The sequence below is a fragment of the Tepidimonas sediminis genome (assembly GCF_007556605.1).
GTDB classification, from domain to species: Bacteria; Pseudomonadota; Gammaproteobacteria; order Burkholderiales; family Burkholderiaceae_C; genus Tepidimonas; species Tepidimonas sediminis.
The window spans coordinates 54,341-109,178 of sequence record NZ_VJND01000009.1; the positions used below are offsets into that span (position 1 = coordinate 54,341).

Below are 54,838 nucleotides of genomic sequence, written 5' to 3' on the forward strand. Positions count from 1 at the left end.
GCGGGCGCGCAAGGTTTCCGCGGCGCTCAAGGCCTACGCGCTGCTGGCCACTTCGGCCGACCGCGGCGCGGTGCGCGACCTGGCGCGCCTGCAGGGGTGAGGCCGGCGGCGGTCGGGGCTCAGCCCCGGCCGTGGCGCCGCGTCCACGCCGCGCGCAGTGCCACCGTCAGCACCATGACCTCCTCCTGCGTCAGATCGGGAAAGTGCTCGCGCACCCGCAGCGGCACCTGATGCGCGAACGAGTGCCCGCCGATGCCCTGGCGCGGATCGAGCAGCGGCCGGCACAGCTCGAAGGCCTGGTCGAACACGGCGCGCACGCGGTGGTGCTGGCGCCGCTCCTCGATGCGGATGTCCATCCGGCTCCTCCTCGGTCGTGGTCGGGCGCCGACCCGTCACGGATCGGTCATCGCGCCATCATAGCCGCTGGGGGCGACGCCGGCCGCGCCGATCCGATCGTTTAGCATCGTGGCATGCTGATCCACCCCGGCTTCGATCCCGTGGCGCTGCGTGTCGGTCCGCTGGCCGTGCACTGGTACGGCCTGATGTACCTGGCCGGCTTCGCCGCCTTCATGCTGCTGGCGCGCCGCCGCCTGCGCCACGAGCCGTACCGCACGCTCGGCTGGCGGCCGCGCGACGTCGAGGACATGCTGTTCTGGGGCGTGCTCGGCGTCATCCTGGGTGGCCGGCTCGGCTACGTGCTGTTCTACCAGCCGCTCACCTACCTGGCCGAGCCGTGGCGCATCGTCGCCGTGTGGGAGGGTGGCATGAGCTTCCACGGCGGGCTGCTGGGCGTGCTGCTGGCCATGGCGTGGTGGGCGCGGCGCCAGCGCCGGCCGTGGCTGCAGGTGATGGACTTCGTCGCGCCGTGCGTGCCGGCGGGGCTGGCGCTCGGGCGTCTGGGCAACTTCATCAACGGTGAATTGTGGGGGCGGCCGGCGCCGCCGGAGCTGCCGTGGGCGATGGTGTTTCCGGCCGCCGGTCCCGAGCCGCGCCACCCGTCGCAGCTGTACCAGCTCGCGCTGGAGGGGCTGCTGCTGTTCGTGCTGCTGTGGGGGTTCGCGCGCCACCCGCGCCGCACCGGCGAAGTCTCGGCCGCCTTCCTGGTCGGCTACGGCGTGATGCGCTTCGCCGCCGAATACTTTCGCCAGCCCGATGCCCACCTCGGCCTGCTGTCGCTGGGCCTGAGCATGGGCCAGTGGCTGAGCCTGCCGATGGTGCTGGCCGGTGCCGCGCTGTGGGCGTGGGCACGCCGCCGGCCCGCCACGGCCTGATCGCTGCCGCTTCCTGACCCGATCATGACCACCGAAACCGTCACCAACCTCTACGCCGCGCTGCGCGCGGGCTTTCCCGCCGACCTCGACGCCACCGCGATCGAGACCGACACCGGCCTGCGCTACACGTGGCGCGACCTGGAGCGCGGCAGCGCGATGCTGGCCAACGAGCTGCGCGGGCGCGGGCTGCAGCCCGGCGACCGCCTGGTCGCGCAGGTGGACAAGTCGGTGGAGGCGCTGATGCTGTACCTGGCCGCGCTGCGCGCCGGACTGGTGTACGTGCCGCTCAACACCGCCTACCCCGACGCCGAGGTCGAATACTTCCTGCGCGACGCCGAGCCGGCGGCGGTGGTGGTGGCGCCGGCGCGCTTCGGCCGGCTCAGCCAGCTGGCGTTCGCCGCCGGTGCGCGCGTCGTCTACACGCTCGGGGCCGACCGCGACGGCACGCTGCTGGACCGCGCCGCCCACCGCAGCGACGTCCACGAGCCGGCCGCCGTCGGGCTGCAGGCGCTGGCCAGCATCATCTACACCAGCGGCACCACCGGCCGCAGCAAGGGCGCGATGCTGACGCACGGCAACCTGCTGGCCAACGCGCGCGTGCTGCACGACTACTGGGGCTGGCGGCCGGGCGACGTGCTGATCCACGTGCTGCCGATCTTCCACGTGCACGGCCTCTTCGTCGCCGTGCACGGCGCGCTGCTGAGCGGCAGCCCGATGCTGTGGGCGGCCAAGTTCGACCCCGCCACCGTGCTGGCCTGGCTGCCGCGCGCCACCGTCTTCATGGGGGTGCCCACCCTCTACACCCGGCTGCTGGCCCAGCCGGGCCTGCAGCCCGAGGCGTGCGCCGGCATGCGGCTGTTCATCTCCGGCTCGGCGCCGCTGCTGATCGAGACCTTCCGCGCCTGGCAGCAACGCACCGGCCACACCATCCTGGAGCGCTACGGCATGAGCGAGACCATCATGCTGACCTCCAACCCCTATCGGCCCGATGCGCGCTTCGGCGGCCAGGCCGAACGCCGCGGCGGCACGGTCGGTTTTCCGCTGCCGGGCGTGGAGGTCCGCATCGCCGACGAGGCCGACCGGCCGCTGCCCGTGGGGCAGGTGGGGGGCGTGCAGGTGCGCGGCCCCAGCGTCTTTGCCGGCTACTGGCGCATGCCCGACAAGACGCGCGCCGAGTTCACCGCCGATGGGTGGTTCCGCACCGGCGACGTCGGCTTCTTCGACGAGCGCGGCTATCTCACGCTGGTGGGCCGCAGCAAGGACCTGATCATCAGCGGCGGCTACAACGTCTATCCGGCGGAGGTGGAGGGCGCGATCAACGAACTGCCCGGCGTGGCCGAAAGCGCCGTCGTCGGCGTGCCGCACCCGGACTTCGGCGAGGTGGGCGTGGCGCTGGTGGTGCCGCAGCCGGGCGCGAACCTCGACCCGCAGGCGATCCTGGCGGCGCTGCGCGGCCGCCTGGCGGCCTACAAGATACCCAAGCACTGCGCCCTGGTCGAGGAGCTGCCGCGCAACGCGATGGGCAAGGTGCAGAAGAACGTACTGCGCGAGCGCTGGCGCGACACCTTCCGCGCCGCCTGAAGGCCCGCGCCACCCCGCCGCTGCCGCCTCAGCGCAGCACCAGCACCGGCGTGTGGGCGTGCGTCAGCACCTGCTGCGTCTCGCTGCCAAGCAGCAGGCGCTTCAGTCCCCGCCGCCCGTGCGAGGCCATCACGATCAGGTCGCAGTGATGGCGCTTGGCCGCGGCGATGATCGCCTCGGCCACGAGGTCGGACTTGACGGTGATCGGCTTGACCTTGACCTGGCGGCGCTGGCCGGCCGCCTTGACGGCGTTGACCGTCGCGCGCGCCTCGGCCTCCCACTGCTTCTCGACGGCGCGCACCTCCTCGGCGCTGAGCGCGATGCCGCCCTCGTAGTAGGTCACGGGGTAGCGCGGTACGACGCGCAGCGCCACCACCTCCGCGCCGGTCAGGTCCGCCAGCGCCAGCGCGTGCTCCACCGCACGGTCGGACAGTTTCGAGCCATCGGTGGCCACGAGGATGCGTCGGTACATGGGTCGTCTCCTGCGGCGGCCGGTGCACCCGCGCAGCCGGCCTGCCGCGAAGGTAGCGCCGCGGGCGATGGCGGCCTTGACCTGCATCAAGCCGGCGCCGGGCCGGGGCGGATAATCTTGCCCGATGGCCGAGTCCGTCCCGTCCTCCACGTCCACGCTGCCGCCCGGTGCCGGCACGCCGGGGGCGGGCCACCGCGGGCTGCTGGAGGTGCACGACGACTTCCGCGTGCTCGACGACCCGCTGGAGCAGCGCGACTTCACCGAGGTGCGCGAGGAGGGCGGCCGCACCGTTTGCGAATCCACGCTGGTCGTGCAGGGCATGTACTGCGCGGCCTGCGCCGACACGGTGGAGGCGGCGCTGGCCGGCCACGGTGGCGTGCTGGAGGCGCAGGTGCACGCCGCCACGCGGCGCCTGACGCTGCGCTGGGATCCGGCGCGCACGCGCCTGTCGGAGCTGGCGGAGGCGGTCGGCCGGGTCGGCTACCGGCTGCTGCCGATGCAGCAGGCCTTTGCGGTCAGCGAGCGCACGCGCGAGACGCGCCGTGCGCTGTGGCGGCTGTTCGTCGCGGGCTTCTGCATGATGCAGGTGATGATGTACACGTGGCCCGAGTACGTCACCGAGCCGGGCCAGGTCCCGCCTGACCTGCTGCAGCTGCTGCGCTGGGCGTCGTGGGTACTGAGCCTGCCGGTGCTGCTCTTTGCCAGCGGGCCGTTCTTCGGCAGCGCCTGGCGCGACCTGCGCCAGGGCCGCATCGGCATGGACGTGCCGGTGTCGCTGGGCATCCTGATCACCTTCGTCGTCAGCACGCTGGCCACCTTCGACCCCACCGGGCCGTGGGGGCACGACATCTGGTACGACTCGCTGACGATGTTCGTGTTCTTCCTGCTCGGCGGGCGCTACCTGGAGCACAAGCTGCGCGACCGCACCGCCGGCGCGCTGGACGCGCTGATGAACCGCCTGCCGGAGGTGGTGCAGCGCGAGCGCCCCGATGGCACGTTGGAGGCGGTCTCGCTCAAGCGCCTGCAGGCCGGCGACGTGGTGCACGTGCAGGCGGGGCAGGCGTTTCCGGGCGACGGCGAGGTGCTGTCCGAGGCCGCCACGGTGGACGAGGCGCTGCTGACCGGCGAGTCGCACCCGGTGACGCGCCGCCGCGGCGAGGCGGTGGTGGCCGGCAGCCACAACCTCGGCGGCACGGTGCGCGTGCGGCTGCAGCGCGTGGGGCGCGAGACGCGCTTCGCGCAGATCGTGGCGCTGATGGAGCAGGCCAGCACCGACAAGCCGCGCCTGGCGCGGCTGGCCGACCGCATCGCCGCGCCGTTCCTGGTGGCGGTGCTGCTGGCGGCAGGGCTGGCCGGGCTGTACTGGTGGCAGTTCGACCCCAGCCGCGCGCTGGCGGTGGCGGTGGCGGTGCTGATCGTCACCTGCCCGTGCGCGCTGTCACTGGCCACGCCGGCGGCGATGCTGGCCGCGGCCGGCGGTCTGGCCCGGCGCGGCATCCTGACGCGGCGGCTGCAGGCGTTCGAGGCGCTGGCGGCGGTGGACACCGTCGTCTTCGACAAGACCGGCACGCTGACGCAGGACCGCGTGGTGGTGCGCGACGTGCTGACCCGCCCCGGCGTGACGCGCGCGCAGGCGCTGGCGGCGGCGTGGCCGCTGGCGCGCGCCTCGCTGCACCCGGTGTCGCGCGCGCTGGTGGCCGCCGCCGGCGCGGAGGCCGACGCCCCGGCATGGGAGGTGCGCGAGACCCCCGGCCGGGGCCTGACCGCGCAGGGGCCCGACGGCCGGACCTGGCGGCTGGGCTCGGCGGCGCACTGCGGGCTGGACGAGGCGGCGCTCATCGCCGCCGGCCGCGCGCCGGCCGACGTGCCGTGCGCATATCTTTGCGACGAACAGGGGTGGCTGGCCACCTTCGTGCTCGACGAGGGCGTGCGCCCCGAGGCGCGCGAGGCCATCGAGCGGCTGCGCGCGCTCGGGCTGGAAGTGCGGCTGCTGTCGGGCGACCGGCTCGGCGCCGCGCAGCGCGTCGCCCGTCCGCTCGGCATCGAGCACGTGGTGGCCGGCGCCAGCCCCGAGGACAAGCTTGCCACGCTGCACCGCTGGCAGGCCGAGGGGCGGCGCGTGGCGATGGTCGGCGACGGCCTCAACGACGGGCCGGTGCTGGCCGCGGCGGACGTGTCGTTTGCGCTCGGCCACGGCGCGCCCCTGACGCAGACGCGCGCCGACCTCGTGGTCCAGAGCGGGCGCCTGACCGACATCGTGCGCACGGTGGAGCTGGCGCGCGCCACGCTGCGCGTCGTGCGCCAGAACCTGGCCTGGGCGGCCGGCTACAACGCGCTGGCGGTGCCGCTGGCGGTGGCCGGCTTCATGCCGCCGTGGGCGGCGGGGCTGGGCATGGCGGCCAGCTCGCTGCTGGTCATCGGCAACGCGCTGCGGCTTGGCCGCGCCGGCACGGTCGCCACCCTCCCGGCGTCGGCCGCCGCCTCCGCCCCCGCCCCGGCCTGAGACGGTCGCCCCTGCCCCTGGAGAGACGAGCGATGGAGATCCTCTACCTGCTGATTCCGTTGTCGGTGGTGCTGGTGCTGCTGATCATCGGCCTGTTCTGGTGGGCGCTGCACTCGGGCCAGTTCGACAACATCGAGCGCGAGGGCGAGCGCATCCTGCGGCAGGACTGACCGCGCCGGCCTGCCTGCGGGTTTCCCCGGGGACGGGGTTGACATACATCAAGGGTGGCGCAGGGGGCATTCGCCATACTGCGCAGCTGGGTGAGTTCACAACAGGAGTGTCTCTATGTCTGCAACCACGGCGGCCCCCGCTACGGGGGTCTACAACGACAAGGTCGTGAGGCAGTTCGCCATCATGACCGTGGTGTGGGGCATCGTCGGCTTTCTGGTCGGCGTCGTCATTGCCGCACAACTGGCGTGGCCGGAGCTCAACTTCGGCATCGAGTACCTGACCTACAGCCGGCTGCGTCCGCTGCACACCAACGCGGTGATCTTCGCCTTCGGCGGCTCGGCGCTGTTCGCCACCGCCTACTACGTGGTGCAGCGCACCTGCCAGACCACCCTGTTCGCCCCGGCGCTGGCCTCGTTCACGTTCTGGGGCTGGCAGGCCATCATCGTGCTGGCGGCCGTCACGCTGCCGCTGGGCATCACCAGCGGCAAGGAGTACGCCGAGCTCGAGTGGCCGATCGACCTGCTCATCGCCGTGGTGTGGGTGGCCTTCGCGATCGTCTTCTTCGGTACGGTGGGCACCCGCAAGGTCAAGCACATCTACGTGGCCAACTGGTTCTACGGCGCCTTCATCATCGCCGTGGCGCTGCTGCACATCGTCAACAGCGCGGCCATCCCCGTCAGCTTCTGGAAGTCGTACTCGGCCTACGCCGGCGTGCAGGACGCCATGGTGCAGTGGTGGTACGGCCACAACGCGGTGGGCTTCTTCCTGACCGCGGGCTTCCTCGGCATGATGTACTACTTCATCCCGAAGCAGGCCGAGCGCCCGGTGTACTCCTACCGGCTGTCGATCGTGCACTTCTGGGCGCTGATCTTCACCTACATGTGGGCGGGTCCGCACCACCTGCACTACACCGCGCTGCCGGACTGGGCGCAGTCGCTCGGCATGGTGTTCTCGCTGATCCTGCTGGCGCCGAGCTGGGGCGGCATGATCAACGGCATCATGACGCTGTCGGGCGCCTGGCACAAGCTGCGTGACGACCCGATCCTGCGCTTCCTGATCGTGTCGCTGTCGTTCTACGGCATGTCGACCTTCGAAGGGCCGATGATGTCGATCAAGACCGTCAACGCGCTGAGCCACTACACCGACTGGACCATCGGCCACGTGCACTCCGGCGCGCTGGGCTGGGTCGGCCTGGTGACGATGGGCTCGATGTACTACCTGATCCCGCGCCTGTTCGGCCAGAAGCAGATGTACAGCGTCAAGGCCATCGAGCTGCACTTCTGGATCTCGACCATCGGCATCGTGCTCTACATCGCCGCCATGTGGATCGCCGGCGTGATGCAGGGCCTGATGTGGCGTGCGGTCAACCCGGACGGCTCGCTCACCTACACCTTCGTCGAGTCGGTCAAGGCCACCTTCCCGTTCTACGTGATCCGTCTGCTCGGGGGCGTGCTGTACCTGGCCGGCATGTTCGTGATGGCCTGGAACGTCTGGAAGACCGCCCAGCAGGGCAAGGCCCAGCCGGTGGCCATCCCCGCGCCCGCGCACTGACACCGCAAGGGAGACCCTGACATGGCACAACACGACCACAAGCCCAGCGGTCACGAGCGCATCGAGACCAACAACTTCCTGATGATCGTCCTCATCACCCTGGTGGTGGCGGTGGGCGGTCTGGTGGAGATCGTGCCGCTGTTCTTCCAGCACTCCACGACCAAGCCGATCGAGGGCGTCAAGCCCTACCCGGCGCTGCAGCTGGCCGGCCGCGACATCTACATCCGCGAGGGCTGCTACGTCTGCCACTCGCAGATGGTGCGGCCGTTCCATGCCGAGACGCTGCGCTACGGCCCGTACTCGGTGGCCGGCGAGTTCGTCTACGACCATCCGTTCCAGTGGGGCTCCAAGCGCACCGGCCCGGATCTGGCGCGCGTCGGTGGCCGCTACTCGGACGAGTGGCACCGCATCCACCTGATCAACCCGCGCGACCTGGTGCCGGAGTCCAACATGCCGGCCTACCCGTGGCTGGAGCGCCGCCAGGTGGACGCCGACGCCCTGCCGGCCAAGATGCGCGCGCTGCGCAAGGTCGGCGTGCCGTACACCGACGAGGAAATCGCCAAGGCGGCCGACGAGGTGCGCGGCAAGACCGAGATGGAGGCGCTGATCGCCTACCTGCAGGGGCTGGGCACCGCCCGTTCGTGGGACAAGCTGGCGCAGCCGCCGGCCAAGACCGCGCAGTCCGACGCCACCCAGCCGGCCCCCAGCGCCGCCCAATAAGCCGAGGCATCGAGGGGGACCATCGCCATGGACGTCAACGACCTGCGCATCATCGTCACCGTGCTGAGCCTGATCACGTTCGTCGGCATCTGGGCTTGGGCGTGGTCGCGCAAGAACAAGCAGCGCTTCGACGAGGCGGCCAAGCTGCCGTTCCAGAGCGACTGAGGCCCCCGACCGGAGAACCATCATGAGCGACTTCACGAGCGACTTCTGGCACCTGTACGTCGGCGGCATCACGCTGCTGAGCATCCTGGCGTGCGCGTTCTTCCTCTGGGCCAGCGGCAAGACGCGCGTCATGCCCGCGGCCGACAACACGACCGGCCACGTCTGGGACGGCGACCTGCGCGAGATGAACAACCCGCTGCCGCGCTGGTGGGTCTACCTGTTCATCATCACCGTCGTCTTCGCGCTGGCCTACGGCGCGCTGTACCCGATGTTCGGCAAGATGGGCGGGGCGCTGAACTGGACCTCGCACGACCAGTGGGCGCGCGAGCGCGAGCGGGCGCTGGCGGCGGTGGAGCCGCTGTACGCGAAGTTCCGCGGCACCGATCCGAAGGAGCTGGCCAAGGACGCCAACGCGATGGCGGTGGGCGAGCGTCTCTACATGAACTACTGCGCGCAATGCCACGGCTCCGACGCGCGCGGCAGCAAGTCCTTCCCCAACCTGACCGACAACGACTGGCTGGGCGGTGACGGCAGCCCCGACTACATCAAGACCGTCATCACGCAGGGCCGCGTCGGCGTGATGCCGCCGATGGCCGAGGCGGTCGGCGGGCCGGAGGACGTGCGCAACCTCGCGCACTACGTGCTGAGCCTGTCGGGCAGCCCGCACGATGCGGTGCGTGCCGCCCTGGGCCAGGCCAAGTGGGGCGCGTGCGCCGCCTGCCACGGCCCGGACGGCAAGGGCATGCACGCCACCGGCGCGCCCAACCTGACCGACCAGATCTGGCTGCACGGTTGGGGCGAGGAGGCCATCGTGCGTGCGATCAACCAGGGCTTCAACAACGTCATGCCGGCGCAGAACGCGCTGCTGACCGAAGACCAGATCCACGTGCTGACCGGCTACGTCTGGAAGCTGTCCAACGCCCAGTGACCGCGCGCTTGCGCAACGTCAAGGCGTGAGCATACCGGCTCGGGTACGATTGCCCGAGTCGGTTTTTCCTTTTCCGGAGGCGAGACTGCGATGAGCACCAGCGCCAACCCCAAGGTCGCCAGCGACGAAGAGATCGAGATCTCCCTCTACGCCGCGCGCAAGAAGATCTACCCCCGCGCCGTCACCGGGCTGTTCGCCAAGTGGCGCTGGTTCTTCGTCTGGCTGACCCAGCTGGTCTTCTACGGCCTGCCGTGGCTCACCTGGGGCCAGCGGCAGGCGGTGCTGTTCGACCTGGAAGCGCGGCGCTTCTACATCTTCGGTCTCGTCCTCTACCCGCAGGACTTCATCTACCTGACCGGCATCCTGGTGGTGTCGGCGCTGTCGCTGTTCCTGTTCACCGCCATCGCCGGGCGGCTGTGGTGCGGCTACGCCTGCCCGCAGACCGTCTACACCGAGATCTACCTGTGGCTGGAAAAGCTCTTCGAAGGCGACCGCTCGGCGCGCATGCGGCTGGACCAGGGGCCGTGGAACGCCAACAAGATCCTGCGCAAGACCGGCAAGCAGCTGGCCTGGATCGCGGTGGGGCTGTGGACCGGCTTCACGTTCGCCGGCTACTTCACGCCCATCCGTGAGCTCGGCCACGCCGTGCTCACGTGGGACCTGGGGCCGTGGCAGACGTTCTGGATCTTCTTCTACGGCTTTGCCACCTACGGCAACGCCGGCTACATGCGCGAGCAGGTCTGCAAGTACATGTGTCCGTACGCGCGCTTCCAGAGCGCGATGTTCGACAAGGACACGATGATCGTGACCTACGACGCCAGGCGCGGCGAGCCGCGCGGCGCGCGCAAGAAGTCGGCCGACCCCAAGGCGCTGGGGCTGGGCGACTGCATCGACTGCACGCTGTGCGTGCAGGTCTGCCCCACCGGCATCGACATCCGCAACGGCCTGCAGTACGAGTGCATCGGCTGCGGCGCCTGCGCCGACGTCTGCGACGAGGTGATGGAGAAGATGGGCTACCCGAAGGGGCTGGTCAAGTACTCCACGCAGAACGGCATGGCCCATGGCTGGACGCGCGCGCAGATGATCCGCCGGGCGTTTCGCCCGCGCGTGCTGGTCTACAGCGCCATCCTGCTGACCATCGTCGCGGCGCTGGGCGTGAGCCTGTGGCTGCGCGTGCCGCTGAAGGTGGACGTGATCCGCGACCGCGGCGCGCTGGCGCGGCTGGTGGAGATGGGGCGCATCGAGAATGTCTACCGCATCCAGTTCATGAACGCCTCGGAGCACGAGCGCGAGCTGGCCATCACGGTGGAGGGGCTGCCCGGCATCGAGGTGGCCTCCGAGCCGAGCGTGCACCTGCTGCCCACCGAGGTGCGCTCGGTGGCGGTGCGGGTGCAGGTGCCGCCGGGACAGCCCAGCGGCACGCACCCGATCACGTTCCGCTTCCGCACCGCCGACGGCGCCATCGACGTGCGCGAGAAGACGACCTTCCTGGTGCCGCGCTGAGGGCGGCGCCGTCACCGTGGCGCGGTTCGGGTTGTCCCGGACGGCGCCGATACCCGCGAGGGCATACACTATGCAAACGATGAATCCCGCCGCGCCCCGCCGACCCTGGTTCCGCGAGCCCATCATGTGGCTGGTCGTGGGCGGCCCGCTGGTGGTGGTGGTGGCCTCGCTGATCACGGTCTGGATCGCGGTGCGCCACGCCGACACGGTGCTGCCGCGCGAGGCTGCGCCGGCGCGCGTGGCCGAACCGCCGGACCGTCTGGGGCCCGAGGAACGGCTGCAGGCCGAAAAGGCGCTGCTGCCCGCAGCCCAGGCGCGCAACCACGTCGTCTCGCCCACGCTGCCCAAGGGCGAATGACGGCGGCAGCGGCGGGTCGGGGCGCGGCACGATCACGAGAGGAGACGCACGATGACCCGCACGCAACGCATCCTGTGGATCGCCTGGCCGGCGTTCCTGATGGCCGCCGTCCTCGAGATGGTGGTGTTCGCCTTCGTCGACCCGCACGAGCTGCACTGGGGTGGCGAGACGCTGGGCTGGTCGCGGCAGGCCGTCTACACGCTGGCGTTCTTCGTCTTCTGGGGGTTGACGATGGCCTCCAGCGCGCTGACGACGCTGCTGTCGAAGTCGCCGTGGGAGATCAACCGCTGCCCGGTGCCGCCGGACCAGCGCCCGGCCGACTGCGTGCGCAACACCCCCGTCAGCGGCTGCCAGGGTTGCGGCTGACGCTGCCGTTCAGAGCGGCTCGCCCTGGTTGACGATGGCCTGCAGGGCCTCGGGCTTGAGGATGCGCACGTAGCGCTGCCTGACTTCGATGATGCCTTCCTCCTGGAAGCGCGAGAAGGTGCGGCTGACCGTCTCCAGCTTCATGCCGAGGTAGCTGCCGATCTCCTCGCGCGTCATGCGCAGGATCATCTCCGAGCGCGAGAAGCCGCGCGCGTGCAGCCGCTGCACGAGGTTGAGCAGGAACGCCGCCAGCCGCTCCTCGGCGCGCATGCTGCCCAGCAGCAGCATCACGCCCTGATCGCGCACGATCTCACGGCTCATGATGCGGTGCACGTGGTGCTGCAGCGTGCTGAACTCGCGCGACAGCGCCTCCAGCTTGTCGAACGGCAGCACGCACACCTCGGCGTCCTCCAGCGCCACCGCCGAGCAGGAGTGCCGGTCCTGCACGATGCCGTCCAGCCCCAGGATCTCGCCGGCCATCTGGAAGCCCGTCACCTGGTCGCGCCCGTCGGCGGTGTTGACCACCGTCTTGAAGAAGCCCGAGCGCACCGCGTACAGCGACGTGAACGGATCGCCCGCCGCGAACAGCGTGCCGCCGCGGCGCACGCGCCGCCGCGTGCTGATCAGGTCGTCCAGCTGCGCCATCTCCTGGGCGTTGAGGCCGACGGGGATGCACAGCTCGCGCAGGTTGCAGCTCGAGCAGGCGACTTTGATGGCGTGCATGTCCATGGGTGGGCGCTTCCCTTCCGTGGCCGGGATGATAGCAACGGCCCGTCGGCGCGGGCGGCGTTTGCCCCCACGCGCGGCGTGGCCTGCCGGGCCGGGCTTGTTTGACTCACGTCAAGGGAGGGCCGACGGCCCTGCGGCACAGTACGAGCCCCAAGGAGCTGCGCCACCGTGAAGCATGTCATCGATGAGGCCCTGCTGCGCCGGTTCGACATTCCCGGGCCGCGCTACACGTCGTACCCGACGGCGGACCGCTTCGTCGAAGCCTTCGGCGAGCGCGACTACGTGCAGGCGCTCGAGCAGCGCCGCGCCGGCTCGCTGGCGCTGCCGCTGTCGGTGTACGTGCACATCCCGTTCTGCGCCTCGCTGTGCTACTACTGCGCGTGCAACAAGATCATCACGCGCCACCACGAGCGTGCCGCCGAATACCTGCGCTACCTCGGCCACGAGCTGGAGCTGCAGACGCGTCACCTGGGCCGCGGGCACCGCGTCAGCCAGCTGCACCTGGGCGGCGGCACGCCCACCTTCCTGTCGGACGACGAGCTGACCGACCTGATGGCGCTGCTGAAGCGCCACTTCGAGCTCGTGCCCGGCGGGGAGTATTCGATCGAGATCGACCCGCGCACCGTCACGCCCGAGCGGCTGGCGCACCTGCAGCGGCTGGGCTTCAACCGCCTGAGCTTCGGCGTGCAGGACTTCGACCCCACCGTGCAGCGCGCGGTGCACCGCATCCAGCCGGCCGAGCAGGTGTTCGCGCTGGTGCAGGCGGCGCGCGAGCTGGGCTTCGAGTCGCTCAACGTCGACCTGATCTACGGCCTGCCGCAACAGACGCCGGAGTCGCTGCAGCGCACGCTGGCGCAGGTGGCGCAGCTGCGGCCGGACCGCATCGCGCTGTACGCCTATGCGCACCTGCCGGCGCGCTTCAAGCCGCAGCGGCGCATCCACGCCGCCGAGCTGCCCAGCCCCGCCGACAAGCTGGCGATGCTGGCGCTGGCGCTGGACATGCTCAGCGCCGCCGGCTACGACTACATCGGCATGGACCACTTCGCGCTGCCGGACGACGCGCTGGCGGTGGCCAAGCGCCAGGGGCGGCTGCACCGCAACTTCCAGGGCTACAGCACGCAGCCGGACTGCGACCTGATCGCGCTGGGGGTGTCGGCCATCGGGCGCGTCGGCGCCACCTACAGCCAGAACGCCAAGACGCTGGAGGAGTACGTCGATGCGCTCGATCAGGGCCGGCTGCCGATCGTGCGCGGGCTGGCGCTGACGCGCGACGACCTGCTGCGCCGCAGCGTCATCATGGCCATCATGTGCCAGGGGCTGGTGGACTACGAGTCGATCGGGCTGGCGCACCTGGTGGACTTCCGGCAGTACTTCGCGCGCGAGCTGGAGCAGCTGCGCGAGCTGCAGCAGCACGGGCTGGTGCGGCTGCACGACACGCACCTCGAGGTCACGCCGACCGGCTGGTACCTCGTGCGCGCCATCGCGATGGTGTTCGACCGCTACCTGCAGGTCGACCAGGACCGCGCGCGGTTCTCCAAGATCATCTGAGCGCGCCGCAGGGGCGCTCGGGCGGCGCTAGGATGGCGGCATGCTTGCCTCGATGACCCTGTCGGCGCTGGTGATGGGCCTGGTGGGCGGCCCGCACTGCGTGGCCATGTGCGGTGCGGCCTGCGCCGGCATCGCGCGCGCCGCCGCGCCGCGCCAGCAGCGCGCCCTGTGGACGTGGCAGGCCAGCCGCGTGGCCGGCTACGCGCTGCTGGGCGCGCTGGCCGGCGGCACGGTGCAGGGCATGGGCTGGCTCGGCCAGCAGACGGCGGCGCTGCGGCCGCTGTGGACGATGCTGCACGTGGCGGCGCTGCTGCTCGGGGCGCTGCTGGTGGTGCAGGCGCGCCAGCCGGCCTTCCTGGACGGCTGGGCGCAGGCGGTGTGGCGCCGCGCGCGGCCGGTCCTGGCGCGCCTGGGGCCGCGCGCGCCGGTGGTGCTCGGGCTGGGCTGGGCACTGATGCCGTGCGGGCTGCTCTATTCGGCGCTGCTGGTGGCGTCGCTGTCGGCGTCGTGGTGGCACGGCGCGCTGATCATGGCGGCCTTCGCGCTGGGCACGACGGTGACGCTGGCCACCGGGCCGTGGCTGCTGCTCAAGCTGGCGCAGGCGCGCAGCGGTGGCTGGGGGATCCGGCTGGCGGGGCTGGCGCTGGTGGCCACCTCCGGCTGGGCGCTGTGGATGGGCATCACGCAGCCGAGCGGTCTGTGGTGCGCGTGAGCGTGGCCGGCCACGTGGCCACCACCAGTCCCGCCAGCGCCAGCGCGAACGCCGCCCACTGCGCGGAGGTCAGCCGCTCGCCCATGAACAGCACGCCCACCGCCGCGGCGCTGACCGGCAGCATCACCGTGAAGACGCCGGCGCGCGCGGCCGGCACGTGGCGCAGCCCGCTCATCCACAGCCACACCGTCCAGACGCTGGCCGCCAGGCCGTAGAAGACGAGCAGCGCCCACAGCGGCGCGTCGAGGCGGCTCCAGTCGTAGCCGCGCGCCGCCCACAGGCCCAGCGGCGTCATCAGCGCCAGGCCCCACAGGTTGATCAGCGCCGCGATGCGCCGCGGGCCCAGCCGCCCGGTCAGGCGCTTGCCGATGACGACGTAGGCCGCCTCGCACGCCACCGCCGCCAGCACCAGCAGGTTGCCCCACAGCGCCAGCGGCACGCCGAGCCAGGCACCGCTGGCCGCGGCCGGCGCCGGTGCGGCCTTGTCCAGCGAAAACAGCGCGATACCCGCGGCCGCCAGCGCGATGGCCGCCAGCGCGCGGCCGTCGAGCCGCTCGCGCAGGAACAGCCACGACTGCAGCGCCACCATCGCCGGGATGGCGGCCATGATGACACCGGCCGCGCTGGCGGTGGTCAGCCGCAGGCCGGTCAGCATGCAGATCGTGAACAGGAAGTTGCCCAGCAGCGCCTGCCAGAACAGCAGCGCCAGCGTCGCGCGGTCCAGCGGCGGCTCGTGCGGCGCCCGGCGCAGCCAGTGCGGCATGGCCGCCGCCCCGATCAGGTAGCGCAGCCAGGCCAGCAGGAACACCGGCATCGCCGCCGCCAGCGGCTTGGACAGCGCCACGTAGGCGCCGACCATGGTCATGCTGGCGGCCAGCGCGGCGTAGGCGGCCCACGGCGTGCGCGCAGGGCTCATCGGCGCGGCGGCGTCAGCACGGTGGGGCGCGCCAGCGGCAGCGTGTGCGGATGGTCGCGGCTGTAGTGCAGGCCGCGGCTTTCCTGCCGGCTGCGCGCGCTGCGCACGATCAGGTCGGCCACCTGCACCAGGTTGCGCAGCTCCAGCAGGTCGCGCGTGACGTGGAAGCTGGCGTAGAACTCGTGGATCTCGTGGCGCAGCAGCTCGATGCGGTTGGCTGCGCGCTCCAGCCGCTTGTCGGTGCGCACGATGCCGACGTAGTCCCACATGAAGCGGCGCAGCTCGTCCCAGTTGTGGCTGATGACGACCTGCTCGTCGGCGTCGCTGACGCGGCTGTCGTCCCAAGGGCGCACGGTGACCGGCGGCGGCGCCGGGTGCGCCGCCATGTCCTCGGCGGCGGCGCGCGCGAACACCAGGCACTCCAGCAGCGAGTTGCTGGCCAGCCGGTTGGCGCCGTGCAGGCCGGTGTAGCTGGCCTCGCCGACGCAGTACAGGCCGGGCAGGTCGGTGCGCGCGCGCAGGTCGGTGACCACGCCGCCGCAGGTGTAGTGCGCCGCCGGCACCACGGGGATCGGCTCGCGCGTGATGTCGATGCCGAGCTCCGCGCAGCGCTTCAGGATGTTGGGGAAGTGCTCGTGCAGGAAGGCCGGCGGCTGGTGCGAGATGTCCAGGTACACGCACGGGATGCCGTGCTTCTTCATCTCGAAGTCGATCGCGCGCGCGACGATGTCGCGCGGGGCCAGTTCCGCGCGCGGGTCGTGATCGGGCATGAAGCGGCGGCTGCCCAGGTGCGGCGGCAGCTTCAGGATGCCGCCTTCGCCGCGCACCGCCTCGCTGATCAGGAAGCTCTTGGCCTTGGGGTGGTACAGGCAGGTCGGGTGGAACTGGATGAATTCCATGTTGGCCACCCGGCAGCCGGCGCGCCAGGCCGCGGCGATGCCGTCGCCGGTGGCGGTGTCGGGGTTGGAGGTGTAGAGGTAGACCTTGCCCGCGCCGCCGGTGGCCAGCACCGTGTGCGGCGCGACGAACACCTCCACCTCGTCGCGCGCCTCGTCGAGCACGTAGGCCCCCAGCACCCGCCGCGGCGTCTGCGGTGCGGTGGCGTGGCGGTCGCTCAGCAGCAGGTCCACCAGCACGTGCGTCTCGAAGACGTCGATGTTGTCGGCCGCGCGCACGCGCTCGATCAGCGTGGCCTGCACCGCCGCGCCGGTGGCGTCGGCCGCGTGCACGATGCGGCGGTGGCTGTGGCCGCCTTCACGCGTCAGGTGCAGCGCCGCGCCTTCCTGCGTGAAGGGGGTGCCCAGCGCGCGCAGCCAGGCGATCGCCTGCGGTGCGTGCTCGACGACGAAGCGCGTGGCCTGCGGGTCGCACAGGCCGGCGCCGGCGATCAGCGTGTCCTGCACGTGGGCATCGAAGCTGTCGTCCTCGCCCAGCACGGCGGCGATGCCGCCCTGCGCCCAGGCGCTGGAGCCGTCGGCGATGCCGCGCTTGGTGACGACGGCCACGCGCCAGTGCGACGGCAGCAGCAGCGCGGTGGCCAGGCCGGCCAGCCCGCTGCCGATGATGAGCGCGTCGTAGACGCGCGGCGGAGGAGGGGAGGCGTTGCTCATGGGTCGGACGGGGACGTAGAACGCATCCTAGCAGCGCGGCGGCCCGTTTCAGACCGGCTGGTAGGTCAACCGCACGTACAGCGGGGCGTACGGCTCGGCCTGCGTCACTTCCACCAGCCCCTCCTTGCCCAGCTCCAGCAGCGCGATGAAGGTCACCACCGCGTGCGCCACGCCGCGCGCCGGCTCGAACAGCTCGGCGAACTCCGCGAAGCGCCGCCCCTGCAGCGTGCGCAGCAGCTGGCTCATCGTCTCGCGCACCGACAGCGCCTCGCGCTGGATGGTGTGCCGCTGCACCAGACGGGCACGGCGCAGGATGTCGCGCCAGGCGGCGCGCAGCTCCTCGGGATCCACGTCGGGCCAGCGGGGCGCAAGCGACTGCTCGATGCGCACGTGCGCGCGCCAGAAGTCGCGCCCGTGCTGCGGCAGCGCATCCAGCGCCTGCGCCGCCAGCTTGATGCGTTCGTACTCCAGCAGCCGGCGCACCAGCTCGGCGCGCGGATCCTCCGGCTCCGGTTCGCCTTCGGCGCGCGGCGCCGGCGGCAGCAGCAGGCGCGACTTGATCTCGATCAGCATCGCCGCCATCAGCAGGTATTCGGCGGCCAGCTCCAGGTTGCGCGCGCGGATCTGCTCCACGTAACCCAGGTACTGGCGCGTCACCTCCGCCAGCGGGATGTCCAGGATGTTGAAATTCTGGCGCCGGATCAGGTACAGCAGCAGATCCAGCGGCCCCTCGAACGCCTCGAGGAACACCTCCAGCGCGTCCGGCGGGATGTAGAGATCCTGCGGCAGCGCAAACAGCGGCTCGCCGTACAGGCGCGCGATCGCCACCTGATCGACGGTGGCCGGGGTGCTCGCCTCGGCGTGCGCGGCCGGCGGCAGCTCGGGGGCGGCGCCAGCCGCGCTCACGTCAGCGTCGGCTCGGTCTGGTAGACGTAGGGCTTCTGCGGCACGCGCGCGGCCTGGGCCTGGCGCAGGAAGTCACGGTCCTGCGGGCGGTCCCACAGCAGCGCGCGGCCGGCGCGCTGCTCGGCCTCCAGCTGCGGCTTGGCGCGCTTGAGCTGTTCGAGAAACTGCGTCGTGTCGGAGACGTAGTCGGGCAGGCCGAGGAAGTTCATGGCGGATCGCGGTATCCGGTTGACCAATGGCGCGGCCCTCATTGTAGGCCGCCATCGGCCGGCGCCGCGCTGCTGCCGCGCTCCCACGCCGTCCAGCCGGCCAGCCGCGGCAGGAAGCCCGCGCGCTCCATCAGCGAGCGCGGCTGCTCGTGCAGCCCGTCGATGGCGAGCGTGCCGCCGCGGCGCTCGATCGCCTCCAGCAGGCTCTCCAGCGCGTCCAGCCCGGTGGTGTCCAGCAGCTGCAGGTCGCCGGCGTCGAGCCGCACCGCCACGCCCGGCTCGGCGCGGTCCACCGCGTCGTTGAGCGCATCGAGCTTGGTCACCGCGCCGAAGAACAGCGAGCCGTACAGGTGCGCCTCGATGCGTGCGGGCTCCACGCGGTCCAGCGTGACGCGAAACAGGCTGCTCTGGCGCCGCACGAACAGCACCACCGCCAGCACCAGCCCCAGCTCCACCGCCACCGTCAGGTCGAAGATCACCGTCACCGCAAACGTGCTCAGCAGCATCAGGCGGTAGTGCATGCTGAACTGGCGCAGGCGCGCGAACTCGCGCCACTCGCCCATGTTCCATGCGACGAACAGCAGGATGCCGGCCAGCACCGCCAGCGGCACGTGGCGCGCCAGCGGCGCGGCCAGCAGCACGATGGCCGCCAGCGCCAGCGCGTGCACCGCACCCGCGACGCCGCTGGTGGCGCCGCTGCGGATGTTGGTGACCGTGCGGGCGATGGTGCCGGTGGCCGGCATGCCGCCGATGAACGGCACCACCGCGTTGGCGATGCCCTGCGCCATCAGCTCCTGGTTGGGGTCGTGCTTGCGCCCGCCGTGCAGCTGGTCGGCCACGCGCGCGCACAGCAGCGACTCGATGGCGCCCAGTGCCGCGAGGGTCAGCGTCGGGATCACCAGCTGGCGCACCGTCTGCCACGACACGTCCGGCCACACCAGCGCCGGCAGCCCCTGCGGGATGCCGCCGAAGCGGGTGCCGATGGTCTCCACCGGCCACTCCAGCGCCCAGGCCAGCAGCGACAGCGTCACCAGCGCCACCACCGGCGCCGGCAGGCGCGAGGTGGCCTGCAGCGCGCTGACGCCCTGCAGCCCGGCCAGCCGCTGGCGGAACGCCGAATCCACCGCCCACAGGCGCGGCCACACCAAGAGTCCAACCACGCACAGCCCCGCCAGCGCCACCGCGTACGGGTTGACGGTGGTGAGCGCCCCGCCCACCGTGTGCAGGATGCCGAAGAAGTCCGCCGGCATCTTGGTCACCTGCAGCCCCAGCGCGTCGCGCAGCTGCGACAGCGCGATCAGCACCGCAATCCCGTTGGTGAAGCCGATGACCACGCTGACCGGCACGAAGCGCACCAGCGTGCCCAGCCGCAGCCAGCCCATCGCGAACAGCAGCAGCCCGGCGCAGAAGGTCGACACCAGCAACCCGCCGACGCCGTGGCGCTCGACGATGCCGTAGACGATGACGATGAAGGCGCCGGCCGGCCCGCCGATCTGCACCGACGTGCCGCCCAGTACCGCGATCAGGAAGCCGGCGACGATGGCGGTCCACAGGCCGGCGGTGGGTTGCAGGCCGCTGGCGATCGCGAACGCCATCGCCAGCGGCAGCGCCACGACGCCGACGGTGACGCCGGCGCCGAGGTCGCGCATCAGGCGCGCCCGGTCGTAGGCGCGCAGGTCATCGAGCAGACGGGGACGAAAGGGATGCAATGCCAGACGGGCCATGCCGAACCTCCACGGAAACGATGCGGGAACGCGGGACGAGCGGAGGTAGGCACGGACGGCGGCCCGCAGTGGCGCTGGCGCGTGATGAAGCGCCTGCGCGCACTCAGGCCGGCGGCTCGCATCACCGCACCCGCATGCCCGGCTCGGCGCCGGCGTGCGGCTCCAGGATGAACACCCCCGGGTGCGCCTGGCCGTCGGCGTGGCTGGCGGCCAGCACCATGCCTTCGCTGACGCCGAACTTCATCTTGCGCGGGGCGAGGTTGGCCACCAGCACCGTCAGCTTGCCGATGAGCCGCTCCGGCGCATAGGCCGAGGCGATGCCGGAGAAGACGTTGCGCGTGCGGCCCTCGCCGACGTCCAGCGTCAGCCGCAGCAGCTTGGTGGAGCCCTCCACCCGCTCGCAGGCCACGATGCGCGCGATGCGCAGGTCCACCTTGGCAAAGTCGTCGATCGTGATCGTCGGCGCGATGGCCTCGCCGCCCGGCTGCGGCGCGCCTTCGGCGGCCGGGGTGGCCGCGGCCGGCGCGGGCGGCTCGAAGAGTGCCTCCAGCAGCTTCGGGTCGACGCGCTGCATCAGGTGCTCGTACGGTGCGATCGCGTGCCCGGCCCCCAGCGGCTGCGCGGCGTTGGCGAAGTCCAGCGGCGCGCAGCGCAGGAAGGCCTCCACCCGCTCGGCGGTGGCGGGCAGCACGGGTTTGAGCATCGCGGTGAGGATGCGGAACGCCTCCACGCAGGTGGTGCAGACGTCGTGCAGCCGGGCGGCGAGTTCCGGCTGCTTGGCCAGCTCCCACGGCTTGTTCTGGTCCACGTAGGCGTTGACGCGGTCCGCGAGCGCCATCACCTCGCGCACCGCCTTGCCGTATTCGCGCTCGGCCCACAGCTCGGCCACCGCCGGCAGCGCGGTCTGCAGCGCGTCCAGCAGCGCCTCGCCGTCGGGCGAGACGGCGCCCAGCCGCCCCTCGAAGCGCCTGGTGATGAAGCCCGCCGCGCGCGAGGCGATGTTGACGTACTTGCCGATCAGGTCGCTGTTGACGCGGGCGACGAAGTCCTCGGGGTTGAAGTCCACGTCCTCCACGCGCGGGTTGAGCTTGGCCGCCAGGTAGTAGCGCAGCCACTCCGGGTTGAGCCCCAGGCGCAGGTAGCGCAGCGGGTCGATGCCGGTGCCGCGGCTCTTGCTCATCTTCTCGCCGCTGACGGTGATGAAGCCGTGCACGAACACGTGCGTCGGCGTCTTGCGACCGGAAAAATGCAGCATCGCCGGCCAGAACAGCGTGTGGAAGTAGGTGATGTCCTTGCCGATGAAGTGGATCTGCTCGACCGCCGGGTCGGCGACGAATTCCTCGAACGTCTGCGTCGTGCGCGAAGGCGCGTGCCAGTGATGGGCCGCCTGGCCCTTGTCGAAGTGGTTCTTGAGGCTGGCCAGATACCCGATCGGCGCGTCCAGCCAGACGTAGAAGTACTTGCCCGGCGCGTCCGGGATCTCGATGCCGAAGTACGGCGCGTCGCGGCTGATGTCCCAGTCGCCCAGGCCCCCGCGGCCGTCCTCGTCCTTGGCGAACCACTCGCGGATCTTGTTGACCACCTCCGGCTGCAGGCGGCCGGGGGCGGAGGTCCACTCCTCCAGGAACTGCACGCAGCGCGGGTCGGAAAGCCGGAAGAAGAAGTGCTCCGACTGGCGCAGCTCGGGCGTGGCGCCGGACAGCGCCGAGTACGGGTTCCTCAGCTCCGTGGGGGTGTAGACGGCGCCGCAGGCCTCGCACGAGTCGCCGTACTGGTCCGGCGCGCCGCAGCGCGGGCACTGGCCCTTGATGTAGCGGTCGGGCAGGAACATGCCCTTGACCGGGTCGTAGAACTGCTCGATCGTGCGCACCTCGATCAGCCCGGCGGCCTTGAGCGCCCGGTAGATGGCCTGCGCCAGCTCGTGGTTTTCCGGCGCGTCGGTGCTGTGCCAGTTGTCGAAGCGGATGTGAAAGCCGTCCAGGTAGGCGGCGCGGCCGGCGGCGATGTCGGCGACGAACTGCTGCGGCGTCTTGCCGGCCTTCTCCGCCGCGATCATGATCGGCGCGCCGTGCGCGTCGTCGGCGCCGACGAAGTGCACCTCGTGCCCCAGCAGCCGCTGCGTGCGCACCCACACGTCGGCCTGGATGTACTCCATGATGTGGCCGATGTGGAAGTGGCCGTTGGCGTAGGGCAGGGCGGTGGTGACGAACAGACGGCGCTTGGACATGGCTGGGCGACTTGGCGCACGAGGGGCAAGCCCGGGATTGTACTGAGGGCTCTGCCGCGGGCGCCAGCGGCGCGGGCGGCGCCTGGCGCTAGACTGTGCGCCTGCGCGAACCCCCCCACGACACGCGAGGAGCGAGGCGACGATGAGCATCGACACCCAGGCCCTGCTGCAGGCGCTGCAGACCGTGGCCGACCCCAACACCGGCAAGGACTTCGTCACCACCAAGGCGATCAAGAACCTGCAGATCGACGGCGGCGACGTCAGCTTCGAGGTCGAGCTCGGCTACCCGGCGCGCAGCCAGCACGCCGCGCTGCGCCAGGCGCTGGTGGCCGCGGCGCGGCGCGTGCCGGGCGTGGGCAACGTGTCGGTGCAGATCGTCACGCGCATCATCGCCCACGCCGTGCAGCGCGGCGTGGCGCTGCTGCCGCAGGTGCGCAACATCGTCGCCGTGGCCTCCGGCAAGGGCGGCGTCGGCAAGAGCACCACCGCCGTCAACCTGGCGCTGGCGCTGGCGGCCGAGGGGGCGCGCGTCGGCCTGCTGGACGCCGACATCTACGGCCCCAGCCAGCCGATGATGATGGGCATCGAGGGCCGCCCGGAGAGCCTGGACGGTCAGACCATGGAGCCGCTCGTCAACTACGGCGTGCAGGTGATGTCGATCGGCTTCCTCGTCGACAAGCACGAGGCCATGATCTGGCGCGGCCCGATGGCCACGCAGGCGCTGGAGCAGCTGCTGCGCCAGACGAACTGGAAGGACCTGGACTACCTGGTGGTGGACATGCCGCCCGGCACCGGCGACATCCAGCTGACGCTGGCGCAGCGCGTGCCGATCACCGGTGCGGTGATCGTGACCACGCCGCAGGACATCGCGCTGCTCGATGCGAGGAAGGGCGTGACGATGTTCCAGAAGGTCGGCGTGCCGATCCTGGGCATCGTGGAGAACATGGCCGTGCACGTCTGCCCGAACTGCGGCCATGCGGAACACATCTTTGGCGCCGACGGCGGCAAGCGCATGGCGGCCGAGCTGGAGGTGGCCTACCTGGGCGCGCTGCCGCTGAACCGCAGCATCCGCGAACAGGCCGACACTGGCCGTCCGACGGTGGTGGCCGACCCGGATGGCGATATCGCCGCGCTGTACAAGGCCGTGGCGCGGCAGGTGGCCATTACCGTGGCTGCCAAGGCCAAGGATTATTCGAGCAAGTTTCCGACGATTAAGATTAGTCAGGGGACGTGAGGGGTTGGTCGCCTAACGCCGTGCTGACCGTCCATATCGATATTCGGTAATCATGTTCTGATCTGTGATCGTTTCGAGCGCTCTTCCTACGAGCTTTTCCTCTTCTTCAACGCTAATCCAAGGTTTGGATAGCAAGCCGTCGATGGTCTCTGATAGTCTTTTTTCATCATATTTGTCGCTCATGTATAGATTCTTGACTACTTTTTTGATCCGTTGCCGTGCCGCTAGGTGATCTATGCTCGTGAAATCGTAATTTGCAGCGTAGATAAACGTGCTATCTTTCCAGCGGAAAGCGAATGGGAAAACGGTTGCAGCAGTTTTTAGTGCATCAGGCGACCCCGTGGCATTGAAAGCAAGAATACCGTTAGTCTCTAGATGAGTGCGGGCCAAATCAAGAAATTCTCGCGATAATAAATTGGTTGCTAGAGCGCGCCAGTGGAACGTGGTGTTCATGACAATAAGATCGTAGCGCTCGGTCGGATTCCGGCGCAACCACCTACGTCCGTCGTCGATATGAATGCGCACTCGATCATCGCGCAAAATGGGTTCAACCGTCGGGCGTTGGCTGATTAGATAGATATAACCAGGATTGAGTTCTATGGCATCAATACGCTCGACGCTTGGAAGCGATGAAAGTACGCGCGTCCAAGAGCCCCCGGATAAACCAATAACCAATATCCTGCGCGGCTCCGGGTGCAAGGCTGCCAAAAGATATACTCGATCAATCCTGTTGCTGTTATTGATGAGATCGATATTGATTTTTCCGTCGTAAACATTGCCGCCATAGACCGTTTCATCGGCGGCGGGTTGAGTCAGCGTGTGGATAACGCCGTGTCGATTTTCAAGCAGAAATCCAACCGATTGTTCGGCTGTGGGATTGGTAAGGGCAGTGTATAGTGCCGTATGGGGCGCCGTCAGTATCACGGCAATCACCCCGCCTATGCCAGTTGCGCTCAGTGCGACGCGCCTCGACAGTTTGGGCGCGAGGAGGCCGCCCGTGGCAGCCGTAATAGCCCCAAGGGCCAGCATAATCGACTGGCTTGTCATTCGATCAAGCCACCAAAATCCGATGAACAATGGTGCCGCGGTTGCGCCAATGATGTTTGCGAAATAAATCCAAGCAATGGAGCGGCCGGTATCAGCAGCGCCTAAAGTTCCGCCTAAGTGGTGAACAACAGGGAAAAGAGCGGCTTTGCTGGCTGCAGTGGCGATAATGATGCAGGCCATGATGGGTATCAGCAAAAAATTGCCCGCAGCAAGGATAATAAGCCACGCCGCTGATAGGTCAACGACGCCGGAGAGGAAAAGGCTGCGTGCCCCGAAAGTTTGAATGGCGTCTGGTGGTTGGTTGTCGCAGGCACGCTTCCCAGCAAGCGATCCCAGTGCGATGCCGAAAAGAAAAAGACTCAAAACAAGCGAGAAAGTCTGTGGTGAGTTTCCATTAGCGAATCCAACGATTCGAATCCAAAGTATTTCTTGGCCGAGGCTGGCAAAGCCAACCAACGCCGATACAACCCAAGCTGGTGTAGCCGTCTTCATGACTCTATGGCGTCACGTTTTGTGTATTTAAAAAGAAGGGCAAATACGCCGGCGGCCACAGAAAGATTGCCTATGGCAGCGAGGTAAATGGCGGCGTCCAGTGTAACCCATTCGAAAAGGATGTAGCCGAGGAGTAATGCTCCGAAAGTGGCGCCGAGGGTATTGCTCGCATAAAGTGTGCCGGTTGCCTTGCCTATGTTTGTCCAGCGTCGAGCGAGATCGGCAACCAAGATCGGCAGTGTGGCCCCCATCAGAAGTGTCGGGAATAAAACAAGAGCAAAGTTAACGGAGGCGATGATGGATAGCGGGGCGTGGATCGTCATATCCCCGGCCCAGCGCAGAAGATCTGGACTGATGCATCCGAACGCCCCCACGCCCCCCTCTGTGAGCGCGAAGAATGCCAGAGTGTGAGATGGGTAACGGTCGGCAAGCCATCCCCCAGCAAGTGCGCCGCCTCCGAGACCGAGCATAAATGCGGCGATGATGACCGTCATCGATTCCAAATCTGCGCCGAATGATGCGAACAAAATACGCTGCCAAGCGATCTGGTAAATCAGCGCACAAGTACCAGAGATCAGAAAACAGAAGCTAATTACTGATATTAAGGTGTCTTGAGTTTTTTGCATGGCTCGATTCTTGTGGCTCGATCAAAATCGGGTGTCGCCGAGGTCCAGCGTGGGCGTTGAGTGAAACCCGCAGAGGCCCAGCTCGACGTACTATCATGCGCTGGGTGTAAGATGTGTGCAATGTCCGCCAAGGTGTGAAAAACACCGGCCGAAATCAAGGGAGTGTCTGATCGACTTTTCATATGTCCTATGATTTCTGGATAGGCGTCTTTGTATGCATCGGAAAACCATGCAACTGCACTGACGCGAAAGTCGTCTTCATGGGTATAGCCGTGACCTGTGATGGTGCATGTACCCCGTGGTATGTTCTCTCCGTGATCCGAGATGTATATGAGAGCGCTATGAGTATCCGGACGATCTGTGAGTTTGTTTATAAGTTCAGAGAGGATGTGGTCGGTATATAAAATCGTGTTGTCGTAAGTGTTGGTGACGGTGTCCGGCCGCTCATCGAAAGGGCTTTGCTTTTGAGAAGGCAGGAACTGGTCAAATGATTCTGGATAGCGATTGGCGTAGGCTTTATGACTTCCGAGCAGATGGATTACAAAAAATTTGCGTTGATCAGGCTCCTGGAGAAAGCGATCTAAGGGTGGTATGATGGCATCGTCATAGCTGCCCTGTTTTTTGTAATCGGTGCCGTTAGTGTAGATTGTGGTATTGGCTTCATAGGCATGAACGGCGATGATGGAGTCATGCAAGCCGAGCGGCGCTTGGTTTGAGATCCAGTATGTTTTAAATCCCGCCTGTTTGAAAAGTGTCACGATAGATGCCTGCCCTGCGTGGGCGCGTTGAGCGTTGGGGTTCTGTTTGCCGGTCAGAATAACGGGGACGGCGAGGCGAGTAGCTGAAAAAGGCGAGATCACGTCACGGAAACTTATTAGATTTGGGGTCGCCCCAAGCTTTGGGGTTGTGTCGCGGTAATAGCCATTGATGCCCCAGTGTCGTGGGTTGGAGGACTCCCCTATTACAAGGACGTAAATTTCTTGTGCATCTATCTCAACCGTTCGCCTTGGTTGGAAATCCCATTGCTTGATATGCGTGGCGGCTTCCCGCAAAAGAGTAAGTTCTGAAAAATAATCGCTAACGCGGAAAATGACCCCCAGCGGATAGCTGTCACTCAAGGTTGCACTTAGATATGACTCTGGCCTTTTGGTCTCTAATGATTCGGATTGGGTGTTTGTGAGCTGTGGGTCGAGTGGCTGCTGTAGTTGACGCCATTGCCATTCCATCCAGGTGTATTGGAGAGTGGGTGCCAGACTTATAATTGCTATCCATTGTAAATAGCGATAGGGCGGGATAGGTGATGATTGTAGTGCCAGTTTCAGAGTTATAAAAAATAAGGTTAAGCCGATAGATGAGCAGATGAATAACGTGGTTAGCCCCAGAAATTCGGCGGCTTCAGTGGGGCTGGATTCGCTTACTACCGCAAAAATGTGTGGTGATGATGGATGTCCGAATTGAAGGATATAGAAAATTTCGAAAGGTAGTAGAAGATAGAGTGGGCTCAATAATATTAAAATCCATGCCGGGCGGCGAGTCCATGCGAATAGCGCGACAAGCAATAGAAGCGAGGCTGGTAAGGTTCGGATCAGAGCGTCAGCACGTTCATCGGTAACGGCAATGTATGCAAGGTTTGGGCTCAAAAGCAACGCAGCCCAGAGTGCCGCAGTGTTCATGGGATGCTGATTGGTGAATATCTGCTAACCTGTATGTGCTTCCGCTGGGGTGGGCGTGTAATTGATTTGAATGGTCCGGGCCACCTCGCGCATTGCAGGATGGTGCCATTAATTCTTATGAATGAGCTAATCCGTTAATTATGAAAAAGCCCTTCCACAGGAAGGGCTTAAGTGATTTTTGGTGATTTAAGGATTAGCTGCCACTGGCGGCTGCATCGGGAGCGCAGCTTCCAGGCAGCCAAGAAGCCTTGGCAGGCGCCGACGCGGAGCCGGTGCACGTCCATTTAAAAATGGTAAACCCGCTTGTGAAATCACTTGCCGTCGCTGCATTGCTGTCTGAGATATATGGCGTTAGCGTGACGGTGAGGCCTTGCATATCACCGGTTCCGTCAACAGTAATGACGCCAGCATCAGATACTACTGGGGCGTTGGCGTATTTGGTTGATGCAGTGTTAGTAGTATTTCCGCAAGCGGCAGGGCTCTGCGCTGCCTGAGCGCGTTCCGATACACAAGTCCTCGCAGCGCTCGCCGCCAGAACCACTTCGGAAGCTTTTGCTCGATTGGTGTAGTCTTGGTACGCTGGCAATGCCACCGCCGCCAGAATGCCGATGATTGCCACGACGATCATCAGTTCGATGAGCGTGAAGCCCTGTTGGATACGTTTCATGGTTTACCTCCAGTGATGGAACGATTGGCCCCGTCGTCGATGGGGTCAAGCGGATGGTAGCACCCTCCGTGCCAGCGGATGTGTCGTGGCCATGTTCTCTCTGACCGGCGTGGTGCGGGTGCGACGTCTGGGGGCCGATCAGGCGAAATCGCGTCAAAGTTTGACGTCAAATCTTGACGTCCAGCGCCGGCGGCAGCCGGTCCGCCGGCACGCCCAGGCGCCGGTGCGCGTCCTCGCGAAGGCGGGCGTAGGTGTGCAGAAGCAACCGGGCGGCCTCCTGGGCCAGCCGCAGATCCTGCGCAAAGGTCTCGGCGTCGGTCTGGTACTCATGAACGAGCCGGTTGCGCAGGTTGCGCGCCGCGATCCATGCCTCCGCCGAGTCCAGCACGCCCAGCCGCTCCGCGCGGGGGGGATGGGGCCAGGCGCGGACCTCATACGGCGATGCCGGTATGCTGGGCCACCCTCACGATGGGGGTGACGGGGGTGGCAGGGTCAACCACGAGGGTGTCGATGCGTTGGTCGCCCAGGCGCATCTGCAGGCGGGCGACCAGCCGGTGGGTGCGCGCGGCGCGGTCCGGCAGCGCTTCGGGGCATTCGATCAGCAGGTCGATGTCGCCGCCGCGCGCCGCATCGTCGGTGCGCGAGCCGAACAGCCGCACCCGCGCCTGCGGGCCGAAGAGCTCGCGCACGGTGTCGCGGATGACGGCGCGCTCCGTCTCGCTCAGCCGCATGCCACCTCCCACCCCACGATTTGCCGCTTGGCGCGGCTGAACTCGACGCCAAGCTCGATCACTTCCGTGATGCCCGGCGCGCCGCGATATTTGGCCGCGTAGTCGCGAGCCTTGAGCTGCCGCATGGCCTCGCCGGCAGGGGTATCACCATCGATGACCTTGAACTCGATCACCCAGGCGCGGCCGGCGTGGCGGATGACGAGGTCGCACTGGCCCGGGTTGGAGACCTCCTCCGGCACGATGTCCAGGCCGAGGCTGGCCAGATGGCTGTAGAACACGCTGGCGTAGTAGCCCTCGTACCGGGCGATGGGGTTGGCGCGCACCCAGTCGTGCGGGATGCTGGCGTAGAGGCGCTCGAAGTGCGCGCGCAGACCCTCGGCATCGCCTTCGGTGAGCAGGTCGTACAGCCGCATCGTCAGCTGGGACAGCGGCGTGCCGCCCGGCAGCCACCCCCCCAGCAGCAGCGCCTCGTTGAGGGCGCTGCGCACCTCGAGGTTGGGCACGCGCAGCGTGTAGACGGTGGCTGCGCCCTTGCGCTGCTGGCCGTCGATGGTCAGATACCCGGTCTGCCACAGCAGCGCCTCGGGCTCGATGCGCTCCACGTCAAAGGCTGAGAGCAGCTGCTCGCTGGCGTAGAGCCGCTCCAGCTGCGGGGTGAAGAACCCCTTGCCGCGCAGCCAGTGCACCAGAAACGTCGGCGTGCCGGTCTCGAACCAGTGCGCGCGGAACTGGCGGCTGCGCAGCAGCAGCAGGACGTCGAACGGGTTGTAGACGCTCACTGGGCCCCAGCGATAGCCGTTGTACCAGCGCCGGATCTCCTCGCGGTCCAGCGGCTGGCCCTCGGCTGCGGCGGCCTCGAGCTCCGGCGCAAACACCGTGTCGATGTCTTCGTCGGTGTAGCCACACACCGTCCCGTACTCGGGGTCGAGCGTCAGGTCGTAAAGATTGTTCAGACCGGAGAAGATCGAGACCTTGCTGAACTTGGACACGCCGGTCAGCAGCACGAAGCGCAGGTCGGCGTCTCTGCCCTTGATGACGCTGTAGAGGTTGCGCAGGCCCTCGCGCATGGCGCGGGCGATCTCAGGCGCTTCGAGGTTGTCCAGGATGGGCTTGTCGTATTCGTCGACCAGCACCACGGCCTGCTGTCCGTGGGCTTGGGCGGCGCGGGTGATGAGCTCGGTGAAGCGGATGTGCGGGTCTTCGCCGACGGGCGGCAGGCTCACGCCGAGCCGGGCGGCGTTGGTGTCGAGCTGATGGTGGATGTGGGCTTCGAGCTTGGCGGCTTCGGCCAGCCGACCCTCGGCAAAGCTGATGCGGATGACCGGATGGGGCTTGGCCCAGTCCCAGTGGTCGGCCAGGAACAGCCGCTCGCGCGGCGCCGTGCCATCGGCGCCGTCGTGGGCGTCGAACAGCTGCCGCTTGCCTTCGAAGGCACAGGCGATCGTGTCCAGCAGCAGGCTCTTGCCGAAGCGGCGCGGGCGCGAGAGGAAGTAGGCGCCGCCCTGCTCGGCCAGACGTGCGATGAGCGGCGTCTTGTCGACGTAGTAATGCCCCTCGCGCCGGATCTTGGCGAAGGTCTGGATGCCGATGGGCAGCTTGCGGCGGGCAGTGGTGTTCATGGCCATGTTATACCGGCAGACCGTTCGAGCTGCCTCCCCACGATCTCTCGCTTCGAGCGGCTGAACCCCACGCCTGGCTGGATCAGGCCCGCGGGGCTGCCCTCGGGGCGCTCACGCCAGGCCCAGCCGCTGCATCCAGTAGCGCAGCTTGGCCAGGGTCCAGCCCAGCTCGCGCGCGGTGCGCGACTGGTTCCAGCGGTTGCGCTCCAGCAGGGCCTGCAGCTGCGCGCGGGGCAGCGGCGCCTCGTCGTCGGCCGTCGTGACGTCCGCCGCGGTGCCTTGCGGCAGCGCCAGCGGAGATGCCGGCAGCTCGATGGCGTCGGCGTCCAGCACCGGGCCGGGGTGCAGCGCCAGCGCGCGCTCCAGCAGGTTCTCCAGCTCGCGCACGTTGCCCGGAAACGGATGCTGGCGCAGGCGCTGCAGTGCGGCGTCGGTCAGGCGTGGCGCGGCCGGCAGGCCGTCGCGCTGCGCCAGCCGCGCCAGGATGGCGTCGGCGATGGCGGGCAGGTCCTCGGGATGTTCGCGCAGCGCCGGCGCGTGGATCGGGATCACGTTGAGCCGGTAGTACAGGTCATGGCGGAAGCGGCCGTCCTGCACGAGCCGCGCCAGATCCTTGTGCGTGGCGCTGACGATGCGCACGTCCACCGGTTCCTCGGCGACGGCGCCGACCGGGCGCACGGCGCGCTCCTGCAGCACGCGCAGCAGCTTGACCTGCATCGGCAGCGGCAGGTCGGCCACTTCGTCGAGGAAGAGGGTGCCGCCGTGGGCGGCCTGGAACAGGCCGGGGCGGTCGCCGCTGGCGCCGGTGAAGGCGCCGCGCTTGTGTCCGAACAGCTCGCTTTCGAGCAGCTCGGGCGGGATGGCGCCGCAGTTGACGGCGACGAACGGGCCCTCGGCGCGGTGGCTGCAGGCGTGCAGGGCGCGCGCGATCAGTTCCTTGCCGGTGCCGGATTCGCCGCTGATGAGCACCGGGGCCATGGTGCGCGCCACGCGCTGCAGGGTGGCGCGCACGGCGCGCATCGCCGCGCTGTCGCCGATCAGCCGCTGCAGGGCCGGCGCGGCAGCGGCCGGCGGCGGCGAGGACGGAGCGGGGCCCGCCGCAGGCGGGGCGTGCGCCTGCAGCGCGGCCTGGATGGCCTGGCGCAGGCGCGCCGGCGAGACCGGCTTGGTGAGGTAGTCGAAGGCGCCGGCCTTGAGCGCCTGTACCGCGTTGTCGGCCGAGCCGTAGGCGGTGATGACGATGGCGCGCTCCGGGCGGCCGCCCTGCGCCAGCTCGCGCAGCAGATCCAGGCCGCTGCCGTCGGGCAGGCGCATGTCGGTGACGACGACGCCGTAGCGGCGCTCGGCCAGCCGCTGGCGCGCGCCGGCCAGGTCGCCCGCCTCGTCGACCTCCTGGCCCACCTTGGCCAGCGCCAGCGCGTAGAGCTGGCGCAGGTCGGGTTCGTCCTCGACGATCAGCAGGCTCGGGCCGGACATGGGGTTCGGGGGCGGCAGGGAGGGCCGGTCAACTTGCCGGCAGGCTGACCACGAAGGCGTTGCCGGCTCGTCCGTGCCGGTGCGCGGCCTCGTGGGTCAGGTCGGCATCATAGCGCCGGCACAGCTCGCGCGAGAGGTAGAGCCCGAGGCCGCTGGAGCGGCTGTGCGAGCTGGCGAACGGCTCGAACAGGTGCTCGCGCAGCGGCGGCTCGATCGGCGCGCTGTCGCTCCAGACCACCAGCGTGGCGCGCTCGCCCTGGCGCGCGGTCTCGACGCGGATCGCCCCGGGCGCGCCGCTGGCATGCCGGTCGGCGTTGTCCAGCAGGTTGGTCAGCACGCGGCGCAGGTGTTCGGCATCGAAGGTCACGCGCGTGTCGGCCGCGCCGCGCTGGCGCTGCAGGCGCGCTCCCTGGGGGCGCTGCTGCAGCCATTCCTCCAGCAGGGCGTCGACGGTGGCGTCCAGCGCCAGCGTGGCGTGGCCGCCCTCGCGCCCGCCGTCCGGCAGCGGGTTGCGCGCCGCCTCCAGCACGTCGTCGATGGTGCGGTTGAGGCGGCGCACGTTCTGCTCGATCAGGGTCAGCAGCCGCCGCTGCGCGGGCGAGGGGTCGTCCTCCTGCAGCAGCGCGCTGGCCTGCGCGATGGCGGCCAGCGGGTTGCGGATCTCGTGGGCGACGGCGGCGGAGACGCGTCCCATCGCGGCCAGCTTTTCGGTGTGCACGCGCTGCTCCAGCGCGTGCAGGTCCTGCAGCAGCAGGATGTGGGTGCGGGTGTCGTCCGGGCCGCGGGCCGTCTGCAGCTGGGCGCGCACGCGCTGCGCGCAGCCGTCCGGACGCGGCAGCGCCAGGTCGCGCACGGCGGGTGCCGCGGGCGCGCCAGCCGGCCGCAGCCATTGCGCCAGCGGCCGCCACGCCACGCTGTGGGCCACCCGCTCGGCCAGTTCGTCGGGGCTGCCGCTGGTGTCGTCCACGCCGAGCATGCGGGCGGCGGCCGGGTTGACGTAGCGCGGGCGCGCATCCGCGCCGGCCACGACGATGCCTTCGCCCAGGGCGTTGGCGATCAGGCGGTTGACCTCGGCCTGCAGCTGCGCCTGCGCGCGGCTGCGGCGCGCAGCGGCGGCCTCGCCGGCCAGGCGGGCGGTCAGGTGGCTGGCCAGCAGCGCCACCACCAGCAGCCCGGTGCCGGTGACGGCGGCCTGCAGCCAGGCCGCGTTGCCGGCGGCCGGCTCCAGCTGCCAGGCGCGCGCCAGCAGCATCAGGGTGGCGGCCGAGGCCGTGCCCAGCGCCAGCAGGCGCGGGCCCAGCACCGCCGCCAGCAGCACCGGCCAGACGAACAGCGGCGTGAAGTTGAGCCCGCCGGGCGCGAACGCCTCCAGCAACCCGAAGACCAGCAGGTCGGCCCAGACCGTGACCAGCCAGCGGGCCGAGCCGGCCGCGGCGCCGGCCGCCGGCGGTGGCAGCGACAGCCCCAGGCCGGCCAGCGCGGCAAAGCCGACGCACAGCGCGACGACCCACGACGGGGTCTGGCCGGCCAGCCAGCCCAGCCCCTCCAGCCCCAGCAGCGCCAGCGCCACCGCCAGGCGCGCCGTCATCAGCGGACGCCACAGGCGCCGCGCCGTGGCGGTCTCGGCTTCCGCCGTGGCGGCGGGGGTGCCGATCGGCCACGAGGGACGGTAGCGCGCCGCCGTCTCAGCCTTCCGCCAGTCGCCGGTGTTCATCGCTGCAATACGGCCCCAAGCGACCGCGCACGGCGTCGCCGGCCGGCAGGTGCAGCCCGCAGTGGCGGCAGCGCACCATCGGCTGCGGGGCCGCAGGGCCGGTCGGGGGGGCGGTGGGCGGCCGTTGCCGCGGCACGCGCTGCTGGCGCCACCACAGCCAGCCCAGCACCACCACCGCCAGCACGAGCAGCCATTTCAGCAGCGGTTGCATCGGGGGTGCTCCTCACATGGCGCGGCGCAGGATGACCTCGAGCACGAAGTGCGACCCCACGTAGCCCAGCAGCAGCAGGGCGCCGGCCGCGTAGAGCATGCGTACCGCCAGGCGGCCGCGCCAGCCCCAGCGCCAGCGGCCCCACAGCAGCACCGCCAGCACCGCCCACGACAACGCGGTGAAGACGGTCTTGTGCGTGATCCAGCGCGCCGTCGGTGCCAGCAGGGTCGCGAACGTCCAGCCGGCGATCAGCGTCAGCGTCAGCAGCGCGAACGCCGCCGCCACGAAGCGGAACGTGAGCCGCTCCAGTGCCAGCAGCGGCAGCGCGGTGGGCTGCATGCCGCCGGCGCGGATGGCCGCTTCGGTGCGCTGCATCATCCAGCCGTGCGCCACCGCCGCGCCGAGCAGCCCGTACGAGGCAAAGCCCAGCGCCCAGTGCAGCGGCAGCCACGGGGAGGCCAGCGACGGGTAGGCCGTGCCGGGAAACAGCAGCGCCAGCAGCACCGCCGCCGCGCCCAGGCCGGCCAGCGTCCAGCGCGTGCCCAGCTGGGGGTAGAGCTGCGTTTCCACCGCGTAGACGGCCAGCACCAGCCACGCCGTCACCGAAAGCGTCGGCGCGAAGCCGAAGCGCACCGGCACCGAGCCGAAGGTGGCCGCCAGCGCCAGCGCGTGCAGCGCCAGCGTCGCCCACACCAGCCCCGTGACGGCCGCGCGGCCCAGCCGCGCCGCGCCCAGCGCCAGCGCCGCGTAGCCGGCCGCCGCGCCCAACGCCGGCACCACCGTCCACCAGGGGCTCGCCGATACAATCATCCGCCTAGTGTAACGAAGGCCCGCCATGGCATCCGCGCTCACCGAGAAACTGTCGCGCCTGGTCAAGCAGATCCGCGGCCAGGCCCGCATCACCGAGGCCAACGTGCAGGACATGCTGCGCGAGGTGCGCCTGGCGCTGCTGGAGGCCGACGTGGCGCTGCCGGTGGTGCGCGACTTCATCGCCCGCGTCAAGGACAAGGCGCTGGGGCAGGAGGTGGTGGGCTCGCTCACGCCGGGTCAGGCGCTGGTCGGCATCATCCACCGGGAGCTGGCCGCCACGATGGGCGAGGGCGTGGCCGACGTCAATCTGGCCACCCAGCCGCCGGCGGTGATCCTGATGGCCGGCCTGCAGGGCGCGGGCAAGACGACCACCACCGCCAAGCTGGCCAAGTGGCTGATCGAGCGGCGCAAGAAGAAGGTGCTCACCGTCAGCGGCGACGTCTACCGTCCGGCGGCGATCGAGCAGTTGCGCACGGTGACGAAGCAGGCCGGGGCGGAGTGGTTTCCCAGCTCGCCGGAGCAGAAGCCGCTGGACATCGCGCGCGCGGCGCTGGACCATGCGCGCAAGCACTACTTCGACGTGCTGATCGTCGACACGGCGGGGCGCCTGGCGATCGACGAGGCGATGATGCAGGAGATCCGTGCCCTGCATGCCGAGCTCAAGCCGGTCGAGACGCTGTTCGTCGTCGACGCGATGCAGGGGCAGGACGCGGTCAACACGGCGCGCGCGTTCAAGGAGGCGCTGCCGCTGACCGGCATCGTGCTGACCAAGCTCGACGGCGACTCGCGCGGCGGGGCGGCGCTGTCGGTGCGCGCCGTCACCGGCGCGCCGATCAAGTTCGCCGGCGTCAGCGAAAAGCTCGACGGGTTGGAGCTGTTCGATGCCGAGCGCCACGCCGGGCGCATCCTCGGCATGGGCGACATCGTCGCGCTGGTGGAGCAGGTCACCGCCGGCGTCGACCTGCAGCAGGCGCAGAAGCTCGCCGCCAAGGTCAAGAGCGGCGGCTTCGATCTGGAGGACTTCCTCGAGCAGATCCGCCAGATGAGGAAGATGGGGGGGCTCTCGAGCCTCCTGGACAAGCTGCCGACGCAACTGGCGGCCAAGGCGGGCGAGGCCGATCTCGACCGCGCCGAGCGCGACATCCGCCGCAAGGAGGGCATCATCTGCGCGATGACGCCCGAGGAGCGGCGCCACCCCGAGATCATCAAGGCCAGCCGCAAGCGCCGCATCGCCGCCGGCGCCGGCGTGCACGTGCAGGAGGTCAACCGCCTGCTCAAGGAGTTCGAGCAGATGCAGGCGATGATGAAAAAGATGAAGGGCGGCGGCCTGATGAAGATGATGAAGCGCCTGGGCGGGCTGAAGGGGCTGCCAGGCCTGCCCGGACTGCCGGGGCGCTGACCGGCGCACGCCCCGCTGCCTTGACGCAACGCAAGCGGGCCGCGGCGCAGGCGGCGTACGATGGCGGGCGTGATGGTGCTGGAGCTTGCCCTGACGGCGCTGGCGCTGGCTGCGGCCTTGGCCGTGCGGCCGTGGCGGCTGTTGCGCGGACCGCTGCTGTCGCCGACGCTGGCGGCGGTGGTGCTGTTGCCGTGGTTCTGGCTGCTGCCGCAGAAGCTGCCCAGCGGCATGGCGGTGCAGTTCTCGGGGGCCAGCCTGCTGGTGCTGATGCTGGGCTGGCCGCTGGCGGTGCCGGTGCTGGCGCTGGTGGCGCTGCTGGTCTGGCTGCTGGGGCAGGCGGGCTGGGAGGCGGTGCTGTCGCAGTGGGTCTGGGTCGGGCTGGTGCCGGCGACGCTGGCGCTGCTGATCGGCTGGGCGCTGCGGCGCTGGCTGCCGCCCAACGTGTTCATCTACACGCTGGGGCGCGGCTTCCTCGGCACCGCGGTGGCGCTGTTCGCCTCCGGCGCGCTGTACGAGGGCATCCACCACCTGATGGAAGGCGTCACCGTGCACGAGGCGCTGGTGGCGCGCTGGCTGATGGCCTGGGGCGACGCCTTCCTGACCGGGCTGTTCGCGGCGGTGTTCGTGGCGTTTGCCCCGCAGTGGCTGGCCACCTGGTCCGACGAGCGCTACCTGCGCCCGCCGCCCAAGGCGTGACGCGGCTGCGCGTGCGCGGGCGACGTCCGGCCCCTACAATGGCCCGCATGAATGCCAAGGTTGGCTGGGACGGTCTCGATCCGCGCGATCGGGCTGTCATCCTCGGATTGCTGATGCCGGTGGCGCGCCGCCACGGGGCGCAAGTGCGCCTGTTCGGCTCGCGGGCGCGCGGGGACGCGCGCCCGCAGTCGGATATCGACCTCGCCCTGTGCGCGGGGAATCCGTTGCCGGCGGATGAGCTGGCCGCCCTGCGCGAGGCGCTGGAAGCTTCCAGCGTTCCGTTCCGCATCGATTTGGTGGACCATGCGCGTGCCGGCCCGGCGCTGCGGCAGGCGATCGAGCGCGAGGGCGTCCCATGGACCGGCTGACGCGGCGGCTGGAGGTCGCCGACCGGGCCCTGGCGACGCTGGAGGAGCTGGCCGCCGAGCCGTTCTCGCCGCTCCTGCGGGACGCCTCCATCCAGCGTTTCGAATACACCTTCGAGGCGGTCTGGAAGGCGGCGCAGGCCGTGCTGCAGCAGCATTTCGGTGTCGAGCTGGCTTCGCCGAAGCCGGTGGTGCGGGCCTGTTTCGAAAACGGCCTGCTGACCGAGGAGGAGGCGCGGCAGGCGCTGGCCATGGTGGATCATCGCAACCTGACGGCGCACACCTACGACGAGGCGCTGGCCGAGGCCATCTTCTCCGCGCTGCCCGGCTATCGCGTCTTGCTGCGGCGCTGGCTGCAGCGGCTGGCGCAGGCCGGCGTTCAATCCCGCTCGTAGGTCACGAAGGCAAACGGCAGCCCGTCGGCGCTGACGTGCGGCTCGCGCGCCGTCTCGCGCCAGCCGGGCCCCAGCACCGGGGCGAAGGCGTCGCCGTCGAAGGCGCGCGCGATCTCGGTGACGATGGCGCGGCGCGCCAGCGGCTCGGCTTGGGCATAGACCTGCGCGCCGCCGATCACCCACACCTCCGCAGGCGGCTGCCCGTCCGGCCCGCGCAGCGCGCGGCAGTGCGCCAGCGCCGCCTCGAGGCTTTCCACCGGCACCGCGCCGGCGGCGGCCAGCTCCGCCGCGCGCGCCGCGTCGCGCGTCAGCACCAGGTTGACGCGCCCGGGCAGCGGGCGAAAGCGCGGCGGCAGCGACGCCCACGTCGTGCGCCCCATGATGACCGGGCAGCCCTGCGTGAGGCGGCGGAAGTGCGCCAGATCCTCCGGCAGGTGCCACGGCAGGGCGGGGTGGCCGTCGCGGGTGCAGCCGATGACGCCGTTGGCGGCGCGGGCGAGGATCAGGTTCAGTCGCATGGTGGGCGGCGTGCGCGTTCAGGTTCGAAATGGCGCCAGCGCCGCGACGGCCGCCGCCTTGAGCAGCAGGGCGTCCACGCCCACGGCAACGAAGCAGGCGCCGGCCTGCAGCCAGCGCCGTGCCGCTTCGGGCTGGGGGGCGATGATGCCGGCGGCCTTGCCCGCTGCACGGATGCGGGCGATGCCTTGGGCGATGGCCGCCTGCACCTCGGGATGGTCCGGCTGGCCGGGGTGACCCATGCTCGCACTCAGATCCGCCGGGCCGATGAAGACGCCATCCACGCCGGGGGTGGCGGCGATCGCGTCCAGGTGGTGCAGGGCCTGCGCCGTCTCGGCCTGCACCAGCACGCAGATCTGCTCGTTGGCCTCGTGCACATAGGCGGGGTAGGCCTGCCAGCGCGAAGCCCGCGCCAGCGCGCTGCCCGTGCCGCGCACGCCCCGCGGCGGGTACAGGGCCGCCCGCACGACCTGGGCGGCTTGCTCCGGGGTATCGACCATGGGCACCAGCAGCGTCTGCGCGCCGATGTCCAGATACTGTTTGATCAGGGTGGTGCCGACGTCACCCGTGCCGATCGGCACGCGCACCACGGGGTGGGGCGCGGCACGCCCCGGGGGCAGGGCCGCGCTGCCGCTGGCGATGGCCTGAAGCTGCGCCAGCGTACGGCGCAGATCGTTGGGGGCATGCTCGCCGTCGATCAGCAGCCAGTCGTACCCGACGCCCGCCAGCAGTTCGGCGCTGTAGGGGTCGGCCAGGCCCAGCCACAGCCCGATCTGCGGCTGTCCAGCGGCCAGGGCCTGCTTGAAGGCGTTGCGCGGTGTGTGCATCCGGGCAGCATACCGCAGCCGGGGCGGCCCGGCGGCCGGTGACCGTGCGCGCTTGGGCGCCTTCGCGTGCCCCACAATGGGGCCATGAACGATTGGCTCGACCGGCTGGGCCTGCGCCTGCCCATCATCCAGGCGCCGATGGCGGGTTCGCAGGGCAGCGACCTGGCGCTGGCGGTCACGGCGGCGGGGGGCTTGGGCTCCTTGCCGGCGGCGACGCTGTCGCCCGATGCACTGCGCGCGGAACTGCGGCGGCTGCGCGACGGGGCGCGCGGGCCGTGGGCGGTGAACTTCTTTTGCCACGCGCCGCCCGGGCACGATGCGGCGCGCGAGGCCGCGTGGATGGCGCGGCTGGCACCGCACTACCGTGCCGCGGGGCTGACCCCGCCCACAGGCCCGGCGGTGGCCGCGCGGGCGCCGTTCGACGCCGCGGTGGCGGAGCTGGTGGCCCCTTACCGGCCGCCGGTGGTGAGCTTTCACTTCGGCCTGCCGGCGCCGGATCTGTTGGCCCGGGTCAAGTCGTGGGGCGCGGTGGTGCTGTCGTCGGCCACCACGGTGGAGGAGGCCCGCTGGCTGGAGACGCACGGTGCCGACGCCATCATCGCCCAGGGGCTGGAGGCGGGTGGCCACCGCGGCATGTTCCTGACCGACGACCTGTCAACGCAGCTGGGGACGCTGGCGCTGCTGCCACAGGTGGTGCGGGCCGTGCGGGTGCCGGTCATCGCCGCGGGCGGGATCGCAGACGCTGCCGGGGTGGCGGCGGCGCGGGCGCTGGGCGCGGCCGCGGTGCAGGTCGGCACCGCCTACCTGCTGTGCCCGGAGGCCTCGCCCCATCCCCTGCACCGCGCCGCGCTGCAGGGGCCGGGCGCGGCGCAGACGGCGCTGACCAACGTCTTCACCGGCCGGCCGGCGCGCGGCATCGTCAACCGCGCGATGCGCGCGCTCGCCGACGGCGCGGTGGGCTGGTGCGCCGATGCGCCGGCCTTCCCGCTCGCCGCTCATGGGCTGGCACCGCTGCGCGCACAGGCCGAGGCGGCCGGGCGCGACGACTGGACGCCGCTGTGGGCGGGGCAGGCGGCGCCGCTGTGCCGCCCGCAGCCCGCGGCGGATCTGACCCGGGCCCTCGCCGCGGGCTGGGCCTCGTAGAATGAATGGTTTGCTCCACGCTTCCCGACCGACATGAGCCAAGCCGCCGACCGACCGTTCCTTTCCGTCGCCGACATCCGGCGCACGTTCCTGGACTTCTTTGCCCGGCGCGGGCACACGGTGGTGCCGTCCAGCCCGCTGATTCCGGGCAACGACCCGACGCTGATGTTCACCAACTCCGGGATGGTGCAGTTCAAGGACGTGTTCCTCGGCACCGACAAGCGCCCCTACGTGCGGGCGGCCTCGGTGCAGGCCTGCCTGCGCGCCGGCGGCAAGCACAACGACCTGGAAAACGTCGGCTACACCGCGCGCCACCACACCTTCTTCGAGATGCTGGGCAACTGGTCGTTCGGCGACTACTTCAAGCGCGAAAGCCTGAAGTGGTCGTGGGAGCTGCTGACCGAGGTGTTCCGGCTGCCGCCCGAGCGTCTCTGGGCCACCGTCTACCACGAGGACGACGAGTCCTACGACATCTGGACCAAGGAGATCGGCCTGCCGCCCGAGCGCGTCGTGCGCATCGGCGACAACAAGGGCGGCAAGTACCAGAGCGACAACTTCTGGATGATGGCCGACACCGGCCCGTGCGGCCCGTGCTCGGAGATCTTCTACGACCACGGCCCCGAGGTGGCCGGCGGCCCGCCCGGCAGCGCGGAGGCCGACGGCGACCGCTACATCGAGATCTGGAACAACGTGTTCATGCAGTTCGACATGCAGCCGGACGGCTCGGTGCGGCCGCTGCCGGCGCCGTGCGTGGACACCGGCATGGGGCTGGAGCGCATCGCCGCGATCCTGCAGGGCGTGCACAGCAACTACGAGATCGATCTCTTCCGCGCGTTGATCGCCGCCGCGGCGCGCGAGACCGGCGCCACCGACCTCACGAGCCCCAGCCTGCGCGTCATCGCCGACCACATCCGCGCCACCGCCTTCCTGGTGGCCGATGGCGTCATCCCCGGCAACGAGGGGCGCGGCTACGTGCAGCGACGCATCATCCGCCGCGCCATCCGCCACGGCTACAAGCTCGGGTGCAAGGCGCCGTTCTTCCACCGGCTGGTGCCGGACCTGGTGGCGCAGATGGGCGAGGCGTACCCCAACCTGGCGGCGCAGCAGCCGCGCATCATGGAGGTGCTGCGCGCCGAGGAGGAGCGCTTTTACGAGACGCTGGAGAACGGCATGGCGATCCTGGACGCGGCGCTGGCCGGCGGCCAGGGGGTGCTCGAGGGCGAGGTCGCCTTCAAGCTGCACGACACCTACGGCTTTCCGCTCGACCTGACGCAGGACGTCTGCCGCGAGCGCGGCGTGGCGGTCGATCTCGAGGGCTTCGAAGCCGCGATGCAGTGCCAGAAGGAGCAGGCGCGCGCGGCGGGCAAGTTCCGCATGGAGCGGGTGCTCGACTACGCCGGCCCGGACAACCGCTTCGTCGGCTACGAGCACCTGCGTGCGCAAGGCAAGGTGGTGGCGCTCTACCACGAGGGCACGCCGGTCGCTGAGCTCAAGGCCGGCCAGCGCGGCATCGTGGTGCTGGACGAAACGCCTTTCTATGCCGAAAGCGGCGGCCAGGTGGGCGACCGCGGCGTGCTGGAAAGCGGCTCGATGCGCTTCGAGGTGCACGACACGCAGAAAATCAAGGCCGGCGTGCACGGCCATCACGGCGTGGTGGCGCAGGGCGTCATCGCCGTGGGCGACCACGTCACCGCGCAGGTCGACGGGCAGCGCCGCGCCGCCACGATGCGCCACCACTCCGCCACCCACCTGCTGCACAAGGCGCTGCGCGAGGTGCTGGGCGAGCACGTGCAGCAGAAAGGCTCGCTGGTCGACCATGAGCGCACGCGCTTCGACTTCTCGCACCACGCGCCGCTGACGCCGCAGGAGATCGCCGCCATCGAGGCGCGCGTCAACGCCGAGATCCTGGCCAACGCCGCCACGCAGGCGCGCGTGATGCCGCTGGAGCAGGCCAAGGCGCTGGGCGCGATGATGCTGTTCGGCGAGAAGTACGGCGAGACGGTGCGGGTGCTGGACATCGGCTCCAGCCGCGAGCTGTGCGGCGGCACGCACGTGGCGCGCACCGGCGACATCGGGCTGTTCAAGATCGTCGCCGAAAGCGGCGTGGCCGCCGGCATCCGCCGCGTCGAGGCCGTGGCCGGCGAGCGGGCGCTGGCCTACCTGCAGCAGCTGGAGGCGCAGGTGGCCGCCGCCGCGGCGGCGCTGAAGGCGCCGGTGCCGGAGCTGGTGGCGCGCATCGAGCAGACGCAGCAGCGCGTGCGCGAGCTGGAGAAGACCGTCGAGGCGCTGAAGGGCAAGCTGGCCGGCGCGCAGGCCGACGAGCTGGCCGCGCAGGCGGTGGCGGTGGGGGATGTGCGCGTGCTGGCGGCGCGGCTGGATGGGGCCGACGCCAAAGTGCTGCGCGAGGCGGTCGATCGCTTGAAAACCAAGCTGGGCCGCGGGGTGGTGGTGCTGGCCAGCGTCGAGGGCGGCAAGGTGCAGCTGTGCGCCGGCGTGACGCCGGATCTGGTGGCGCGGGGCCTCAAGGCCGGCGAGCTGGTCGGGGCGCTGGCGGCGCGGGTCGGCGGCAAGGGCGGCGGCAAGCCCGATCTGGCGATGGCCGGCGGCAGCGACGCCGCCGCGCTGCCGGCGGCGCTGGATGGCGTGGCAGGCTGGGTGCAGGCGCGCCTCGGCCTCGCTCAGACGGCCTGACCGGTGTCCCCGGGCGGCGCCGGGGCGGGTGAAGCCGGCGTCGTCGCGGGCGACTGCGGCGGCTGCGCGCGCATGTGCTCGACGAAGCGTCGCGCCGCCAGCGACAGGCGGCGGTCGCGCCGCCACACCAGCATCCAGCGCCGCTGGATCGGCGTGCCGGCCATCGGCACGATGGCCACGCCGTCGCGCGCCGGGTCGTCGGCCAGCGCGTGGCGCGACAGGAATGCCACCCCGAGCCCGGCGGCCACCGCGTGCTTGATGGCCTCGTTGCTGCCGAGCGTGGCGCGGATCTGCGGCTGGCGCCCCTGCGCGCGCAGCCACTCCTCGGTGGCCAGCCGCGTGCCGGAGCCCGGTTCGCGCAGCAGCAGTGGCGCGCCGTCCAGCAGCCGCCGCGGCACGCGCGCCAGCCGCGTCCACGGGTGATCGACCGGCGCGATCAGCACCAGCGGGTTGTCCATCAGCGGCACGCCTTCCAGCGGCGGCTGCTCCGGCGGCATCATCATCACCGCCAGCTCGATGGCCTCCTCGCGCAGGCGGCGCACCACGGCGTCGCGGTTGTCCACCGCCAGCTCGATCTCGATGCCCGGGTGCTCGGTGGTGTAGCGGTGCAGCCACTGGGCGATGAAGTACTCGGTGGTGGTGACGCCGGCGATGCGCAGCACGCCGCGCTCCAGCCCGTGCAGCGCCTGCAGCTCGTCCTCGAAGCGCTGCCAGCGCGCGAACATGTCCAGCGCCGCCGCGCGCAGCAGCTGCGCCGCCTCGGTCGGGCGGATGCCGCGGCCGGCCGGCTCCACCAGCACCGCGTCCAGCGCCTGCTGCAGCTCGTGGATCTGGGCCGAGACGGTCGGCTGCGTCAGGTGCAGCTCCTGCGCCGCGCGCGTGATCGAGCCGAGCCGCACCACCGCCTCCAGCGTGCGCAGCTGGTGAAAGGTGGCGCGCGGGGGGCGGATGGTTTTCATTGATGAAATCCTATGTAAAAAATAGAAATGCATGATTTGAATTCAATGCAATGATGGGGCACACTGAGGAGGTTGTCAACGCCATGGAAAAGGTTTCGACGATGAGCGAACTCGTCCCCATCACCGTCGCGCGCGGCGACGGCATCGGCCCCGAGATCATGGACGCCACGCTGCGCGTGCTGCAGGCCGCCGGCGCGCGCATCGCGCCCGAATTCATCGAGATTGGCGAGCAGCAGTACCTGGCCGGCCACAGCTCTGGCATCGCGCCGCAGGCCTGGGACAGCCTGCGCCGCACCCGCGTCTTCCTCAAAGGCCCGATCACCACGCCGCAGGGCGGCGGCTACAAGAGCCTCAACGTCACCATCCGCAAGACGCTGGGCCTGTACGCCAACGTGCGCCCGTGCGTGAGCTACGCGCCGTTCGTGCGCACGCTGCACCCGAAGATGAACCTGGTCATCGTGCGCGAGAACGAAGAAGACCTCTACGCCGGCATCGAGCACCGCCAGACCGACGAGGTGTTCCAATGCCTCAAGCTCATCACCCGCCCGGGCTGCGAGAAGATCGTGCGCTACGCCTTCGAGTACGCGCGCCGCCACGGCCGCCGCAAGGTGACCTGCATGACCAAGGACAACATCATGAAGATGACCGATGGGCTGTTCCATCGCGTCTTCGACGAGATCGCGTCCGACTACCCCGAGATCGAGACCGAGCACCTGATCATCGACATCGGCGCGGCGCGGCTGGCCACGCGGCCGGAGCGCTTCGACGTCATCGTCACCCCCAACCTCTACGGTGACATCCTGTCCGACATTGCCGCGGAGCTGACCGGCTCGGTGGGGCTGGCGCCCAGCGCCAACATCGGCGACCACGTGGCGATGTTCGAAGCCATCCACGGCAGCGCCCCGGACATCGCCGGCAAGGGCATCGCCAATCCGTCCGGCCTGCTGCTGGCCGCGGTGCTGATGCTGGTGCACATCGGCCAGCCGGCGGTGGCCGAGACGATCCACAACGCCTGGCTGCGCACGATCGAGGACGGCGTGCACACCGCCGAGCTGCACGGCACGTTGTCGATCGGCCGGCCGTTCGGCAGCATGGACTTCGCCGACGCGGTGATCGAGCGGCTCGGCCAGCGGCCCGAGAAGCTCGCCCCGGTGAGCTACGGCGACGCGCCGGCCGCCGCGCCGCGCGCTCCGCTGCCGCGCGCGCCGCAGGCGCGGCCGCGCGCGGCCAAGGCGTTGGTGGGGGTGGACGTGTTCGTGCACGCCGCCGGCGTCAGTGCCGATTTTCTGGCTGGCCAGCTGGTCGCGCTGACGGTGCCGCCGCTCCACCTTCAGATGATCACCAACCGCGGCGTCAAGGTCTGGCCCGGCGGCTTTCCGGAGACCTTCTGCACCGACCACTGGCGCTGCCGCTTCGTCGGCCCGGACGGCAGCCCGATCACGCACGCCGACATCCTGGCGCTGCTGCAGGCGCTGGTGGCGCGCGGCATCGACGTCATCAAGACCGAAAACCTCTGCACCTTCGACGGCGAGCGCGGCTACGCGCTTGGTCAGGGGCAGTGAGGCGGCGGGGCCAGCGCGCGTCGGCTCTCGAAGCGGCGCCGCTGGCCGGTCAGCGGGTCGTCGAACGCGATGGCGCGCGCCAGCAGGCGCAGCGGTTCGGCGTGGTCGTCCGGGTCGTCGGGTCCGCGGCGCACCGTGGGATAGAACGGGTCGCCCAGGATGGGCAGGCCCAGCGCCGCCATGTGCACGCGCAGCTGGTGGCGCTTGCCGGTGAGTGGCCGCAGCCGCCAGCGCGCCCAGCGGCCGTCCGGGCCGAGCCGCTCGATCGGCTCGATCCAGGTCTCGCTGTTGGGCGGCAGTCCCTCCTCGGCGGTGGCCTCGCGCATGCGGAAGAAGGCGGCCTCGTCCTCGCGCAGGTGGCTGAGGCGCCGCTGCGGCCACGGCAGGTCGCCGCGCCACGGCGCGATCGCCTCGTATTCCTTGTCGATGCGACGCTCGCGGAACAGTCGCTGGTAGGCGTCCCGTTCGCTGGCGCGCACGCTGAACAGCACCAGCCCGGCGGTGTCGCGGTCGATGCGATGCAGCGGGCTGAGTTCGGGCAGGCCCAGCGCCGCCTTCAGCCGCACCAGCAGCGACTGGCGCACGTAGCGCCCGCCCGGCGTGACGGGCACGAAGTGCGGCTTGTCGATCACCAGCAGGTGGTCGTCGCGGAAGACGATCGGGGCTTCGAACGGAACCGGCGCCTCATCGGGCACGTCCCGCCAGTAGTGGATGCGCTGGCCGTGCAGGTAGGGGCTGTGCTCGTCCAGCGGCTGCCCCTCTTGGTCCAGCACTTCGCCGCGGCGCAGGCGCGCGCGCCAGACCTCGCGCGGCACGTGCGGCATGCGCTCGGCCAGGCAGTCCAGCAGCGTCGGCCAAGGGCAGTGGCGCAGCCGCGGCAGCGCCAGGCAGCTGGGACTGACGCCATCGCGCAACGGGATGGCAGGGGGACGGGGCGGGCGGGCCATCAGGTCGCCCAGGGTTCGCGCCCCGGCACGCGCGCGCGCAGCCGCAGGTCGTCGCCGACCGGGGTGGCGTCGACGAAGCGCAGCGCCACGCCATCCTCCAGCCGCGCCAGCGGCGGCAGCGCCGCCAGCGGCTCGCCGGGGCCCAGCAGCCGTGGTGCCAGGTACAGCAGCAGCTCGTCGACCAGGCCGGCGCGCCACCACGAGGCGTTGAGCTTGGCGCCGGCCTCGACGTGCAGCTCGTTGACCTCGCGCGCGGCCAGATCGGCCAGCACCGCGGCCAGATCGACCTTCGGGGGACCGCCGGCCACCTTCGGGGGGCCGGGCAAGTCGACGAGGGTGACGCCCAGCGCCTGCAGCGCCCGGCGCCGGGCCTGCGCCGCCTCGCGCGCGGCCTCGTCCTGCGCGGTGTAGAGCAGCACCGCCCCGGGCGGCTGCAGGATGCGCGCCGCCGGGTCGATCTCCAGCGCCGAATCCAGCACCACGCGCAGCGGCTGGCGCGCGGTGGGCACCAGGCGCACGTCCAGCCGCGGATCGTCGGCGCGCACGGTGCCGATGCCGGTCAGCAGCGCGCCGGCGCGGCGCCGCCAGGCGTGGCCGTCGGCGCGTGCGGCTGCGCCGGTGATCCACTGGCTCGTGCCGTTGGCCAGCGCCGTGGTGCCGTCCAGCGACGCCGCCACCTTCATGCGCACCCACGGGCGGCCGCGCACCATGCGGCTCCAGAAGCCGATGTTGAGCTCGCGCGTGGCCAGCGCCGCCGGGTGGTCGGGGCCGAGCACGTCCACCCGCACGCCGGCGGCGCGCAGCCGCTCGACGCCGCGGCCGGCCACGCGCGGGTTGGGGTCGACGGCGGCCACCACCACGCGCGCCACGCCCGCGGCCAGCAGCGCGTCGCAGCACGGCGGCGTGCGGCCGTGGTGGCTGCACGGCTCCAGCGTCACCCAGGCGGTGGCGCCGCGCGGGTCGGCGCCGGCGGCCTGCGCGGCGCGCAGGGCCATGACCTCGGCGTGCGGCCCGCCGGCTTGCTGCGTGTGCCCGTCAAAGGCGCGTCCGTCGGGCAGGACCAGGCGGCAGGCCACGCGCGGGTTGGGCTCGGACAGGCCGACGGCGCGCTGCGCCAGCGCGTGCAGCTCGGCCCACAGCGCGGCCTCATCCATCGCGGCGGCGGAAGATCAGATCCCACACGCCGTGGCCGAGCCGCAGGCCGCGCTGCTCGAACTTGGTCGGCGGGCGGTAGTCGGGCCGCGGCGCGTAGCCGCCCAGCGCCGGGTCGGAGCTGGCGTTGGCCAGCCGCGGCTCGGCCGACAGCACCTCCAGCATCTGCTCGGCGTACGGTTGCCAGTCGGTGGCGCAGTGCACGTAGCCGCCGGGCTTGAGGCGGCTCGTCAGCAGCGCGACGAACGGCGGCTGGATCAGGCGGCGCTTGTGGTGGCGCTTTTTGTGCCACGGGTCGGGGAAGAAGATGTGCACCCCGTCGAGCTGGTCGGGCGCGATCATGTGCTGCAACACTTCCACCGCGTCGTGCTGCACGATGCGCACGTTGGTCAGCGCGAGCTCCTCGATGCGCTTGAGCAGCGCGCCGACGCCGGGCTCGTGCACCTCGCAGCCGAGGAAGTCCTCCTCGGGGCGGCTGCGGGCGATCTGGGCGGTGGCCTCGCCCATGCCGAAGCCGATCTCCAGGATCAGCGGCGCGCGCCGGCCGAACACGGCGGCCGGATCGAGCGGCTGCGCGGCGTACGGCAGCACGAAGCGCGGCCCGAGCTCGGCCAGCGCGCGCGCCTGGCCGCGGGTGGTGCGGCCGGCGCGGCGCACGAAGCTGCGCACGGTCTTCGGATGGGCGACGCCGGGCGGCGCGGCCGGCGTGTCGGAGACGGGTTGGGTATCGGTCACGGCCCGGATTGTAGGGACCGGCCGCCATCCCCCGCCGCGGCGCCGGGCGCCCAGCGCGTGCGCCAGGCCGCGGTCCACCCCGCCAGCGCCGCGTGCAGCGCGCCGGCCGGCGGCGGCAGCCCCAGCACCGCGGCGGCCGCGGCCAGCGCCGCCAGCGGATCGCGCAGGTCCAGCGGCTGCGCGCCGTTCTGCTTGGAGAGCTTCTCTCCGTTGGCGCCGCGCACCAGCGGCGTGTGCAGGTAGCGCGGCGTCGGCACGCCCAGCGCCCGTTGCAGCACGATCTGGCGCGGCGTGTTGTCGGCGAGGTCCTCGCCGCGCACGACGTCGCTGATGCCCTGTGCCGCGTCATCGACCACCACGGCGAGCTGATAGGCCCACAGCCCGTCGGCGCGCTTGAGCACGAAGTCGCCCACCGCGGCCTCGACGTCCTGCGCCTGCGCGCCGAGGCGCCGATCGTGCCACGCCAGCGGCACCGGCAGGCCGAGATCGGCGATGACGCGCCCGACATGCAGCCGCCAGGCGCGCGGGGCCTGTCCACGCAGGCCGCCGCGTTCCGGCCGGCAGGTGCCGGGGTAGGGCAGCGCGGCATGGCGCTGGCGCGGCACGCCGCGCGCGGCCCAGGCGGCCTCGATGGCCTGGCGCGTGCAGGCGCACGGGTACGCCCAGCCGCGCGCCACCAGCCGCTGCAGCGCCGCCTCGTAGGCCGCGCCGCGGCGCGACTGCCACTCGACCGGCTCGTCCGGCTGCAGCCCGCAGGCCGCCAGCTGCGCCAGGATCGCCTCGCCCGCGCCCGGCACGCAGCGCGGCGCATCGACGTCCTCGAGGCGCACCAGCCAGCGGCCGCCGTGCGCGCGCGCATCCAGCCAGCTGGCCAGCGCCGCCACCAGCGAGCCGGCGTGCAGCAGGCCGGTCGGCGACGGCGCGAAGCGGCCGCGGTAGCACGGGCCGGCCGGGGCGGGCGGGTCGTCGGGGCGGACCATCGCGGAGCGGTCAGCGTGCGGCGACCACCGCCAGCGCCAGCTCCAGCCCGGAGACGAAGGCGTGCTCGACGCGGTGACCCAGGCACCAGTCGCCGCACAGGCCCAGGCCCGCCGCAGCGTCCCACAGGAATGGCTCGCCCAGCGGCCGCTGCGTCTGGGCGTAGCGCCAGCGGTGCGCCACCGCCAGCGCCGGCTCGGCGCGGATGCCGGTGACGTCGGCCAGCGCGCGCCGCAGCTTGCCGGCGATGCGGTCGCCGTCGTCCTCCAGGTGCTCGGCGGACCACGCCGGGCTGGCCTGCGCCACCCAGCGCTCGGGGCCGCCGCGCTTCGGCTTGGAGGGTTCGCGCGCCACCCACGCCAGGCGCGGGTGCAGGCAGCGCGCGGCATCCCATGTCGGCCCCAGCCGCGTCGCGCCGGCCGGCCAGGCCGCCATCAGCGTCCAGCACGGCGCCACCGACACCTCCTCGCGCAGACGCGCCTGCCAGTCGGCCGCCAGGGCGCTGGTGGCCAGCAGCGCCAGCGCCTGCGGGTGCGGCAACGCCAGCAGCACGGCGTCGAACGGGCCGAGCGGGCCGGTCGGGGTGTCTGCACCGTCGGCGAACAGCAGGTGCCAGCCGTCCCGTTCACGCCGCAGCGCTTGCACCGGCGCGTTCCACCACGCCCGGGCGCCGGGGTGGTCGGCCAGCCACTGCGCCGCCCAGGCCTTGGGCAGCGCGTTCATGCCCGGCACCGGCAGCCAGCGCGTCTCGCCATCCGGCGGCAGCGCGCCGATCTGGCGGCCGTCGTCGCTGAGCACGCGCACGAAGGTGGCGCGCCATGGCGCCACCGGCGCCTGGGTGGCCTGCAGCGCGCGCTCGAAGCGCGCGTCGCGCACGGTGAAGAACTGCGCGCCGTGGTCGAAGCTGCCGGCCTCGGTGCGGCGTGTGGCCATGCGCCCGCCGGGGCCGCGGCTCTTGTCCAGCAACGTCACCTCCAACCCCGCCTGCGCCAGCGTGCGCGCGGCCGTCAGGCCCGCCATGCCGGCGCCGATCACCGCCACGCGTGCGAACGCCGCGGGGGGCCGGGGCGCCTCGGCCAGGCGCGGCTGGCGCCGCTGCGGGCGCGGCAGGTGCGGAGGCGGCGAGCTCGGGCGCGGCATGGGCGTCAATCTACCAGAGGCGCGCCGATGGCCGGCCGGTGCATCAGCAGCGCCGCGCGCGTCTGCGGGTCCTGCAGCCGCTGCAGCCACCAGGCCAGCGCCTGCCCCGGCGGGGCCGCGCCGCGGCCGCCGGCTTGCCGCCAGGCGTAGCCGACGCGGCTGACGCGCGGCGGCAGCGTCGTGCGGCACGCCACCAGGTGCCCGGCGTCCAGATACGGCTGCACCAGCGGCTGCGGCAGCCAGCCGCAGCCCAGCCCGCGCAGTTGCGCGGCCAACTTCAGCGCCAGTGTCGGCACCGTCAGCACGTCCTGCCCCGGCTGGATGCCGACGCTCAAGCCGCCGCGCCGCCCGCTGTCGGCCACCGCGACGATGCGGTGCGCGCGGATCTGCGCCGGCGTCAGCGGCTGCGGCGCACGCGCCAGCGGGTGGTGGGGGGCGACGACGAACAGGAAGGCCACCTCGCCCATGGCTTCCATCACGACGTCGCCGCCGCCGGTCTGCTCCAGCAGCACGCCCAGCGCCAGGTCGGCGTGGCCGGCCTGCAGCGCCTCCAGCGTGCCCGACAGCGTCTCGCCGCGCAGCCGCAGCCGTGTCGGCGCCGCGGTGGCGTAGAAAGCCTCGCACAGCTCCAGCAGCGTGCGCGGGCAGATCACGGCATCGGCGGCGACGGTGAGCTCGGCCTCCCAGCCGGTGGCGATGCGGCGCACGCGCTGCGCCAACGCCTCCCATTCCCGCAGCAGCTCCTGCCCACCGCGCAGCAGCTCGCCGCAGGCGGGCGTGGGCCGCGCGCGCCCGCCGCGGCGGTCGAACAGCAGCACGTCCAGTGCCTCCTCGATGCGGCGCAGGCGGTAGGTCAGGGCGCTGGGCACCAGGCCGAGCGCGCGCGCGGCCGCGGCCAGACTGCCGCAACGGGCGATCGTGGCCAGCACCTCCAGTTCGGACGGACCGAGCGCCGCGGCGCCCGTTGGGCGAGGGGATGGGGGCATTGCCGTTCAATTGATTTGAATGCGGGGCTGTCCAGCATTGCACCACGAATCGCATCCGGGCGTCTACAGTGCGGATCATCCGATCCGATACCGGAGCGAGCCGATGATGACCCTGCGTCCCGCCCGCGCACGCGGCCATGCCGACCACGGCTGGCTGCGCACGTGGCACGCCTTTTCGTTTGCCGACTACTTCGACCCGCGCCACATGGGCTGGGGCAACCTGCGCGTCCTCAACGAGGACATCGTCGCGCCGGGCACCGGCTTCGGCATGCACGGGCACCGCGACATGGAGATCGTCACCTGGGTGCTGCGGGGCGCGCTGACGCACCGCGACAGCCTGGGCCATGCCGCCACGATCCGCCCCGGCGAGGTGCAGCGCATGAGCGCCGGCCGCGGGGTGCGGCACAGCGAGGTCAACGAGGGTGCCGAGCCGGTGCACCTGCTGCAGATCTGGGTGCTGCCGCGCCAGCACGACCTCGAGCCGGCCTACGAGCAGCGCGCGGTCGATGCCGCCCTGCTGGATGGCCGTCTGCTGCCGGTGGTCGCGCCCGCCGAGGGGGGCACGCCCGCCGCCGTGGCGGGATGGTCGCCGCTGCGCTGGCAGGCGGATGCGACGCTGCGGGTCGGCCGCCTGGACGGCGCGCAGCGGCTCGTGCACGCACTGGCGCCGGCGCGGCTGGGCTACCTCCACGTCGCGCGCGGGCGGCTGCGCGTCAACGGCACGCCGCTGGAGGCCGGCGATGCCGTCTTGCTGCGCGACGAGGCCGCCGTCGAGCTCACCGGCGGGCAGCAGGCCGAAGTGCTGTTGTTCGACCTGGCGCCCTGATGCGGCGCCGTTCCCTCCCAACCGAAACGAGGAGTTCCACCATGCCCAACATCGTCGTCGTTTACCACTCGGGTTACGGTCACACCCAGCGCATGGCGCAGGCGGTGGCCGAAGGCGCCGGCGCGCAGCTGCTGGCCATCGACGCCGACGGCAACCTGCCCGACGGCGGCTGGGAGCTGCTGGATGCGGCCGACGCCATCGTCATGGGCAGCCCGACCTACATGGGCAGCGTCAGCTGGCAGTTCAAGAAGTTTGCCGACGCCTCCAGCAAGCGCTGGTTCGCGCAGGCCTGGAAGGACAAGCTGTTCGCGGGCTTCACCAACAGCGCCACGATGAACGGCGACAAGCTCTCGACGCTGCACTACCTGTTCACGCTGGCGATGCAGCACGGCGGCGTGTGGGTCGGCACCGGCATGATGCCGTCCAACACCAAGGCCGCGCAGCGCAACGACGTGAACTACGTCGGCTCCTCTGCCGGCGCGATGGCCAGCACGCCGTCGGATGCCAGCCCGGCCGAAATGCTGCCCGGCGACCTGGAGACGGCGCGCCGCTTCGGGCAGCGCATCGCCGAGGTGGCGGCGCGCTGGGCGCGCTGACACCGGCGCCGCCCCCGCCCCCGGCTGGGGGCGGCCCCTACAATGCGGGCGCATGTTCGTCCACCTGCGCCTGCACACCGAGTTCTCGATCGTCGACGGCACCACGCGGGTCGACGACGCGGTGGCCCGCGCGGCGGCCGACGGTCAGCCGGCGCTGGCCATCACCGACCTGGCCAACCTGTTCGGCGCCATCAAGTTCTACAAGGCCGCGCGCGCCGCCGGCGTCAAGCCGATCCTCGGCGCCGAGGTGTGGCTGGCCGGCCTGCCGGGCGTGCCGACGACGGCGCCCGGCGGTGCGCCCGCGCCGGTGCCGCGCGTGCTGCTGCTGGTGCAGAACCACCGTGGCTACCTCAACCTGTGCGAGCTGTTGGCGCGCGCGTGGACGCGCGGCGTGGTGCGCGAGCAGGCGCTGCTGCAGTGGGCGTGGCTGCAGGAGCTGCACGAGGGCCTGATCCTGCTGTGCGGCGCGGCCGCCGGGCCGGTGGGACAGGCGCTGCTGGCCGGCGACGAGGCGCGCGCCGAGGCGCTGGCGCGGCTGCTGGCGCAGGCCTTCCCGCGCCGCTTCTATCTCGAGCTGCAGCGCGCCGGCCGGGCGGACGACGAGCGCCACGTGCAGGCGGCCGTGCCGCTGGCGGCGCGCCTGGGGCTGCCGGTGGTGGCCACGCACCCGATCCAGTTCCTGGCGCCGGAGGACTTCGACGCCCACGAGGCGCGCGTCTGCATCGCCGAAGGCGAGATCCTGGCCAACCCGCGCCGGGTGCGCCGCTTCACGCGCGAGCAGTATTTCAAATCCGCCGCCGAGATGCAGGCGCTGTTTGCCGATGTGCCCGCCGCGTTGGCCAACGCAGTGGCCATCGCGCAGCGCTGCAGCCTGACGCTGACGCTGGGCAAGCCGCGCCTGCCGGACTTTCCGATTCCGCCGGTGGACGGGCGCCAGCTCGACACCGAGGCCTACTTCCGCCACGTCGCGCGCCAGGGGCTGGAGGAGCGCCTGGCGCAGCTCTACCCGGACGAGGCCGAGCGCGACCGCCAGCGCCCGCGCTACCTGCAGCGGCTGGACTTCGAGCTCGACACCATCGTCAAGATGGGGTTCCCGGGCTACTTCCTGATCGTGTCGGACTTCATCCAGTGGGCCAAGACGCACGGCTGCCCGGTCGGGCCGGGGCGCGGCTCCGGGGCCGGGTCGCTGGTGGCGTATGCGCTCAAGATCACCGACCTCGACCCGCTGCGCTACAACCTGCTGTTCGAGCGCTTCCTCAACCCCGAGCGGGTGTCGATGCCGGACTTCGACATCGACTTCTGCCAGGAAAACCGCGACCGCGTCATCGAGTACGTCAAGGGCAAATATGGGCGCGAGGCGGTCAGCCAGATCGCCACCTTCGGCACGATGGCGGCGCGCGCGGCGATCCGCGACGTCGGCCGCGTGCTGGACTTCGCCTACGGTTTTTGCGACGGCATCTCCAAGCTCGTGCCGAACAAGCCGGGCCTGAGCGTCACGCTGCAGTATCCGCCGAACCCCAAGCCGGAGGGTGACAAGAACCATTACGCGCTGGAGCTGGAGCCGCTGCTCGCGGAGCGCGTGCAGAAGGAGGAGGAGGTGCGCCAGCTCATCGAGCTGGCGCAGAAGCTCGAGGGCCTGACGCGCAACGTCGGCATGCACGCCGGCGGCGTGCTGATCGCGCCCGGCAAGCTGACCGACTTCTGTCCGCTCTACCAGCAGCCCGGCAGCGACGCCGCCGTGAGTCAATACGACAAGGACGACGTCGAGGCGGTCGGTCTGGTCAAGTTCGACTTCCTGGGCCTGGCGACGCTGACGATCCTGGAGCTGGCCAAGGAGTTCATCGTCGCGCGCCACCCGGACCAGCGCGACTTCGCGTTCGAGCGCATCCCGCTCGACGACGCCGCCACCTTCGAGTTGTTCCAGCAGGGGCGCACCGAGGCGGTGTTCCAGTTCGAATCGCGCGGCATGCAGGCGATGCTGCGCGACGCCAGGCCCACGCGGCTGGAGGACCTGATCGCGCTCAACGCGCTGTACCGCCCCGGGCCGATGGACCTGATCCCGAGCTTCATCGCGCGCAAGCACGGCCGCGAGCCGGTGGAGTACCCGCACCCGCTGGTGGAACCGGTGCTGGCCGAGACCTACGGCATCATGGTCTACCAGGAGCAGGTGATGCAGGTGGCGCAGGTGCTGGGCGGCTACACGCTCGGCGGCGCCGACCTGCTGCGCCGCGCCATGGGCAAGAAAAAGCCCGAGGAGATGGCCAAGCACCGCGCCATCTTCCGCGAGGGCGCGGCCAGGAACGGCATCGACCAGGCCAAGGCCGACGAGATCTTCGACCTGATGGAGAAGTTCGCCGGCTATGGCTTCAACAAGTCGCACGCCGCGGCCTACTCGCTGCTGGCCTACCACACGGCGTGGCTGAAGGTCCACTACACGGCCGAGTTCTTCTGCGCC

Annotated in this window: 54 protein-coding genes (2 of these 54 cut by a window edge); 25 read left to right on the forward strand and 29 right to left on the reverse strand. The window is 70.6% G+C overall.

Annotation, left to right across the window (positions count from 1 at the left end; translation table 11 throughout):
- On the forward strand, positions 1–100 hold the end of the coding sequence (gene ilvD, locus Tsedi_RS08150) for a dihydroxy-acid dehydratase (RefSeq protein ID WP_143895489.1). 1,763 nt of this gene lie to the left of the window's left edge; 100 of the gene's 1,863 nt are visible here — the last part of the coding sequence; its start codon lies off the left edge, out of view; the stop codon is at positions 98–100.
- A gap of 19 nt (positions 101–119) precedes the next feature.
- On the opposite strand, the gene Tsedi_RS08155 is transcribed toward ilvD, so the two are convergent.
- A complete protein-coding gene (locus Tsedi_RS08155; protein WP_143895491.1) occupies positions 120–356 on the reverse strand; it encodes a hypothetical protein in 237 nt (78 codons plus the stop codon).
- A gap of 114 nt (positions 357–470) precedes the next feature.
- Between Tsedi_RS08155 and lgt the strand changes: the two genes are divergently transcribed.
- The gene (lgt, locus tag Tsedi_RS08160) at positions 471–1,271 is read left to right on the forward strand and encodes a prolipoprotein diacylglyceryl transferase (RefSeq protein WP_143895493.1); all 801 of its coding nucleotides are present in this window, start codon (positions 471–473) and stop codon (positions 1,269–1,271) included.
- 24 nt (positions 1,272–1,295) lie between these two features.
- Positions 1,296–2,852: a malonate--CoA ligase gene (locus tag Tsedi_RS08165; protein WP_143895495.1), complete on the forward strand. Its 1,557-nt coding sequence runs from the start codon at positions 1,296–1,298 to the stop codon at positions 2,850–2,852.
- 28 nt (positions 2,853–2,880) lie between these two features.
- Here Tsedi_RS08165 and Tsedi_RS08170 read toward each other — a convergent pair whose 3' ends face one another.
- Positions 2,881–3,324, reverse strand: coding sequence for a universal stress protein (locus Tsedi_RS08170; RefSeq protein ID WP_143895497.1), 444 nt, complete (start codon positions 3,322–3,324; stop codon positions 2,881–2,883).
- Positions 3,325–3,448: 124 nt separating this feature from the next.
- Between Tsedi_RS08170 and Tsedi_RS08175 the strand changes: the two genes are divergently transcribed.
- The 9 genes from Tsedi_RS08175 (at position 3,449) to Tsedi_RS08215 (ending at position 11,589) form a co-directional block, all read left to right on the forward strand.
- Positions 3,449–5,827, forward strand: a complete 2,379-nt coding sequence (locus tag Tsedi_RS08175) for a heavy metal translocating P-type ATPase (RefSeq protein WP_143895499.1) — start codon at positions 3,449–3,451, stop codon at positions 5,825–5,827.
- Positions 5,828–5,859: 32 nt separating this feature from the next.
- Positions 5,860–5,997, forward strand: a complete 138-nt coding sequence (ccoS, locus tag Tsedi_RS08180) for a cbb3-type cytochrome oxidase assembly protein CcoS (RefSeq protein ID WP_143895501.1) — start codon at positions 5,860–5,862, stop codon at positions 5,995–5,997.
- A gap of 115 nt (positions 5,998–6,112) precedes the next feature.
- Entirely contained in the window at positions 6,113–7,549 is a 1,437-nt protein-coding gene (gene ccoN / locus Tsedi_RS08185) for a cytochrome-c oxidase, cbb3-type subunit I (protein ID WP_143895503.1), read from the forward strand.
- A 21-nt stretch (positions 7,550–7,570) separates the two neighbouring features.
- Positions 7,571–8,269, forward strand: coding sequence for a cytochrome-c oxidase, cbb3-type subunit II (gene ccoO, locus Tsedi_RS08190; protein ID WP_143895505.1), 699 nt, complete (start codon positions 7,571–7,573; stop codon positions 8,267–8,269).
- Positions 8,270–8,296: 27 nt separating this feature from the next.
- Positions 8,297–8,434: a cbb3-type cytochrome oxidase subunit 3 gene (locus tag Tsedi_RS08195; RefSeq protein WP_143895507.1), complete on the forward strand. Its 138-nt coding sequence runs from the start codon at positions 8,297–8,299 to the stop codon at positions 8,432–8,434.
- A 22-nt stretch (positions 8,435–8,456) separates the two neighbouring features.
- Positions 8,457–9,362, forward strand: a complete 906-nt coding sequence (gene ccoP, locus Tsedi_RS08200; RefSeq protein ID WP_143895509.1) for a cytochrome-c oxidase, cbb3-type subunit III — start codon at positions 8,457–8,459, stop codon at positions 9,360–9,362.
- Positions 9,363–9,452: 90 nt separating this feature from the next.
- The gene (gene ccoG, locus Tsedi_RS08205; protein WP_143895511.1) at positions 9,453–10,865 is read left to right on the forward strand and encodes a cytochrome c oxidase accessory protein CcoG; all 1,413 of its coding nucleotides are present in this window, start codon (positions 9,453–9,455) and stop codon (positions 10,863–10,865) included.
- A 124-nt stretch (positions 10,866–10,989) separates the two neighbouring features.
- Entirely contained in the window at positions 10,990–11,223 is a 234-nt protein-coding gene (locus Tsedi_RS08210) for a hypothetical protein (RefSeq protein ID WP_246099229.1), read from the forward strand.
- 51 nt (positions 11,224–11,274) lie between these two features.
- Entirely contained in the window at positions 11,275–11,589 is a 315-nt protein-coding gene (locus Tsedi_RS08215) for a hypothetical protein (protein WP_143895515.1), read from the forward strand.
- A gap of 9 nt (positions 11,590–11,598) precedes the next feature.
- Here Tsedi_RS08215 and fnr read toward each other — a convergent pair whose 3' ends face one another.
- Positions 11,599–12,318, reverse strand: coding sequence for a fumarate/nitrate reduction transcriptional regulator Fnr (gene fnr / locus Tsedi_RS08220; protein ID WP_143895517.1), 720 nt, complete (start codon positions 12,316–12,318; stop codon positions 11,599–11,601).
- Between the two features lie 168 nt (positions 12,319–12,486).
- Here fnr and hemN point away from each other — a divergent pair, with 168 nt between their 5' ends.
- Together hemN and Tsedi_RS08230 are read left to right on the forward strand one after the other, a co-directional pair.
- Entirely contained in the window at positions 12,487–13,866 is a 1,380-nt protein-coding gene (gene hemN, locus Tsedi_RS08225) for an oxygen-independent coproporphyrinogen III oxidase (RefSeq protein WP_143895519.1), read from the forward strand.
- A gap of 40 nt (positions 13,867–13,906) precedes the next feature.
- Positions 13,907–14,578, forward strand: coding sequence for a sulfite exporter TauE/SafE family protein (locus Tsedi_RS08230; protein WP_143895521.1), 672 nt, complete (start codon positions 13,907–13,909; stop codon positions 14,576–14,578).
- Here the strand turns inward: Tsedi_RS08230 and Tsedi_RS08235 are convergent.
- The 6 genes from Tsedi_RS08235 to metG all read right to left on the reverse strand — a co-directional run bounded on the left by Tsedi_RS08235 (position 14,547) and on the right by metG (position 22,170).
- Positions 14,547–15,494, reverse strand: coding sequence for a DMT family transporter (locus Tsedi_RS08235; RefSeq protein ID WP_143895523.1), 948 nt, complete (start codon positions 15,492–15,494; stop codon positions 14,547–14,549). The two genes, Tsedi_RS08230 and Tsedi_RS08235, sit on opposite strands and share 32 nt — an antisense overlap.
- Entirely contained in the window at positions 15,491–17,104 is a 1,614-nt protein-coding gene (nadB, locus tag Tsedi_RS08240; RefSeq protein ID WP_143895525.1) for an L-aspartate oxidase, read from the reverse strand. The genes Tsedi_RS08235 and nadB overlap by 4 nt, the downstream gene beginning before the upstream one ends.
- Before the next feature lie 48 nt (positions 17,105–17,152).
- Positions 17,153–18,010 carry a segregation and condensation protein A gene (locus Tsedi_RS08245; protein ID WP_143895527.1) on the reverse strand — a complete coding sequence of 286 codons (858 nt, stop codon included), beginning with the start codon at positions 18,008–18,010 and terminating at the stop codon, positions 17,153–17,155.
- A complete protein-coding gene (locus Tsedi_RS08250; RefSeq protein WP_143895529.1) occupies positions 18,007–18,219 on the reverse strand; it encodes a DUF3460 family protein in 213 nt (70 codons plus the stop codon). The genes Tsedi_RS08245 and Tsedi_RS08250 overlap by 4 nt, the downstream gene beginning before the upstream one ends.
- A gap of 38 nt (positions 18,220–18,257) precedes the next feature.
- Positions 18,258–19,943: a SulP family inorganic anion transporter gene (locus Tsedi_RS08255; protein WP_143895531.1), complete on the reverse strand. Its 1,686-nt coding sequence runs from the start codon at positions 19,941–19,943 to the stop codon at positions 18,258–18,260.
- Between the two features lie 121 nt (positions 19,944–20,064).
- Positions 20,065–22,170, reverse strand: coding sequence for a methionine--tRNA ligase (metG, locus tag Tsedi_RS08260; RefSeq protein WP_143895533.1), 2,106 nt, complete (start codon positions 22,168–22,170; stop codon positions 20,065–20,067).
- A 142-nt stretch (positions 22,171–22,312) separates the two neighbouring features.
- Between metG and apbC the strand changes: the two genes are divergently transcribed.
- Positions 22,313–23,404 (forward strand): iron-sulfur cluster carrier protein ApbC, encoded by a 1,092-nt coding sequence (gene apbC, locus Tsedi_RS08265; RefSeq protein WP_143895535.1) that lies wholly within the window; start codon positions 22,313–22,315, stop codon positions 23,402–23,404.
- A gap of 12 nt (positions 23,405–23,416) precedes the next feature.
- Here the strand turns inward: apbC and Tsedi_RS08270 are convergent, their stop codons facing one another.
- From Tsedi_RS08270 to Tsedi_RS08320, 11 genes are all read right to left on the reverse strand, one after another.
- Positions 23,417–24,943, reverse strand: a complete 1,527-nt coding sequence (locus Tsedi_RS08270) for a fused MFS/spermidine synthase (protein WP_143895537.1) — start codon at positions 24,941–24,943, stop codon at positions 23,417–23,419.
- Positions 24,940–25,569, reverse strand: a complete 630-nt coding sequence (locus Tsedi_RS08275) for a fused MFS/spermidine synthase (protein WP_143895539.1) — start codon at positions 25,567–25,569, stop codon at positions 24,940–24,942. The genes Tsedi_RS08270 and Tsedi_RS08275 overlap by 4 nt, the downstream gene beginning before the upstream one ends.
- On the reverse strand, positions 25,545–27,242 hold the full coding sequence (locus tag Tsedi_RS08280) for a phosphoethanolamine transferase (RefSeq protein ID WP_143895541.1): 1,698 nt from the start codon (positions 27,240–27,242) through the stop codon (positions 25,545–25,547). Before Tsedi_RS08280 ends, Tsedi_RS08275 begins: the two co-directional genes overlap by 25 nt.
- A 193-nt stretch (positions 27,243–27,435) precedes the next feature.
- The gene (locus Tsedi_RS12445; protein WP_143895543.1) at positions 27,436–27,909 is read right to left on the reverse strand and encodes a pilin; all 474 of its coding nucleotides are present in this window, start codon (positions 27,907–27,909) and stop codon (positions 27,436–27,438) included.
- A gap of 166 nt (positions 27,910–28,075) precedes the next feature.
- Entirely contained in the window at positions 28,076–28,297 is a 222-nt protein-coding gene (locus Tsedi_RS08290) for a hypothetical protein (protein ID WP_143895545.1), read from the reverse strand.
- Between the two features lie 43 nt (positions 28,298–28,340).
- On the reverse strand, positions 28,341–28,640 hold the full coding sequence (locus tag Tsedi_RS08295; protein WP_143895547.1) for a nucleotidyltransferase domain-containing protein: 300 nt from the start codon (positions 28,638–28,640) through the stop codon (positions 28,341–28,343).
- Positions 28,631–30,259: an ATP-binding protein gene (locus Tsedi_RS08300; RefSeq protein ID WP_143895549.1), complete on the reverse strand. Its 1,629-nt coding sequence runs from the start codon at positions 30,257–30,259 to the stop codon at positions 28,631–28,633. The genes Tsedi_RS08295 and Tsedi_RS08300 overlap by 10 nt, the downstream gene beginning before the upstream one ends.
- Before the next feature lie 111 nt (positions 30,260–30,370).
- A complete protein-coding gene (locus tag Tsedi_RS08305) occupies positions 30,371–31,735 on the reverse strand; it encodes a sigma-54-dependent transcriptional regulator (protein WP_143895551.1) in 1,365 nt (454 codons plus the stop codon).
- 28 nt (positions 31,736–31,763) lie between these two features.
- Positions 31,764–33,449 carry an ATP-binding protein gene (locus tag Tsedi_RS08310; RefSeq protein WP_143895553.1) on the reverse strand — a complete coding sequence of 562 codons (1,686 nt, stop codon included), beginning with the start codon at positions 33,447–33,449 and terminating at the stop codon, positions 31,764–31,766.
- On the reverse strand, positions 33,421–33,660 hold the full coding sequence (locus tag Tsedi_RS08315; protein WP_246099230.1) for a PP0621 family protein: 240 nt from the start codon (positions 33,658–33,660) through the stop codon (positions 33,421–33,423). Before Tsedi_RS08315 ends, Tsedi_RS08310 begins: the two co-directional genes overlap by 29 nt.
- Positions 33,661–33,672: 12 nt before the next feature.
- Positions 33,673–34,470 (reverse strand): cytochrome C assembly family protein, encoded by a 798-nt coding sequence (locus tag Tsedi_RS08320; RefSeq protein ID WP_143895555.1) that lies wholly within the window; start codon positions 34,468–34,470, stop codon positions 33,673–33,675.
- Positions 34,471–34,495: 25 nt separating this feature from the next.
- Here Tsedi_RS08320 and ffh point away from each other — a divergent pair, with 25 nt between their 5' ends.
- The 4 genes from ffh to Tsedi_RS08340 all read left to right on the forward strand — a co-directional run bounded on the left by ffh (position 34,496) and on the right by Tsedi_RS08340 (position 37,325).
- Positions 34,496–35,869 (forward strand): signal recognition particle protein, encoded by a 1,374-nt coding sequence (gene ffh / locus Tsedi_RS08325; protein ID WP_143895557.1) that lies wholly within the window; start codon positions 34,496–34,498, stop codon positions 35,867–35,869.
- Between the two features lie 72 nt (positions 35,870–35,941).
- Complete coding sequence (locus Tsedi_RS08330; RefSeq protein WP_143895606.1) at positions 35,942–36,565, forward strand: hypothetical protein; 624 nt, start codon at positions 35,942–35,944, stop codon at positions 36,563–36,565.
- Positions 36,566–36,612: 47 nt separating this feature from the next.
- Entirely contained in the window at positions 36,613–36,933 is a 321-nt protein-coding gene (locus tag Tsedi_RS08335) for a nucleotidyltransferase family protein (protein ID WP_221934215.1), read from the forward strand.
- Complete coding sequence (locus Tsedi_RS08340) at positions 36,921–37,325, forward strand: HI0074 family nucleotidyltransferase substrate-binding subunit (RefSeq protein ID WP_143895561.1); 405 nt, start codon at positions 36,921–36,923, stop codon at positions 37,323–37,325. The genes Tsedi_RS08335 and Tsedi_RS08340 overlap by 13 nt, the downstream gene beginning before the upstream one ends.
- Here Tsedi_RS08340 and Tsedi_RS08345 read toward each other — a convergent pair.
- Both Tsedi_RS08345 and Tsedi_RS08350 read right to left on the reverse strand, forming a co-directional pair.
- Positions 37,310–37,843, reverse strand: a complete 534-nt coding sequence (locus Tsedi_RS08345) for a dihydrofolate reductase (RefSeq protein ID WP_143895563.1) — start codon at positions 37,841–37,843, stop codon at positions 37,310–37,312. The two genes, Tsedi_RS08340 and Tsedi_RS08345, sit on opposite strands and share 16 nt — an antisense overlap.
- Before the next feature lie 18 nt (positions 37,844–37,861).
- Positions 37,862–38,668 carry an aldolase/citrate lyase family protein gene (locus Tsedi_RS08350; RefSeq protein WP_143895565.1) on the reverse strand — a complete coding sequence of 269 codons (807 nt, stop codon included), beginning with the start codon at positions 38,666–38,668 and terminating at the stop codon, positions 37,862–37,864.
- Between the two features lie 84 nt (positions 38,669–38,752).
- Between Tsedi_RS08350 and Tsedi_RS08355 the strand changes: the two genes are divergently transcribed.
- Together Tsedi_RS08355 and alaS are read left to right on the forward strand one after the other, a co-directional pair.
- Positions 38,753–39,811, forward strand: a complete 1,059-nt coding sequence (locus tag Tsedi_RS08355) for an NAD(P)H-dependent flavin oxidoreductase (protein ID WP_143895567.1) — start codon at positions 38,753–38,755, stop codon at positions 39,809–39,811.
- 33 nt (positions 39,812–39,844) lie between these two features.
- Positions 39,845–42,502 (forward strand): alanine--tRNA ligase, encoded by a 2,658-nt coding sequence (gene alaS, locus Tsedi_RS08360; protein ID WP_143895569.1) that lies wholly within the window; start codon positions 39,845–39,847, stop codon positions 42,500–42,502.
- Here the strand turns inward: alaS and Tsedi_RS08365 are convergent.
- On the reverse strand, positions 42,490–43,461 hold the full coding sequence (locus Tsedi_RS08365) for a LysR family transcriptional regulator (RefSeq protein ID WP_185970615.1): 972 nt from the start codon (positions 43,459–43,461) through the stop codon (positions 42,490–42,492). The genes alaS and Tsedi_RS08365 overlap by 13 nt on opposite strands.
- A 101-nt stretch (positions 43,462–43,562) precedes the next feature.
- Here Tsedi_RS08365 and Tsedi_RS08370 point away from each other — a divergent pair, with 101 nt between their 5' ends.
- Positions 43,563–45,023, forward strand: a complete 1,461-nt coding sequence (locus tag Tsedi_RS08370; protein WP_143895573.1) for an NADP-dependent isocitrate dehydrogenase — start codon at positions 43,563–43,565, stop codon at positions 45,021–45,023.
- Here the strand turns inward: Tsedi_RS08370 and Tsedi_RS08375 are convergent.
- Genes Tsedi_RS08375 through Tsedi_RS08400 form a run of 6 tightly spaced genes read right to left on the reverse strand, consistent with a single transcriptional unit; the run spans position 45,011 to position 50,961 of the window.
- Positions 45,011–45,970 (reverse strand): pseudouridine synthase, encoded by a 960-nt coding sequence (locus tag Tsedi_RS08375; protein ID WP_143895575.1) that lies wholly within the window; start codon positions 45,968–45,970, stop codon positions 45,011–45,013. The genes Tsedi_RS08370 and Tsedi_RS08375 overlap by 13 nt on opposite strands.
- On the reverse strand, positions 45,970–47,124 hold the full coding sequence (gene ribD, locus Tsedi_RS08380) for a bifunctional diaminohydroxyphosphoribosylaminopyrimidine deaminase/5-amino-6-(5-phosphoribosylamino)uracil reductase RibD (RefSeq protein ID WP_143895577.1): 1,155 nt from the start codon (positions 47,122–47,124) through the stop codon (positions 45,970–45,972). Before ribD ends, Tsedi_RS08375 begins: the two co-directional genes overlap by 1 nt.
- Positions 47,117–47,866 carry a tRNA (guanosine(46)-N7)-methyltransferase TrmB gene (trmB, locus tag Tsedi_RS08385; RefSeq protein ID WP_425472752.1) on the reverse strand — a complete coding sequence of 250 codons (750 nt, stop codon included), beginning with the start codon at positions 47,864–47,866 and terminating at the stop codon, positions 47,117–47,119. Before trmB ends, ribD begins: the two co-directional genes overlap by 8 nt.
- On the reverse strand, positions 47,854–48,837 hold the full coding sequence (gene gluQRS, locus Tsedi_RS08390; protein WP_143895579.1) for a tRNA glutamyl-Q(34) synthetase GluQRS: 984 nt from the start codon (positions 48,835–48,837) through the stop codon (positions 47,854–47,856). The genes trmB and gluQRS overlap by 13 nt, the downstream gene beginning before the upstream one ends.
- Positions 48,838–48,847: 10 nt before the next feature.
- On the reverse strand, positions 48,848–49,975 hold the full coding sequence (locus Tsedi_RS08395; protein WP_143895581.1) for an NAD(P)/FAD-dependent oxidoreductase: 1,128 nt from the start codon (positions 49,973–49,975) through the stop codon (positions 48,848–48,850).
- 5 nt (positions 49,976–49,980) lie between these two features.
- Positions 49,981–50,961 carry a LysR family transcriptional regulator gene (locus tag Tsedi_RS08400; protein ID WP_143895583.1) on the reverse strand — a complete coding sequence of 327 codons (981 nt, stop codon included), beginning with the start codon at positions 50,959–50,961 and terminating at the stop codon, positions 49,981–49,983.
- A gap of 103 nt (positions 50,962–51,064) precedes the next feature.
- Between Tsedi_RS08400 and Tsedi_RS08405 the strand changes: the two genes are divergently transcribed.
- The 3 genes in view from Tsedi_RS08405 to dnaE are tightly spaced (at most 52 nt apart) and all read left to right on the forward strand, a layout consistent with a single transcriptional unit that may run on beyond the window.
- Positions 51,065–51,787, forward strand: coding sequence for a pirin family protein (locus Tsedi_RS08405; protein WP_143895585.1), 723 nt, complete (start codon positions 51,065–51,067; stop codon positions 51,785–51,787).
- Between the two features lie 41 nt (positions 51,788–51,828).
- Entirely contained in the window at positions 51,829–52,383 is a 555-nt protein-coding gene (locus Tsedi_RS08410; protein ID WP_143895587.1) for a flavodoxin family protein, read from the forward strand.
- Between the two features lie 52 nt (positions 52,384–52,435).
- On the forward strand, positions 52,436–54,838 hold the 5' portion of the coding sequence (gene dnaE / locus Tsedi_RS08415) for a DNA polymerase III subunit alpha (protein WP_143895589.1). The gene runs 1,170 nt beyond the window's last position; only the first 2,403 of its 3,573 coding nucleotides appear in the window; it begins with the start codon at positions 52,436–52,438; the stop codon falls past the right edge of the window.

Excerpts from the sequence above, each read along its gene's own strand:
- Tsedi_RS08155 (WP_143895491.1), bottom strand. The coding sequence starts at position 356 with ATGGACATCCGCATCGAGGAGCGGCGCCAGCACCACCGCGTGCGCGCC.
- lgt (WP_143895493.1), top strand. The coding sequence starts at position 471 with ATGCTGATCCACCCCGGCTTCGATCCCGTGGCGCTGCGTGTCGGTCCG.
- Tsedi_RS08165 (WP_143895495.1), top strand. The coding sequence starts at position 1,296 with ATGACCACCGAAACCGTCACCAACCTCTACGCCGCGCTGCGCGCGGGC.
- Tsedi_RS08170 (WP_143895497.1), bottom strand. The coding sequence starts at position 3,324 with ATGTACCGACGCATCCTCGTGGCCACCGATGGCTCGAAACTGTCCGAC.
- Tsedi_RS08175 (WP_143895499.1), top strand. The coding sequence starts at position 3,449 with ATGGCCGAGTCCGTCCCGTCCTCCACGTCCACGCTGCCGCCCGGTGCC.
- ccoS (WP_143895501.1), top strand. The coding sequence starts at position 5,860 with ATGGAGATCCTCTACCTGCTGATTCCGTTGTCGGTGGTGCTGGTGCTG.
- ccoN (WP_143895503.1), top strand. The coding sequence starts at position 6,113 with ATGTCTGCAACCACGGCGGCCCCCGCTACGGGGGTCTACAACGACAAG.
- ccoO (WP_143895505.1), top strand. The coding sequence starts at position 7,571 with ATGGCACAACACGACCACAAGCCCAGCGGTCACGAGCGCATCGAGACC.
- Tsedi_RS08195 (WP_143895507.1), top strand. The coding sequence starts at position 8,297 with ATGGACGTCAACGACCTGCGCATCATCGTCACCGTGCTGAGCCTGATC.
- ccoP (WP_143895509.1), top strand. The coding sequence starts at position 8,457 with ATGAGCGACTTCACGAGCGACTTCTGGCACCTGTACGTCGGCGGCATC.
- ccoG (WP_143895511.1), top strand. The coding sequence starts at position 9,453 with ATGAGCACCAGCGCCAACCCCAAGGTCGCCAGCGACGAAGAGATCGAG.
- Tsedi_RS08210 (WP_246099229.1), top strand. The coding sequence starts at position 10,990 with ATGTGGCTGGTCGTGGGCGGCCCGCTGGTGGTGGTGGTGGCCTCGCTG.
- Tsedi_RS08215 (WP_143895515.1), top strand. The coding sequence starts at position 11,275 with ATGACCCGCACGCAACGCATCCTGTGGATCGCCTGGCCGGCGTTCCTG.
- fnr (WP_143895517.1), bottom strand. The coding sequence starts at position 12,318 with ATGGACATGCACGCCATCAAAGTCGCCTGCTCGAGCTGCAACCTGCGC.
- Tsedi_RS08230 (WP_143895521.1), top strand. The coding sequence starts at position 13,907 with ATGCTTGCCTCGATGACCCTGTCGGCGCTGGTGATGGGCCTGGTGGGC.
- Tsedi_RS08235 (WP_143895523.1), bottom strand. The coding sequence starts at position 15,494 with ATGAGCCCTGCGCGCACGCCGTGGGCCGCCTACGCCGCGCTGGCCGCC.
- nadB (WP_143895525.1), bottom strand. The coding sequence starts at position 17,104 with ATGAGCAACGCCTCCCCTCCTCCGCCGCGCGTCTACGACGCGCTCATC.
- Tsedi_RS08250 (WP_143895529.1), bottom strand. The coding sequence starts at position 18,219 with ATGAACTTCCTCGGCCTGCCCGACTACGTCTCCGACACGACGCAGTTT.
- Tsedi_RS08255 (WP_143895531.1), bottom strand. The coding sequence starts at position 19,943 with ATGGCCCGTCTGGCATTGCATCCCTTTCGTCCCCGTCTGCTCGATGAC.
- metG (WP_143895533.1), bottom strand. The coding sequence starts at position 22,170 with ATGTCCAAGCGCCGTCTGTTCGTCACCACCGCCCTGCCCTACGCCAAC.
- apbC (WP_143895535.1), top strand. The coding sequence starts at position 22,313 with ATGAGCATCGACACCCAGGCCCTGCTGCAGGCGCTGCAGACCGTGGCC.
- Tsedi_RS08270 (WP_143895537.1), bottom strand. The coding sequence starts at position 24,943 with ATGAAGACGGCTACACCAGCTTGGGTTGTATCGGCGTTGGTTGGCTTT.
- Tsedi_RS08275 (WP_143895539.1), bottom strand. The coding sequence starts at position 25,569 with ATGCAAAAAACTCAAGACACCTTAATATCAGTAATTAGCTTCTGTTTT.
- Tsedi_RS08280 (WP_143895541.1), bottom strand. The coding sequence starts at position 27,242 with ATGAACACTGCGGCACTCTGGGCTGCGTTGCTTTTGAGCCCAAACCTT.
- Tsedi_RS12445 (WP_143895543.1), bottom strand. The coding sequence starts at position 27,909 with ATGAAACGTATCCAACAGGGCTTCACGCTCATCGAACTGATGATCGTC.
- Tsedi_RS08295 (WP_143895547.1), bottom strand. The coding sequence starts at position 28,640 with ATGCGGCTGAGCGAGACGGAGCGCGCCGTCATCCGCGACACCGTGCGC.
- Tsedi_RS08300 (WP_143895549.1), bottom strand. The coding sequence starts at position 30,259 with ATGAACACCACTGCCCGCCGCAAGCTGCCCATCGGCATCCAGACCTTC.
- Tsedi_RS08305 (WP_143895551.1), bottom strand. The coding sequence starts at position 31,735 with ATGTCCGGCCCGAGCCTGCTGATCGTCGAGGACGAACCCGACCTGCGC.
- Tsedi_RS08310 (WP_143895553.1), bottom strand. The coding sequence starts at position 33,449 with ATGAACACCGGCGACTGGCGGAAGGCTGAGACGGCGGCGCGCTACCGT.
- Tsedi_RS08315 (WP_246099230.1), bottom strand. The coding sequence starts at position 33,660 with ATGCAACCGCTGCTGAAATGGCTGCTCGTGCTGGCGGTGGTGGTGCTG.
- Tsedi_RS08320 (WP_143895555.1), bottom strand. The coding sequence starts at position 34,470 with ATGATTGTATCGGCGAGCCCCTGGTGGACGGTGGTGCCGGCGTTGGGC.
- ffh (WP_143895557.1), top strand. The coding sequence starts at position 34,496 with ATGGCATCCGCGCTCACCGAGAAACTGTCGCGCCTGGTCAAGCAGATC.
- Tsedi_RS08330 (WP_143895606.1), top strand. The coding sequence starts at position 35,942 with ATGGTGCTGGAGCTTGCCCTGACGGCGCTGGCGCTGGCTGCGGCCTTG.
- Tsedi_RS08335 (WP_221934215.1), top strand. The coding sequence starts at position 36,613 with ATGAATGCCAAGGTTGGCTGGGACGGTCTCGATCCGCGCGATCGGGCT.
- Tsedi_RS08340 (WP_143895561.1), top strand. The coding sequence starts at position 36,921 with ATGGACCGGCTGACGCGGCGGCTGGAGGTCGCCGACCGGGCCCTGGCG.
- Tsedi_RS08345 (WP_143895563.1), bottom strand. The coding sequence starts at position 37,843 with ATGCGACTGAACCTGATCCTCGCCCGCGCCGCCAACGGCGTCATCGGC.
- Tsedi_RS08350 (WP_143895565.1), bottom strand. The coding sequence starts at position 38,668 with ATGCACACACCGCGCAACGCCTTCAAGCAGGCCCTGGCCGCTGGACAG.
- Tsedi_RS08355 (WP_143895567.1), top strand. The coding sequence starts at position 38,753 with ATGAACGATTGGCTCGACCGGCTGGGCCTGCGCCTGCCCATCATCCAG.
- alaS (WP_143895569.1), top strand. The coding sequence starts at position 39,845 with ATGAGCCAAGCCGCCGACCGACCGTTCCTTTCCGTCGCCGACATCCGG.
- Tsedi_RS08365 (WP_185970615.1), bottom strand. The coding sequence starts at position 43,461 with ATGAAAACCATCCGCCCCCCGCGCGCCACCTTTCACCAGCTGCGCACG.
- Tsedi_RS08370 (WP_143895573.1), top strand. The coding sequence starts at position 43,563 with ATGAGCGAACTCGTCCCCATCACCGTCGCGCGCGGCGACGGCATCGGC.
- Tsedi_RS08375 (WP_143895575.1), bottom strand. The coding sequence starts at position 45,970 with ATGGCCCGCCCGCCCCGTCCCCCTGCCATCCCGTTGCGCGATGGCGTC.
- ribD (WP_143895577.1), bottom strand. The coding sequence starts at position 47,124 with ATGGATGAGGCCGCGCTGTGGGCCGAGCTGCACGCGCTGGCGCAGCGC.
- gluQRS (WP_143895579.1), bottom strand. The coding sequence starts at position 48,837 with ATGGTCCGCCCCGACGACCCGCCCGCCCCGGCCGGCCCGTGCTACCGC.
- Tsedi_RS08395 (WP_143895581.1), bottom strand. The coding sequence starts at position 49,975 with ATGCCGCGCCCGAGCTCGCCGCCTCCGCACCTGCCGCGCCCGCAGCGG.
- Tsedi_RS08400 (WP_143895583.1), bottom strand. The coding sequence starts at position 50,961 with ATGCCCCCATCCCCTCGCCCAACGGGCGCCGCGGCGCTCGGTCCGTCC.
- Tsedi_RS08405 (WP_143895585.1), top strand. The coding sequence starts at position 51,065 with ATGATGACCCTGCGTCCCGCCCGCGCACGCGGCCATGCCGACCACGGC.
- Tsedi_RS08410 (WP_143895587.1), top strand. The coding sequence starts at position 51,829 with ATGCCCAACATCGTCGTCGTTTACCACTCGGGTTACGGTCACACCCAG.